Origin of the sequence: Chromobacterium vaccinii (assembly GCF_000971335.1) — a bacterium.
Lineage (GTDB): Bacteria > Pseudomonadota > Gammaproteobacteria > Burkholderiales > Chromobacteriaceae > Chromobacterium > Chromobacterium vaccinii.
Map to the genome: position 1 here is coordinate 1 of NZ_JZJL01000016.1, position 57074 is coordinate 57074.

Annotated in this window: 48 protein-coding genes, 2 tRNA genes and 1 pseudogene (1 of these 51 running past the window's edge); 28 read left to right on the forward strand and 23 right to left on the reverse strand. The window is 65.0% G+C overall.

The genetic code is table 11. The annotated features are described in order from the left end of the window. The 4 genes and pseudogenes from VL52_RS25340 to VL52_RS09825 all read right to left on the reverse strand — a co-directional run. Positions 1-213 (reverse strand): annotated as a pseudogene (locus VL52_RS25340) (cytidylyltransferase domain-containing protein); the annotation flags it as partial. After that, entirely contained in the window at positions 189-1208 is a 1020-nt protein-coding gene (locus tag VL52_RS25625) for a M23 family metallopeptidase (protein WP_082113698.1), read from the reverse strand. The gene VL52_RS25625 and the pseudogene VL52_RS25340, both read right to left, overlap by 25 nt. A gap of 116 nt (positions 1209-1324) precedes the next feature. Then, positions 1325-1765 carry a cytidine deaminase gene (locus VL52_RS09820; protein WP_046156873.1) on the reverse strand — a complete coding sequence of 147 codons (441 nt, stop codon included), beginning with the start codon at positions 1763-1765 and terminating at the stop codon, positions 1325-1327. 81 nt (positions 1766-1846) lie between these two features. Further along, complete coding sequence (locus VL52_RS09825; protein ID WP_046156874.1) at positions 1847-2785, reverse strand: ArgP/LysG family DNA-binding transcriptional regulator; 939 nt, start codon at positions 2783-2785, stop codon at positions 1847-1849. 254 nt (positions 2786-3039) lie between these two features. Here VL52_RS09825 and VL52_RS09830 point away from each other — a divergent pair, with 254 nt between their 5' ends. Beyond that, positions 3040-5376 (forward strand): EAL domain-containing protein, encoded by a 2337-nt coding sequence (locus tag VL52_RS09830; protein ID WP_268753696.1) that lies wholly within the window; start codon positions 3040-3042, stop codon positions 5374-5376. A gap of 65 nt (positions 5377-5441) precedes the next feature. Next, on the forward strand, positions 5442-6077 hold the full coding sequence (locus VL52_RS09835; RefSeq protein WP_021477649.1) for a LysE/ArgO family amino acid transporter: 636 nt from the start codon (positions 5442-5444) through the stop codon (positions 6075-6077). Here VL52_RS09835 and VL52_RS09840 read toward each other — a convergent pair. Continuing rightward, on the reverse strand, positions 6047-6895 hold the full coding sequence (locus tag VL52_RS09840) for a LysR family transcriptional regulator (protein ID WP_046156876.1): 849 nt from the start codon (positions 6893-6895) through the stop codon (positions 6047-6049). The genes VL52_RS09835 and VL52_RS09840 overlap by 31 nt on opposite strands. Before the next feature lie 112 nt (positions 6896-7007). Between VL52_RS09840 and VL52_RS09845 the strand changes: the two genes are divergently transcribed. The 3 genes from VL52_RS09845 (at position 7008) to VL52_RS09855 (ending at position 9265) form a co-directional block, all read left to right on the forward strand. Beyond that, a complete protein-coding gene (locus VL52_RS09845) occupies positions 7008-7730 on the forward strand; it encodes an SDR family oxidoreductase (RefSeq protein WP_046156877.1) in 723 nt (240 codons plus the stop codon). A gap of 252 nt (positions 7731-7982) precedes the next feature. Next, entirely contained in the window at positions 7983-8534 is a 552-nt protein-coding gene (locus tag VL52_RS09850; RefSeq protein ID WP_046156878.1) for a neutral zinc metallopeptidase, read from the forward strand. Positions 8535-8536: 2 nt separating this feature from the next. Continuing rightward, positions 8537-9265: a hypothetical protein gene (locus VL52_RS09855; protein WP_115618112.1), complete on the forward strand. Its 729-nt coding sequence runs from the start codon at positions 8537-8539 to the stop codon at positions 9263-9265. A gap of 18 nt (positions 9266-9283) precedes the next feature. On the opposite strand, the gene pbpC is transcribed toward VL52_RS09855, so the two are convergent. The 3 genes from pbpC to VL52_RS09870 form a co-directional block, all read right to left on the reverse strand. Further along, the gene (gene pbpC, locus VL52_RS09860) at positions 9284-11434 is read right to left on the reverse strand and encodes a penicillin-binding protein 1C (RefSeq protein WP_235429263.1); all 2151 of its coding nucleotides are present in this window, start codon (positions 11432-11434) and stop codon (positions 9284-9286) included. Positions 11435-11507: 73 nt separating this feature from the next. Then, positions 11508-11954 carry an HIT family protein gene (locus VL52_RS23950; protein ID WP_070981686.1) on the reverse strand — a complete coding sequence of 149 codons (447 nt, stop codon included), beginning with the start codon at positions 11952-11954 and terminating at the stop codon, positions 11508-11510. A gap of 87 nt (positions 11955-12041) precedes the next feature. Then, on the reverse strand, positions 12042-17723 hold the full coding sequence (locus VL52_RS09870) for an alpha-2-macroglobulin family protein (RefSeq protein WP_052729242.1): 5682 nt from the start codon (positions 17721-17723) through the stop codon (positions 12042-12044). Between the two features lie 415 nt (positions 17724-18138). Here VL52_RS09870 and tig point away from each other — a divergent pair, with 415 nt between their 5' ends. The 8 genes from tig (at position 18139) to VL52_RS09910 (ending at position 26516) form a co-directional block, all read left to right on the forward strand. Then, positions 18139-19446, forward strand: coding sequence for a trigger factor (tig, locus tag VL52_RS09875; protein WP_046156883.1), 1308 nt, complete (start codon positions 18139-18141; stop codon positions 19444-19446). Between the two features lie 21 nt (positions 19447-19467). After that, on the forward strand, positions 19468-20100 hold the full coding sequence (gene clpP / locus VL52_RS09880; RefSeq protein WP_046156884.1) for an ATP-dependent Clp endopeptidase proteolytic subunit ClpP: 633 nt from the start codon (positions 19468-19470) through the stop codon (positions 20098-20100). A gap of 16 nt (positions 20101-20116) precedes the next feature. Beyond that, complete coding sequence (gene clpX / locus VL52_RS09885; protein WP_046156885.1) at positions 20117-21397, forward strand: ATP-dependent Clp protease ATP-binding subunit ClpX; 1281 nt, start codon at positions 20117-20119, stop codon at positions 21395-21397. A gap of 143 nt (positions 21398-21540) precedes the next feature. Continuing rightward, positions 21541-23955, forward strand: a complete 2415-nt coding sequence (gene lon, locus VL52_RS09890) for an endopeptidase La (protein ID WP_046156886.1) — start codon at positions 21541-21543, stop codon at positions 23953-23955. A 173-nt stretch (positions 23956-24128) separates the two neighbouring features. Beyond that, entirely contained in the window at positions 24129-24398 is a 270-nt protein-coding gene (locus VL52_RS09895) for an HU family DNA-binding protein (protein ID WP_011136101.1), read from the forward strand. A 48-nt stretch (positions 24399-24446) separates the two neighbouring features. Then, a tRNA-Val gene (locus VL52_RS09900) sits at positions 24447-24522 on the forward strand. A 7-nt stretch (positions 24523-24529) separates the two neighbouring features. Beyond that, positions 24530-24606: transfer RNA gene (locus VL52_RS09905), tRNA-Asp, on the forward strand. A 71-nt stretch (positions 24607-24677) separates the two neighbouring features. Continuing rightward, complete coding sequence (locus VL52_RS09910; protein ID WP_046156887.1) at positions 24678-26516, forward strand: SurA N-terminal domain-containing protein; 1839 nt, start codon at positions 24678-24680, stop codon at positions 26514-26516. Between the two features lie 49 nt (positions 26517-26565). Here VL52_RS09910 and VL52_RS09915 read toward each other — a convergent pair whose 3' ends face one another. Then, positions 26566-27489 carry a LysR family transcriptional regulator gene (locus VL52_RS09915; protein ID WP_046156888.1) on the reverse strand — a complete coding sequence of 308 codons (924 nt, stop codon included), beginning with the start codon at positions 27487-27489 and terminating at the stop codon, positions 26566-26568. Between the two features lie 88 nt (positions 27490-27577). On the opposite strand from VL52_RS09915, the gene VL52_RS09920 reads away from it, so the two are divergent. The 12 genes from VL52_RS09920 to narI all read left to right on the forward strand — a co-directional run bounded on the left by VL52_RS09920 (position 27578) and on the right by narI (position 41911). Continuing rightward, positions 27578-28342, forward strand: a complete 765-nt coding sequence (locus tag VL52_RS09920; protein ID WP_021477111.1) for a sulfite exporter TauE/SafE family protein — start codon at positions 27578-27580, stop codon at positions 28340-28342. 86 nt (positions 28343-28428) lie between these two features. Next, a complete protein-coding gene (locus VL52_RS09925; protein WP_046156889.1) occupies positions 28429-28719 on the forward strand; it encodes a helix-hairpin-helix domain-containing protein in 291 nt (96 codons plus the stop codon). Continuing rightward, complete coding sequence (locus VL52_RS09930) at positions 28707-29339, forward strand: paraquat-inducible protein A (protein WP_046156890.1); 633 nt, start codon at positions 28707-28709, stop codon at positions 29337-29339. Before VL52_RS09925 ends, VL52_RS09930 begins: the two co-directional genes overlap by 13 nt. Then, positions 29321-29956 (forward strand): paraquat-inducible protein A, encoded by a 636-nt coding sequence (locus VL52_RS09935; RefSeq protein WP_031296362.1) that lies wholly within the window; start codon positions 29321-29323, stop codon positions 29954-29956. Before VL52_RS09930 ends, VL52_RS09935 begins: the two co-directional genes overlap by 19 nt. Beyond that, positions 29943-31565 (forward strand): PqiB family protein, encoded by a 1623-nt coding sequence (locus VL52_RS09940; RefSeq protein ID WP_031296364.1) that lies wholly within the window; start codon positions 29943-29945, stop codon positions 31563-31565. The genes VL52_RS09935 and VL52_RS09940 overlap by 14 nt, the downstream gene beginning before the upstream one ends. Beyond that, the gene (locus VL52_RS09945) at positions 31562-32155 is read left to right on the forward strand and encodes a PqiC family protein (RefSeq protein ID WP_052729243.1); all 594 of its coding nucleotides are present in this window, start codon (positions 31562-31564) and stop codon (positions 32153-32155) included. The genes VL52_RS09940 and VL52_RS09945 overlap by 4 nt, the downstream gene beginning before the upstream one ends. Positions 32156-32302: 147 nt before the next feature. Further along, on the forward strand, positions 32303-33580 hold the full coding sequence (locus tag VL52_RS09950; protein WP_046156891.1) for an MFS transporter: 1278 nt from the start codon (positions 32303-32305) through the stop codon (positions 33578-33580). A 20-nt stretch (positions 33581-33600) separates the two neighbouring features. Further along, entirely contained in the window at positions 33601-34980 is a 1380-nt protein-coding gene (locus VL52_RS09955; RefSeq protein ID WP_046156892.1) for a NarK family nitrate/nitrite MFS transporter, read from the forward strand. Between the two features lie 272 nt (positions 34981-35252). Then, positions 35253-38951, forward strand: a complete 3699-nt coding sequence (locus VL52_RS09960) for a nitrate reductase subunit alpha (protein WP_046156893.1) — start codon at positions 35253-35255, stop codon at positions 38949-38951. Then, complete coding sequence (narH, locus tag VL52_RS09965; RefSeq protein WP_046156894.1) at positions 38948-40498, forward strand: nitrate reductase subunit beta; 1551 nt, start codon at positions 38948-38950, stop codon at positions 40496-40498. The genes VL52_RS09960 and narH overlap by 4 nt, the downstream gene beginning before the upstream one ends. Positions 40499-40509: 11 nt before the next feature. After that, the gene (narJ, locus tag VL52_RS09970) at positions 40510-41151 is read left to right on the forward strand and encodes a nitrate reductase molybdenum cofactor assembly chaperone (RefSeq protein ID WP_046156895.1); all 642 of its coding nucleotides are present in this window, start codon (positions 40510-40512) and stop codon (positions 41149-41151) included. A gap of 73 nt (positions 41152-41224) precedes the next feature. Further along, complete coding sequence (narI, locus tag VL52_RS09975; protein WP_046156896.1) at positions 41225-41911, forward strand: respiratory nitrate reductase subunit gamma; 687 nt, start codon at positions 41225-41227, stop codon at positions 41909-41911. A 285-nt stretch (positions 41912-42196) separates the two neighbouring features. On the opposite strand, the gene VL52_RS09980 is transcribed toward narI, so the two are convergent. The 4 genes from VL52_RS09980 to VL52_RS09995 all read right to left on the reverse strand — a co-directional run bounded on the left by VL52_RS09980 (position 42197) and on the right by VL52_RS09995 (position 47077). Continuing rightward, positions 42197-42796, reverse strand: a complete 600-nt coding sequence (locus VL52_RS09980; RefSeq protein WP_046156897.1) for a hypothetical protein — start codon at positions 42794-42796, stop codon at positions 42197-42199. A gap of 740 nt (positions 42797-43536) precedes the next feature. Then, entirely contained in the window at positions 43537-44154 is a 618-nt protein-coding gene (locus VL52_RS09985) for a hypothetical protein (RefSeq protein ID WP_046156898.1), read from the reverse strand. A 383-nt stretch (positions 44155-44537) separates the two neighbouring features. Continuing rightward, positions 44538-45185: a response regulator gene (locus VL52_RS09990; protein WP_046156899.1), complete on the reverse strand. Its 648-nt coding sequence runs from the start codon at positions 45183-45185 to the stop codon at positions 44538-44540. Continuing rightward, the gene (locus VL52_RS09995; RefSeq protein ID WP_046156900.1) at positions 45182-47077 is read right to left on the reverse strand and encodes a type IV pili methyl-accepting chemotaxis transducer N-terminal domain-containing protein; all 1896 of its coding nucleotides are present in this window, start codon (positions 47075-47077) and stop codon (positions 45182-45184) included. The genes VL52_RS09990 and VL52_RS09995 overlap by 4 nt, the downstream gene beginning before the upstream one ends. Before the next feature lie 138 nt (positions 47078-47215). On the opposite strand from VL52_RS09995, the gene mobB reads away from it, so the two are divergent. Then, entirely contained in the window at positions 47216-47710 is a 495-nt protein-coding gene (gene mobB / locus VL52_RS10000) for a molybdopterin-guanine dinucleotide biosynthesis protein B (protein WP_046156901.1), read from the forward strand. 1 nt (position 47711) lies between these two features. On the opposite strand, the gene moaA is transcribed toward mobB, so the two are convergent. Continuing rightward, entirely contained in the window at positions 47712-48686 is a 975-nt protein-coding gene (moaA, locus tag VL52_RS10005; protein WP_046156902.1) for a GTP 3',8-cyclase MoaA, read from the reverse strand. Between the two features lie 284 nt (positions 48687-48970). Between moaA and VL52_RS10010 the strand changes: the two genes are divergently transcribed. Continuing rightward, positions 48971-49912 carry a DMT family transporter gene (locus VL52_RS10010; RefSeq protein ID WP_046156903.1) on the forward strand — a complete coding sequence of 314 codons (942 nt, stop codon included), beginning with the start codon at positions 48971-48973 and terminating at the stop codon, positions 49910-49912. Positions 49913-49985: 73 nt separating this feature from the next. Here the strand turns inward: VL52_RS10010 and VL52_RS10015 are convergent, their stop codons facing one another. From VL52_RS10015 to VL52_RS10050, 8 genes are all read right to left on the reverse strand, one after another. Next, on the reverse strand, positions 49986-50555 hold the full coding sequence (locus VL52_RS10015) for a hypothetical protein (protein ID WP_046156904.1): 570 nt from the start codon (positions 50553-50555) through the stop codon (positions 49986-49988). After that, positions 50552-51202, reverse strand: coding sequence for a DUF484 family protein (locus VL52_RS10020; protein ID WP_046156905.1), 651 nt, complete (start codon positions 51200-51202; stop codon positions 50552-50554). The genes VL52_RS10015 and VL52_RS10020 overlap by 4 nt, the downstream gene beginning before the upstream one ends. 56 nt (positions 51203-51258) lie before the next feature. Continuing rightward, complete coding sequence (dapF, locus tag VL52_RS10025; RefSeq protein ID WP_046156906.1) at positions 51259-52089, reverse strand: diaminopimelate epimerase; 831 nt, start codon at positions 52087-52089, stop codon at positions 51259-51261. Between the two features lie 160 nt (positions 52090-52249). Continuing rightward, positions 52250-53035: an anti-sigma factor family protein gene (locus VL52_RS10030; RefSeq protein ID WP_046156907.1), complete on the reverse strand. Its 786-nt coding sequence runs from the start codon at positions 53033-53035 to the stop codon at positions 52250-52252. Next, a complete protein-coding gene (locus VL52_RS10035; protein ID WP_082113702.1) occupies positions 53032-53541 on the reverse strand; it encodes a sigma-70 family RNA polymerase sigma factor in 510 nt (169 codons plus the stop codon). Before VL52_RS10035 ends, VL52_RS10030 begins: the two co-directional genes overlap by 4 nt. Beyond that, complete coding sequence (locus tag VL52_RS10040; protein ID WP_046156908.1) at positions 53529-54509, reverse strand: YncE family protein; 981 nt, start codon at positions 54507-54509, stop codon at positions 53529-53531. Before VL52_RS10040 ends, VL52_RS10035 begins: the two co-directional genes overlap by 13 nt. A gap of 29 nt (positions 54510-54538) precedes the next feature. Next, on the reverse strand, positions 54539-54913 hold the full coding sequence (locus VL52_RS10045) for a COG4315 family predicted lipoprotein (RefSeq protein ID WP_046156909.1): 375 nt from the start codon (positions 54911-54913) through the stop codon (positions 54539-54541). A gap of 156 nt (positions 54914-55069) precedes the next feature. Beyond that, positions 55070-55633, reverse strand: a complete 564-nt coding sequence (locus VL52_RS10050; protein WP_235429266.1) for a C40 family peptidase — start codon at positions 55631-55633, stop codon at positions 55070-55072. A 366-nt stretch (positions 55634-55999) separates the two neighbouring features. On the opposite strand from VL52_RS10050, the gene VL52_RS10055 reads away from it, so the two are divergent. Continuing rightward, positions 56000-56956 carry a substrate-binding domain-containing protein gene (locus VL52_RS10055; RefSeq protein WP_046156910.1) on the forward strand — a complete coding sequence of 319 codons (957 nt, stop codon included), beginning with the start codon at positions 56000-56002 and terminating at the stop codon, positions 56954-56956. 6 nt (positions 56957-56962) lie between these two features. Here the strand turns inward: VL52_RS10055 and VL52_RS10060 are convergent, their stop codons facing one another. Then, positions 56963-57074, reverse strand: partial view of a substrate-binding periplasmic protein gene (locus VL52_RS10060; RefSeq protein ID WP_144408883.1) — the 3' end only. It continues 686 nt past the right edge of the window; the window shows 112 of its 798 coding nt (coding positions 687-798); the start codon falls outside the window, past its right edge; the stop codon is at positions 56963-56965.

Consider the following 57074-nt stretch of genomic DNA (forward strand, 5'->3'; position numbering starts at 1 on the left):
CAGCGCGTGCGCCAGCGTCGCCACCGGCGCGTCGCCGGCGGCCAGCAGCTCGGCCAGCCGGTCGATCAGCTCGGGCTGGATCAGCGGCTCGTCGCCCTGCACATTGATCACCAGCGCGTCGGCCGGCAGCGCCAGCTTGGCGGCCACCTCGGCCAGGCGGTCGGTGCCGCTGGGGTGGTCTGCCCGCGTCAGCGCCGCCTCGACGCCGTGGGCGCCGGATCGCCGCCGCCGCGGTAGTGCGTCAGGCGGCCGCCCACGTTCACCCGGCCGCCGTCGCGCGCGGCGTAGCCCTGGTAGGCGCGGCTGCCGGAGAAGAACTGCCAGCCGCCCAGCCACTTGCGGTTCACCGGCTCGGCCTTGCCCTGGTGGATCAATGAAAAGTGGACATGAGGGCCGGTGGTGCTGCCGCCGCAGGGCAGGCCGTTGCCTGTCTTGCCCAGATAAGCGCCCTTGGCCACGCGCTGGCCGTCGGCCACCGTGTTGAGGTTGATCATGTGATAGTAGGTGGATGAGTAGCCGTTGTCGTGCACCAGCTTGACCAGCCCGCTGCCGTTGCGCAGGCAGCTCTTGTAGATCACGCCGGCTTGCGGTGCCAGCACCCGGCCGTCGCCGCCGGCGAAATCTATGGAGTCGTAGGGTTGGCTTTCGCCGCTGTAGCCGTGCGGGCCGCCGGTCATGCTCCAGGCAGCGCCTTCCTGCCAGGGCAGGCCCAGGCCGGTGGCGTCGGGCGCCAGCCGCTTGGCCCGAACGGTTTGGCTGCGCCAGGCGCGCCGCTCGTCGGCGCTCAGCCAATCATCCGGCGCGGCTTCCAGCAACGCGGCGAAGCTGTCTTCTCCTTCCAGCGCCAGTTGCCAGCCCTGATCCGTCTGCCGCGCCAGGAACAATCGGGACAGCGGCACCTGATCGGCATCCACGCCGGTCATCGTCGGCAGCGGCTGGGTGGCCGAGCCGATCACCCAGCGGCGGTCGGCGCTTTCCCGGTTTATCTCCACCAAGGGTTGCGGCAGACTCCCCTTAGCCAGCGGCAGAGGCGCCAGCCTCGCCAATGCATCGGCCGCGCGCTGGCGCAGCGCGGGATCTTGGGTCTCATGGGCGGCGTGGACAGACGCCGCGCCCAGGCAGATCAGTAGTACGGACAGGCATGAAATGGCGGGTTTCATCATCACGGACTCCTTTTCGTTCTGAACAGGAACAGCGTGATCGACCATATAGCGAGCGATTGTTATTTTCAGCTGTCCCTAAGAGAGGCGGGCAGCGGGGAACCTTTCGCGGGCATGAAAAACGGGAACCCTGGGGCTCCCGTGGGGTGCGCGCGGACCGCCGCTCAGCGTTGGCCGGCGTCCTGCAGGTTCTTGGGGCCGAAGGCGGAGGGCAGCAGCGCGTCCAGCGTAGTGTCGATGATGTCCTCGCCGTCGCAGATCGAGCGCACATGCATGGCGGGGCCGAACTCGTTCAGCACTTGGCGGCAGGCGCCGCAGGGGGAGGTGGGTTTATCGGTGGGGGTGTAGATGCAAACCGCCACCACGTCTTGCATGCCGTGATTGGCGCGGGCGGCGAAAACCGCGGTGCGTTCGGCGCAGTTGCTCAGGCCGAAGGAGGCGTTTTCCACATTGCAGCCGATGTGTATCTTGCCGTTGCCGTCCAGGATGGCGGCGCCGACGGCGAAGCGGCTATAGGGCGCGTAAGCCTGGCGGGCGGCCAATTGCGCGGCCATTTCCAGTTCGGCCCACTGTTCACTGCTGGGTGCGTGTTGCTTGCTGGTCATGCTGCCTCCATAAAACCAGGTCGGCGCCGGATGATGCGCCAGGGGCTTGGCCTTGTCAACGCGTCGGCCATGCCGTGCGGGTCAGGGGCCCTGCTGCGATTCTCCAACAGATGCATGATATGCCGCTTTGTCCTGGCGCAAGTGGCGGCCGCAGTAGTCCAGCATGGCCTCGGTCAGCGCCTGCGACAGCTCGGACTCCACCCGCCAGTGGTGCCAGTACAGCGGCAGGTCCATGTACTGGCCGGGGAACAGATCCACCAGCCGGCCGTCCTCCAGATCGCCGTCCAGCATCAGCTCCGGCAGCAGGCTGTAGGCGACGCCCTGGCGGGTGAGTTCGACGAAGCCCTGGGCCGAGGGCACGGTGAAGCTGGGAAAGCCGCCTTCGTAGCCGGCCGCCTGGCGCAGGAACTGCCCGTGCACCGCGTCCTTGCGGCTGAAGATGATGCTGGGCGCGCGAGCGAGCGCGGCGTGGTCCACCCCGTCCGGAAAATGGCGCGCGGCGAAGCGCGGCGTGGCCAGGCACAGGTAGCGCATCGCGCCCAGATAGTGCTGAACGCCGCTCTGGATCGGCACCGGACGGGTGCTGACGCAGCCCATCACGTGGCCGGTGCGCATCAGTTCGTGGGTGTGGTCCTGGTCGTCTAACACCACGTCCAGCAGCAGGTCGTGCGCTTCCAGCACCGGCGTCACCGCCTGCAGATACCAGGTGGCCAGGCTGTCGGCGTTGACGCCAACCGCCATCGTGGTGAACTCGCGCTGGCGCGGCGCCGGGCTGAGCTTCTGCAGCAGCTGGTTTTCCATCAGCAGCAGTTGCTGGTAGTGCCGCAGCAACTGGCGTCCTGCCTCGGTGGCTTCCGCCGGCGAGGTGCGGGTGAGCACCGGCTGACCAAGTTGTTCCTCCAGCTGGCGTATGCGTTGCGATACCGCCGACTGGGTCAGAAACAGCTTTTTGGCGGCCTTGTCGAAGCCGCCGGTTTCCGCCACCGCGGCCAGGGTTTGCAGTTGTCTGGGGTCGAACACTTTCGCTTTCCGTAGTCTTTCGACGATAAGAGATCGTTTAATAATGCGGCCGGACTTGCTTAAAAGCCAGCGCCGTGGCATGTTGCAGCCTTTGGCGGCCGGCCTTGTCTGATGCGGGTTTCAGACAGACCGCGCCAGTAGATACGGTACAAGAAATACCTGCTCCTGGGCAGGTGGGCGAGATAGTAGGGACGGCGGCCCGGCAGGCCGCGTCCCAGCCACGACAGGCGCAGAAAACAATGCATACGGATGAAATGGCACTCCTGGCGAATATGTGCCGCTTTATCGGAATCCGGACCGAACACCTGGCGCAGTTGCCGCGCCACGCAGATGCCGGCATGGCCCGCAGGGAACTGCTGGGCAAGGAGCTTTACTGGCATTTGCTGAAAAGCCCCGGCGAAGCGGAGCGCCTGCAGCGGCATCATGGCTGCTGCCAGGATGAGCTGGCGGCCATGCTGCTGGCGGAGTGGGACGCGCTTTTGAGGATGCCCTTGGATCAGGCCGTGGCAGCGGCTTTGGTCGAGCAGGGCGAACTGTATTGCCGGCTGGGCGTGAGCCTGGGCTGGCTGCAGGGCCTATACGAGCGCTGCCAGCCGCATTTGCTGGCCAGCCTGGAGCAGGCGGCGGGCTTGGACGCGGCGCGGCTGCTGCGCAAGCGCATCTTGCTGGACCAGATGCTGAAGACCCACGGCTACCAGCAGGCGCTGAAGCGCGAGGCTTCGCGCCATGGCGAGCACTTCCAGGCGATGTCCGGCCTGTACGCGACCCTCAGCGGCGTCAGCCTGGCGCTTGCCGACAGCGCCGATCGCCGCATCCTGCTGCAGACCGTCTGCGACGTCTGCGTGCGCGAGGCCGGTTTCGAACTGGCCTGGGTGGGGTTGCTGGACGCCGACGAGAAGCGGATGGAAGTGGCGGCGTTGTCCCGCGGCGAGCGAGCCTCCATGCCCGGCGAACTGCCGGCCCACGCCGAGGATGCGCAGGCTCCGGGCCTGGTGTCGCGCGCGCTGCGCAGCCGCGCGGCCCAGGTCAGCAATAATGCGCAATCCGATCCCGCGCTGAGACCCTGGCACGACGCGCTGAGCCGCCAAGGCATCCGCAGTCTGCTGGTGGTGCCGCTGCTGGTGCGCCAGCAGGTGGCGGGCGCGCTGGCGCTGCATGCCGGCGAAGAGGGTTTCTTCGACCAGTCCCGCCGCGCCTTGTTCGAACTGATGGCGCGCGAGGTCGGCCGCGGGCTGGAGCGCCACGACGCGCTGGAGCGCAGCCACCGCGCCGAAACCGAACTGGCCTTCCTGGCCCAGCACGACGCGCTGACCGGCCTGCCCAACCGCAGCCGCATGCAGGAGCTGATCGCCCGGCTGCTGAAGGCGCGCCGCGACGGCGGCCAGGTGGCGGTGCTGGCGATCGCGGTGGAAGGCTTCCACGACATCAACGCCCGTCTCGGTTACGAAGGCGGGGATCTGGTGCTGTGCGAGATGGCGCGCCGCCTGCGGCAGGCCATTTATCCGTTCGGCCACGTCGGCCGCGTCGGCGCCGCGCGCTTCGTCGCCTGCTCGGAACGCACCGACAGGCTGCAGGAGCTGGTGGACGAGCTGATGAGCCTGTTGCCGCAACCGGTGGACGCGATGGGCGCCCAGGTGGAGATACGCTGCAGCGTCGGCGTCGCGGTCAGCGGCGACGCGCTGTGCGACGCGGCCAACCTGCTGCGGCGAGCCGGCCTGGCGTTGAACCGGGCCAAGGACGAAGGCGGCGGCCATTCCCGCCATTACGACGCGGCGATGGACGAAGAGATTCACAAGCTGCACGCGCTGCGCAGCGCGTTCGCGCTGGCCATTCCGCGCGGCGAGCTGGCGCTGTACTACCAACCCAAGATCAATCTGCAGAACCACCGCATCGAAGGCGCGGAGGCATTGGTGCGCTGGGTGCGCAACGGCCGGCACGTGCCGCCGGGCGAGTTTTTCAACGCCATCGAGCATACCAATCTGATGCGCGAGCTGGACTGGTGGGTGCTGCGGGAGGCGGTGCGCCAGATGGGCGAATGGCGGCGGCGCGGCTTGTCATTGCCGGTCAGCGTCAACTTGTCGGCGGCCACGCTCAAGCACGAGGATTTCCTGTTCGGACTGGAGGCCTTGCTGGAGGCGAACCCGCTGCCGGCGGGCTTCTTGGAGCTGGAGGTGCTGGAGACTGTCACCCAGCAGGAGGCGGAGCAGATCACGGCCAAGCTGGAGCGTTGCCGCGACCTGGGCCTGTCCATCGCGCTGGACGACTTCGGCACCGGAGCATCGTCGCTGGTGCATCTGCAGCAGCTGCCGTTCGACACCATCAAGATCGACCAGCGCTTTGTCCGGCTGTTGCTGGACATGCCGGGCAACGAGGCCATCATTCGCAGCATGCTGTCCTTCGCCCACTACACCGGACGCAAGCTGGTGGTGGAGGGGGTGGAAAGCCGGGCGATCTGGAGCAGGCTGCGCGAGATAGGCTGCCACGACGGCCAAGGCTATGGCATTTCGCCGCCGCTGGCCGCGGGCGAGCTGCCGGAGTGGCTGAAGCAGTGGAGCAAGAATGCTGCTATTAATTCTTCTTATGTATCATGATTTTTATTAGTTTTACTTAATGAAATCCGGACGTTAATCTGCTTGCAAATAGTTTGGAGCAGGCAATGTTCAATTTCAGTGTTTTCCTTTCCGCGCTGGGCATCTCTTTCAGCCAGATCGTCGGCATCGGTCCGCAGAACGCCTATGTGCTGCGGCAGGGGATAGGGCGCAGCCATGTGCTGCCCATCGTCGCCATTTGCATCGTCGCCGATGTGCTGCTGATCGCCGCCGGCGTGCTAGGTGTGGGCAAGGTGGTGGCCGGCATCCCCGGCTTTGTCAGCGTGGTCACCTGGGCCGGCGCGGCCTTCATCCTGTGGCTGGGCTTCAAGTCCTTCCGCTCCGCGCTGAACGCGGGCGGCATGACGCTTGACGGCGGCGTGGAGCGTGACCGGAAGAGCGCCATCCGCACCATTCTGGTTGTGACCCTGCTCAATCCCTATGTCTGGCTGGACACCGTGGTGCTGATCGGCAGCGTGTCCTCGGTGTACGGCGAGCACGGCGCGCTGTCTTTCCTGATCGGCAGCCTCAGCGCCTCCGTGCTGTGGTTCGGCGCCATCGGCCTGTTCGCAGGCAAGCTGGCCCCGCTGTTCACCAAACCGTCCAGCTGGCGGGTGCTGGATTGCGTGATCGGCTTCGTGATGCTGTTCACCGCCTCGATGCTGATCTACAACTACGGCTTGTCGGCGCCGCTGCCGCTGTAACCGTCCAGAGTTTCCTTGAGCGCCTGCAAGGCCGGAAGCTCCAGCGCTTGCGCCGCGTAGCATAGCCCGACGCGGCGGGTCGGCGTGGCGCCTGCCAGCGGGATGGCTTTGAGGCCGGGGTGGTCGTCGGCCAGCGAGGCGGGCAGCAGCGCAACGCCCAGCCCCGCAGCCGCCATATGGGCGGCCAGCCTCAGGCTGCCGGCCCGCGCCGCCGCCAATGTGGGAGTCGCGCTGCCATGCAGATCCAGCAGCCGCTGGTGGCTGGGGTGGTCCGGACAGACTGTCCAGTCCGGCTCGTCCAGCAGCGCGATATCCACCTGATCGCGCGCCGCCAAAGGGTGGTCCGCCGGCACGGCCAGCACAAAATCCTCTTCCCACAGCGGCAGAAACAGTTCGTCTTCGCAGCGGCCGTCCTCGGCCGCCAGCCGCGCGTCGCCGCAGCATCCTTCCCGCACCTCCAGCAATATTGCCGGCTCGGCTCGCGCCGCGCGCGCCAGCAGCGCTTCCAACTGGCTGCGGCCCACATCCGCGTCCACGCCCAGGCATAGCGGCGCGCAATCGCGGCGCTGCCGGAACATCCTCGTCAAGGCGTCGGCCTGGGCCAGCATCCTGCGCGCTTGCGGGTAGAGCAGGCGCGCGTCTTCGCTGACGTCCACGCCGCGGGGCAGCCGTTCGAACAGGGTGACGCCCAGCGCGTCCTCCAACTGGCGTATGGTGACCGACAGAGTCGGCTGGGTGACGAATAGCCGTTGCGCCGCCAGCGTGACGCTGCGTTCCTCGAAAACGGCGACAAAGGCCTTCAATTGGCGAATATCCATAGAAACAATCTATATCAGGCAGAGGTTTTTATCATTTTTCAGCTTATTCCATGCTGAATATACTGCATGGCATCTGTTTCATATCGATAAATTTTATGGAAGGAGAGTGTCCATGAGCAAACCCCTGATCGTGATCACCGGAGCCAGCTCCGGCATCGGCGCCGCTGCGGCCAAGTTGTTTTCCCGGGCAGGCCATCCGCTGCTGCTGCTGGCGCGCCGCGTCGAAAAACTGGAAGCGTTGGAGCTGCCTGATACCCTGTGCCGCCGGGTGGACGTGACCGATCGCGCCCAGTTGCAAGCGGCGCTGGCCGAGGCCGAGGCGCGCTTCGGCCCAGCCGACGCCATCGTCAACAACGCCGGCGTGATGTTGCTGGGCGCGATGGCTCAGCAAGACCCGGACGAATGGCAGCGCATGCTGGACGTCAACGTCAAGGGCCTGCTCAACGGCATCCATGCGGTGCTGGCCGGCATGGCGGCTCGCGGCCGCGGCACCATCATCAACATCAGCTCCATCGCCGGGCGCAAGACCTTTCCCAACCACGTGGCCTATTGCGGGACGAAGTTCGCGGTGCACGCGATTTCGGAAAACCTGCGCGAGGAAGTGGCCGGCAGCGGCGTGCGCGTGATCACCATCGCGCCGGGCGCGGTGGAGACGGAGCTGCTGGGCCACACCACCGATGAGGCGATCAAGGCCGGCTACCAGGAGTGGAAGCAGCAGATGGGCGGGGTGTTGGAAGCGGACGACGTGGCCGAAGCCATCGCTTACGCCTACGGGCAACCGCAGCGCGTGTGCGTGCGCGAAATCGTGCTGGCGGCTACCGGGCAGCCGGCGTAAACATCCCGATCCGGCGATGCCGCGCGCGGTACGCCGGATCGGGCGGCGGACAGGGGAAAGGGCGGGCTGCGATGGCGGCTCGCCCTTTTACATGGATATTTTTATCACGAAACAAATGCATTTTAGCGTTAAAACAAAGACATAAAGTTAGAATATCAAATTGAAATTTTATAAATAATAATTCTTTCCAGAATGATTATTCATTTGCCATAAAAAAATCTCCGTGACGCAACACTCAAGGAGAAAGAGATCATGACAAGGAAAGTCATCACGCTGTGCGCGCTCGGCGCGGTTATCGCAGGCCAGATCGGCGCGGCCCTGGCCCTGCCGGTGAACAACAGCTACATCCAGTCCAGCGCCAACGAGATCCGGGGCTTCCTCGGCTCTTACGCGCGCCCGACGGTCTATGTGGACCAGAATGCCTGCGGCGAGCCGCAAACCAGCGCGATGGCGTGCGGCCCGTACACCATCAGCGTCGGCACCGGCTTCCTGCAGCAGCAGGAAAGCAGCTATGGCAACTACGTGGCCAAGTTCATCCTGGCGCACGAATGGGGCCATTCCGTCCAGTTCACCCGAGGCATCAACCGCCAGCCGCCGATGCAGGAGCTGCAGGCTGATTGCGTGGGCGGCACCTTCGCCAAGTACGCCGAGACCAATCTGCGCTATCCGAGCTTCATCGAGAACGCGGTGGCGTCGGCGCGCGACGCGGCCGACTACGCCGAGCACGGCACGCCGTCGCAGCGCGATTACTACTCGCGCTACGGCTACGCCAACGGCTTCAACGTCTGCATGACGCGGATCTGACGATGAAGAGGGCAACCTTGTTGATCGCAGCGGCCGCAGGGACGGCGGCCGTGGCGGCATGGCTATGGCTGCCCGCTCACTTCGCGATGGCGGGAGGCGCGGCCGGTCAGGCGCAGTCCGCCGCGGCGAAAGGGGCTGGGACGGAGAAGGGCGCGGCTTTGCCGGCTGCGAAGCCCGGCGCCGGCGGTTTCAGCTTCGCGGTGGGCGGCGATCCGTCCGCGCAGCAGCAGGCTGCCGCGGTTCGGCCGGAAACGCCGGCCGAGCGCGCGCGCAAGCAGCAGCTGCGCAAGCTGGGCTACATGATAGACGCGCGTTACTACCAGATGTCGCTGGCCGACCTGCGCATGGCCGCCAGTCGCGGCGATCCGCAGGCGCTGACGCATCTGGCCGAGCGCTATCTGTTCCAGCTGGACGGCCATCCGCGCGAGCCGGACTACGAGGCGGACTTCCGCTACCGCGAGGAGGCGCGCGAGGCGCTGCAGCAGGCCTATGCGCGCGGCAATCTGCACGCGGCGGCCATCATCTCGGAGAGTTATCTGCTGGACAAGCAACCGGAAGAGGCCGCCGCCTGGAACCTGGTGGCGCGCCGCTCCGGCGACACGCTCAGCGCCGACTGGCTGTTGAAGACCAAGGACTACCAGGCCTTGACCGAGCAGCAGAAGGCCAGCGCCGCGCAACGCGCCAACCAGTTGTGGCAATCGCTGCAGCGGCGCAAGGCCGCCGCCGGCTAGTTTGACGGGCGGGGCGCTTCAACGCGGCCTGTCGGGCCGCAGCGAGGCGCCGCGCACCTCGAACCTCACCGCCTGCACCGCCTTGCCGTCGCCGCCGCGCAGCTCCAGCCGGTGCCGGCCGGGCCAGGGAAACCAGGCCAGTTCCGCTCCGCTTCCCAATCGTTTGCCGTCCAGCCACCATTGCGGCTTGGCCACGCCGCGCGCGCGCAGCACCATGCGCTGGTTGGCGGGCGGGATGTCCGGATCGAGCGCGAAGATGCTGCCGTCCACCGGCGCGGCGATGCCCGGCGTCAGATCGGCGGCGGAGCCCTTCTGCGGAACGATCAGCGCGCGCTGGGTGCCGGCCAGGAACCACTCGGTCCGCGGCGCGGCGACATCGCCCTGGTAGCTTACCTTCTGACGCACCAGGCCGGCCGGCGGCGCGGGCGGCGGCAGAGGGGCGGCCGATTGCTGGGCGCGATCCAGCACGGCCTGCCATACCGGCGCCGCGCCGTGCATGCCGGACACGTCCCACATCGGCTCGCCGCTGGCGTTGCCCACCCAGGCCGCCACCGTGAAGCGGCGCGAGAAGCCCGCCGCCCAGTTGTCGCGCATGTCCTTGCTGGTGCCGGTCTTCACCGCGCTCCAGTAGCGGGTGGACAGCGCGCTTTCCAGGCCGAAGGTGAGCGCGCGCGCGGTGCGATCGGACAGGATGTCGGAGATGATGAAGCTGCTGGCGGGGTCGAGCAGACGCTCGGGCTTGGCTTTGGCGTCGGCCAGCGTCCAGCGCGGCGGGCTGGCCAGGCCTTGGTTGGCCAGCGTGCGATAGGCGTTGGCCAAGTCCAGCAGGCGGATGTCGGCCGCGCCCAGCGCCAGGCTGTAGCCGTAGTAGTCGCCGTCCTCGGTCAGGCTGGAGAAGCCCAGCTTGACCAGCCGGTCGCGCGCGGCGTTGGGGGTGACCATTTCTATCGTCCGCACCGCAGGGATGTTCAATGACGAGGCCAGCGCGGTGCGCACCGGCACCAGGCCCTTGAAATCCTTTGAGTAGTTTTGCGGCGCGTACAGGCCGCTGCCGGTTTGCAGATCCAGCGGGCTGTCGTCCAGCAACGAGGCGGCGGTCAGATAATGCTTTTCCAGCGCTTGCTGGTACAGGAAGGGCTTGAGCGTGGAGCCGGCCTGGCGCAGCGCGGTGACGCCGTCCACCTGGGCGGCGTTGGACAGGCCGCGGCCGCTGGAGCCCACCCAGGCCAGGATGTCGCCGCTCTGGTTGTCCAGCACCACCAGCGCGCCGTCCTGCACATTGCGCTGCGACAGCGCCGACAGATGGCGGCGCAGCGCGGCGGCGGCGAAGCGCTGCAGCGGCAGGTCCAGCGTGGTGGCCACCCTGCTGCCGGCGGTAAAGCGGCGCGCCTGCTGCAGCTTTTGCGCGAAGTGAGGCGCGTCCTGTTCGGCCAGCGGGTTGGCGGCGCGGCTGCGGGCCAGCGCCAGCGCGGCGCGCACGCCCAGCGCCGCGCAGTCCGGCTTGCGGCCCATGTCCTGCAGAATATGGCAGGCGCGGCCGGCCACCTTGTCCGGCGCGGCGTTCGGGGCGCGGATCAGCGCCACGGCGATCGCCGATTCTTCCAGGTTCAGTCCGGAAGGCAGCTTGCCGAACAGTGTGGATGACAGCGATGACAGGCCCACCAGCTCGCCGCGGAAGCCCACCAGGTTCAGGTAGGCCTCCAGGATTTCCGCCTTGGTCCAGTGCCGTTCCAGCCAGGCGGCGGACCAGGTCTGGCCCATTTTCTGCCACAGGCTGCGGCCGCCCTTGCTCACCTTCAGATCGTCGTCCAGCAGGCCGGCCAGCTGCATGGTCAGCGTGGACGCGCCGCGGGTGCGGGTATTCCACAGATTGGCCCAGGCCGCCGCCGCCACGCCGGACCAGTCCACGCCGCTGTGCTGGTAAAAGCGCTTGTCCTCGGACAGCACCAGGGCCTGGCGAAAGGCGGGCGAGGTGTCGGCCAGGCCGACCCACTCCTGCCGCCGCGCCTGCTTGTCGACGCGCAGCCGCTGCAGCGTCTGGCCGTGGCGGTCCAGCAGCGTCACGTCGGACGGTTGCCAGGCGGCTTTCACCTCTTTGAACGTGGGCTGAGCCCAGGCGGGGGCGGAGAGCAGGGTCAGGGCGATGATGAGGATGCTGGGTTTGGTCACTGCTGGTGCTTTTCTCAATTGCGGGCGGGCACTGGGTATTGGCGCAAAGGTTATGGCGCGGCGCATTCGGGGTTCATTGGCGTGAACTCTGCTGCTGGGCAGCGCTGGCGCGGCCTATCGCTTCTCTCAATGCGGCTGCCGTTTGAGCGAGTCCGTGATTTCTCGGTTCAGCGGGTTCGGTTGAGTAGAATTCTGAAAATGGACGATTTTTATCTCTGGGCACGACATGCATGTGAAAGTGGCCGAGCTCATTGAAGACGCCGCCGTTCTGGCAGAGGGTGATGCCGTCCGGGCGGTACAGCGACTTGATGGCCTTGGCGACGGATTGGGCCGCGTCCATGACTGCTTTGGTCAACTGCCCGTCCAGCTCTTCCAGTTCCACCGCATGCCGCTTGGGGAGGATCAGCGTATGCCCTTCACCGAAAGGATCGTGGTCAAGAAAGCACGTGACAAGGTCGTTTTCGTAAACTGTGTGTATGGTTTCTTTCCCATTCGCCAATCGGCACCCCAAACACTCCATCTTTTCTCCCATTATTTCTGAGCGATATCCATCCAGTCTGTGAGCGAATGCCGCCTCTCCCCGGAATGTCGAGGAGAGGCTGTCACGTCACTTCCCGTCACCCACCACTTTGAATGCCCCGTTCGGCGACATTCCGAACACGTCCGGCGCGTACATCGCTTCGACGCGGGTCGGCGGCAGCTTGAAGGTGCCGGGATTGTTCAGCCGCATCGTGTATTCCACTTTGAGCTCGCCGCGCGGCACGTAGCTGTAGTAGGCGCGGTAGCCGGCGAAGCGGCGTTCGATGTAGTCGGCGTAGTCGCCGCCGTTGCCGGACTTGGCGTCGATCGCCGAGTCGCGGCCCAGGCCGCCGCCCTGGATCGCGGCGCCGGCCGGGATCGGGTCGTCCACCACCACCCAGCTCATATCGCTCTGCGCCTGGATGGTCAGGGTCACTTTGACCACGTCGCCTGGCTGATATTGGCCGTCCACCTTCTGGCTCACCGGCGTCAGCGTCTTCTTGATGCTGTAGCCGGCGTAGCGCGGCCCCTTCAGCGGAATGGCGGCTTCGGCTTGAATAGTGGCCCACGGCGCGCCGGAACCAGCATGTTTGAGCTGCAGCTTGCCGCCGCTGGCGGGCCACGACAGCAGGCCCAGCTGTTTGACGCCTTCCTGCGGCCAGGCGAGGCTGAGGCTGGACTTGCCGAGGACGGCGCTGGTCTGTCCCGTCACCGCCACGGTTTCGAACTGGCGCGAGAACTGCGCGGTGGCCAGCGATCCCCACAGGTTGGCGGTAGTGGTGTCCCAATGGCCTTTTTGTTGGCGGCCGAGCAGGCCGGTCAGCAGGCGCGGCATGTCGGCCTGCCAGTCCGGCAGCTTGCGCGCGGCCAGCAGCAGCTTGGCGGCGTTGACGTCGCCGTTGCCCATCAGCCACCAGGCGTTGTCGTTGGCTTCGGTGCTGAAGCCCATCCGCGTGCCCTGGTAGGTCAGTCGGGCGCGCAGCAGGTTGGAGGCTTCCGAGATGCGGCCGGCGCGCTGCGGGATGTCCGCCGCGCGGCCCAGCAGCGACAGCCAGTCCACCAGCATGGCGGTGCCCATCTTCTGCGGGTTCAGGTCCAGCACGTCCAGCATCGCCGGGCGGAAGCGGCCGTAGCGCGACAGCGCGTCCATCGCCGCCAAGCGGCGCGCGTCGGCGTCCTGGCGGCTGCCGGGCAGGTCGCGTTTGAGCTTGCCTTCGACGAAGGCGGACAGGCCGTCAAGCATCTTGCCGCGCGGGCTTTCCGGGATATTCATGCCGGCCTCGCCGGCCACCGACAGCAGATAGCTGGTCAGCACGTCGCTGCCGCGGTCAGGCGTGCCTTCGCCCAGCGGGAAGTAGGCGGCCAGGCCGTTGCCGTCCAGATACAAGGGCAGCTCGCCCATCAGCTGGTTCCAGCGCTTGCCGTCGGCCAGGCCGATGGCGATGGAGCTGCGCTGTTCCAGGCAGGCGTAAGGGTAGTCCTCGAACCAACGGCGCACGCCGGGCAGGCTATTGCCTAGTTTGGCCTGCAGGCTGACGCGGATGCCGCCGCGGCCCGGCAGCGCGCCTGGCGGCGGGGCCACCGGGATGGACAGCTCGGGCGACACGCGTTGCAGAGTGGCCTGCTCCACCGTCACCGGCACTGCGGGGTCTATCTGCTGTTTGACCGCCAGCTTGTCGGCGGCCTTGCCGTCCATCTGCTGGGCGGCGAAGGTCCATTGGGCCTCCTTCAGGCCTTCCGGCACCGTCACGTTCCAGCTGACCAGGCGCGCCTCGCCCACCGGCAGGCTGATTTCCCTGGCCGGCAACGCCGGGAAGCCGGACGCGGCGGCGGATACCTTGACCTTCAGCGGCTTCTCGCCGCCGTTGCGCACGGTGACGCCGGCCTGCAACTGGTCGCCCTCGCGCGCCAGCGGCGGGATGCCGGGGCTCAGCTGCAGGTCTTGCGTCACATTGAAGCCGGATTCGCCGGTGCCGAACATGTCATTGCCGACGTCGGCTACCGCCACCAGGCGGAAGCGGGTGAGGGCGTCGTTGATCGGCACCTTGACGCGGGCGCTGCCGTTGGCGTCCAGCTTGAGGCTGGGCTGCCAGACCAGCAGGGTGTCCAGCAGCTCGCGCGTCGGCGCCTTGCCGCCGCCGCCGCCCGGCGGCAGCGATTTGCGGCCGTAGTGGCGCTTGCCCACCACCTCGAGCTGGGCGGTGGCGGTTTCCACGCCGTAGCTGTGGCGCTGGTACATCGCCTGCATCAGCTCCCAGCTGTGGTTGGGCTGCAGTTCCAGCAACGCTTCGTCGACGGCGGCGAAGGCCACTTCGGTGCCGGCCGGCGCCGGCTTGCCGTTCGGCAGCGTCACCTTGACGGCGACTTCGGCGGTCTCGCGGATGCCGTAGCTTTTCTTGGCTGGCGTGACTTCCACGCTCAGCCGCTTGGCGGCGTCGCCCACTTGTATCTCCGCCACGCCGTATTTGAAGGCGGGGCGCGACAGGTCCACCATCGCGGTCGGCGGCGCGTAATCGCCGCCTTCGTTCCAGTAGGCGTCCCACCATTCCGACGGGCTCTTCCAGCCCCAGGTGAAGAACGAGTACCACGGCACGTCGCGCACGCGGCCGCGCACGGCCAGCACCGACACGTAGACGTTGGGCGTCCAGTCGGGGCCGATTTTCAGTTCCACCGTCGGGTCCTTGCCTTCCAGCGCCACCACGCGGGTCTCCAGGATGCCTTCGCGCTCGATGGCCAGCCAGGCGGTGGCCTTGCGGAAGGGCATGCGCACCTGGAAGCGGGCGGTTTCGCCGGGCAGATAGCTGGTTTTCTCGGGCAGGATGTCGATGCGGTCATTGTTGTCGACGTCGAACCACAGTTCGTCGTGCTTGCTGACCCAGACCGATTGCGCGGCCTGGGCGGCGTTGCCCTGGTCATCCTTGGCTTCGGCGATCAGCTCCATGTCGCCGGCGTCCTTGAGGTTGATGTCGCAGAACACCAGGCCGCGGGCGTCGGTGGTGCCGCCGCACACCTTGCCCTTGTCGTCGGTTTCCTCGTTGTGGTCCCAGGCGTAGAAGCCGCCTACCAGCCGTTTGCGGCTGGACAGGTAGCGGTGCTCGCGCAGCGTGACCTTGACGTCTTTGTTGGCGATGGGCTTGCCGGCGGTGTCTAGCACCACGGCTTTCAATTGCAGCGCGCGGCCGGCGGTGATCCAGCTGTCCACGCTGACGCCCACCTGCAGCGCGGCCGGCCAGAGCGGTATGCGGCGGGTGATGGTCTGGGTTTCGCCGTTGGGATCGCGGTAGGCGGCTTCGGTCACCAGGTCGTAGCGGCGGTCCAGCTTGGGCAGCTTGTCGACGGTCGCCTTGCCGTTGCCGTTGGCGTCCAGCTTCAGCGCGGCCTTGTCCAGCACCACTTTTCCATCGAGCGAGCCGTCGCTGTTTTCGCGGCTGCGCTGCGGCGGCGAGAAGGTGAAGCCGTCGTAGGCCTTGATGCGGGTGTAGGCGTCGGCCAGCATCGCGCTGACCTCCACCGGCCAGTCCTTGGCCGGGCCGCCGTTGCCCCAGGACATCGATACGTTGAGCGGCACTTGCTTGGCGCCGATATTGGCGCCCTTGGCGGTGAAGATGCGGCCGGTCATCACCGGCAGGCGGAATTCCTCGACGCGGAAGCTGCCGCTGTGCAGCGAATAGCCGTCCAGTTCCGGGCTGGCGGGCTTGGCCTTGTCGTCCTGGCCGCGCGCGCCCTTGCGCTCCAGATACAGCGTGTACTCGCCGAGCTTGGCCTCCTTCGGCAGCGTGTAGCTGCTTTCGGCGTAGCGGCCGTTGCGCCAGGTCAGCGGCAGATTGATTTCATCGCCGCTGCCGTCATGGACGATGCGCAGCTGCTGCGGCAGCTGGCTGGGCTTCAGCTGGGCCAAGCCCTTGCCGGCCTGCACCCGCAACAGGTGCTTCATCGATACCGTTTCGCCGGCGCGGAACAGCGGGCGGTCCAGGATGGTATGGGCCAGGATGGACGGGCTGTCGTTCCATTGGGTGGGGAAGGGAAAGCGCCACGATTCGATGCCGCGGTTCCAGCCGGAGCGGACGAAGGACACGTCCTCGTTGCCCTGCGCGTCCTTGGCGCGGGCAGTGACGAACAAGCCGGAAAGTTCCTCGTCGGACGAGCATTCGCCGCCGTTCAGCTGCTTGTTGATGCTGGCGATGCCGTTCTTGTCGGCCTTGCCGGACCACAGCGCCTCGCCCTTGCAGTCGTAGACGTTGATTTGGGCGTCCGGCACCGGTTTGCCCTTGTCCAGCGTGGTCACCCACACCGAGGCGTTCTCACTGGAGCGCTTCAGGTGCACGGCCATATTGGTTACCAGGGCGGCGGTGCGCACGTACATCGGCTTGTCGGCGCCCAGCAGCGATTTGCCCAGCAAGCGGGACGATACTTCCACCACGTAGAGGCCGGGCTTGGGCAGCGGGATGCCCACCACCTCGAACGGCCATTTGCCGTTCTTGTCAGGCTGCGTCGGCAGTTTCAGCGGCGCGGCGTCGCGGTTCTTGGAGAGCAGCGATACGCGCCGGCTTTCAATGGTTTTGTCCTTGCCGGCCGGCAGATTGCTTTCATGGTAGCGCTGCACCTTGGCCAGCCATGCCATGATGTCGGCGTCGCGGGTGAGGCGCAGCGCCTGGCCGCCCAGTTGCACCGACTTGATGCGCAGATCGGCCTCCACGCCGCGCAGCGTGATCGGCAAGGCGGCGTCGGCGCCGGATTCGATGATGCCGAACGGCGCGGCGGAGAATTTGGCCAGCGGCGGGTAGTCGCCCAGCTTGAACGACAGCGGGAAGCGGCCGGCGTTGACCAGCGGCCGGCCGACTTCGTCGCGGAAGTCCTTGGGCAGGGTCAGCGTCAGCGCGCCAAGCGGCGGGAACGGCGGCGCGAAGCTGATGCTGTCCACCGGTTCGCCCTTGCTGCGCTCTTGCGCCTGCGGCTCGCGCTCGGCGCCGCCGCCGGACAGCCGCACCGCCATCGCCATTTTTTCCGGCACCGGCGAGCTGAAGTTCAGCGTGACGGGCTTGAACGGGATGCAGGCGCCCTTGGCGCTTTCGCGCTGGCAGCTCATGCTGGCGCTGAAGGCGGGGCGGACCTGGAAGTCCAGTTTGTCCGGCTGGCCGGCTCCGCGCAGGTGGACCAGCGACAGCTTGCTGTCCGGTGCCAGGCGCTGGTCGCAGCGCACGGTCAGCACCTGGGATGCCGACTTTTGCAGATCGAGATGCTTGAGCAGCGCAGCGCGCTCGGCGATGGCGAGCGTCCGCATCGGGGTGCGCTCGGGCAGGCTGGACGACTGGCAGTAGAGCGAGGACGGCGACACATTGGCTGCGTTGAATTTCAGCACGAAGACCTGGTCTTCCTCGATCCGCCCCTCGTCCGGCCAGCTGCGGCTGACGATGGGCAGACCGGTGAAGAAGCGGAAGGCCGGACCGCTGACCGCGTCTCCCCGCGCATCCTTCAGGCCGGGCTTCAGCGTGAAGCGGCAGTCGGTGTTGGCGGCGGGCGTCCCCGGCAGGTCCAGCGCCCAGGTCTTGTCGTCCACCCAGTGGCTCTTGCCTTTCAGGCCGCAGCTCCAGTCGAACGGCGCCGGCGCGGCGCTGTTGCCCAGCGCGATCATGCTGGCGGAGAAGGTGGCGCGCACCTGGCTGATTTCCTTCACTTCGCCCTGCGGACTGAAGGTGACCACGCCGGCGTGAGAGGCGGCGGGGGCGGCGAAAACGGCGAGCAGCAGGCTGCGGCGCAGCAGTGTCTTCATGGCGTCACCGAGGGAGGGTTGGGGCCGGGAGGCGCGGTTTCGGGCGGAAAGGCTCATTCTTTCAGGATATTTTCTCTGCTGGAAATGGCAATTTGCATGAAGCGGGATGATAGCAGATGGCGCCAGCCGCCGCGCGCGCGCCGGTAAAAACCTCTGCAATATCAAGCCGAAATCCTTTTGGGTTCGCGGCGCGGCGCGCGTCGGCGCCGCAGGCGGGCGGGACTCCCGGCCGAAGCCGGAGCGGCAGAGGGGCAGACAAGCCGGCCCTGCGTGCTATACTCTTTGCTTCGTTGGGTGCGTGGTGTAACTCCACGCAGCGCCGCTTCCAAGCCGTCCGGCGGGTGCCGGAAACCTGGCGGGAGTGGGCGTCGTACCGTCCCAGATGACTAAAACCTGTCACACTTAAGGAATCAACATGCAAGTACAGCTGGAAACTCTGAGCAATCTTGAACGCCGCATGAACATCGCCCTGCCGATGGCCGCCATTGAAACCCAGGTTGCCGAGCGCCTGAAGCGCGTGGCCCGCGGCGCCAAGATCCAAGGTTTCCGCCCGGGCAAGGCTCCGCTGAAGATCGTGGAAATGAACTACGGCGCCCAGGTGCGTGAAGAGGTGATGGGTGAGCAGGTTCAGCAAGGCTTCTACAAGGCCGTGACCGAACAAAGCCTGCGCGTTGCCGGCTACCCGCGTTTCGAGCCGGTTGCAGCCGGCGACGACAAGGAAAACTTCAAGTTCGCCGCCACTTTCGAAGTGTATCCGGAAGTGAAGGTCGGCGAGCTGGCCGGCAAGGAAATCGAAAAGCCGAACACCGTGGTCGGCGACGCCGAAATCGAAAAGACCATCGACATTCTGCGCAAGCAGCGCACCCGCTACAACCGCGTTGAGCGCGAAGCCGCCGAAGGCGACCGCGTGATCATCGACTTCAAGGGCACCATCGACGGCGTGGCCTTCGAAGGCGGCTCTTCCGAGAACTTCCCCTTCGTGCTGGGCCAGGGCCAGATGCTGGCCGAGTTCGAAGCCGGCGTCGTCGGCGCCAAGGAAGGCGACATCAAGAGCGTGGAAGTGAGCTTCCCCGAGGACTACCATGGCAAGGACGTGGCCGGCAAGAAAGCCGTGTTCGAGATCCTGGTGAAGAACGTGGCTGAAGCCACCCTGCCGGAAGTGAACGAAGAATTCGCCAAGATGCTGGGCATCGCCGAAGGCGACGTGGAAAAGATGCGCGGCGAAATCCGCAAGAACGTCGAGCGTGAAGTGAAGCGCCGCCTGCAAGCACGCATCAAGGAAAACGTGATGCAGGCGCTGATCGACGCCACCGAGCTGGAGCTGCCGAAAGCCCTGGTGAGCCTGGAAATCGGCCGTCTGGTCGAGCAGGCCCGCCGCGACATGCAGCAACGCGGCATGAACGTGAAAGACATGCCGTTCCCGCCGGAGCTGTTTGCCGCTCAGGCCGAACGTCGCGTGAAGCTGGGCCTGATCCTGTCGGAAATGGTTGAAGCCAACAAGCTGGAAGCCAAACCGGAACAGGTTCGCGGCATGATCACCGAATTCGCCGACAGCTACGAGCAGCCGGAAGACGTGCTGGCCTGGTACTACGAGAGCCAAGATCGTCTGGAGGGCCCGACTTCGATGGTTCTGGAAGACAACGTGGTTGAATTTGTGCTGTCTCAGGCCAATGTTGTAGCCAAGGACCTGTCCTTCGATGAACTGATGGGCAGCCAAGCCTGATAACAACTTTTGGAGTGGCCGATGAAATCTATGATGGAACCGCAAGGTCTGGGCTTGGTGCCCATGGTGGTGGAGCAGAGCGGTCGGGGCGAGCGCGCCTATGACATCTACTCTCGCCTGCTGAAGGAACGCATCGTCTTCCTGGTCGGTCCTGTCACCGACGAGTCGGCCAACCTGGTTGTGGCGCAGATGCTGTTCCTGGAGTCGGAAAATCCGGACAAGGACATCCATTTCTACATCAACTCGCCGGGCGGCTCGATTACCGCCGGCATGTCGATCTACGATACGATGAACTTCATCAAGCCGGATGTTTCGACGCTGTGCATCGGGCAGGCGGCCAGCATGGGCGCCTTCCTGTTGGCGGCGGGCGCCCATGGCAAGCGTTTCGCGCTGGAGAACAGCCGGGTTATGATTCACCAGCCGCTGCTGTACGGCGGCGGCCTGTCAGGCCAGGTGACCGACATCGAGATCCATGCCCGCGAGCTGGTCAAGGTGAAGGCAAAGATGAACGAGCTGCTGGCCAAGCACTCGGGCCAGGCGCTGGAGCGTGTGCAGTCCGACACCGAACGCGACAACTTCATGTCGGCGGAAGAGGCTCGTGCGTACGGCATGATCGATAAAGTGCTGTCTTCCCGTCGGGATGTGACGGTCTAAGTAGTGGAATTGGCTAATGGCTGACAAAAACAGCAACGAGAAGCTTCTCTACTGCTCTTTCTGCGGAAAGAGCCAGCATGAGGTGCAACGGCTGATCGCCGGACCGCAGGTATTCATTTGCAATGAATGCGTCGAGCTGTGCAACGACATCATCCGCGAGGAGCTGGAAAAAGGCGCTGGCGGAGAGGTGATCGGCGGCGCGTCCGGCGACCATCCCTTGCCGACGCCGCAGGAGATCCGCGCGGATCTGGACCAGTACATCATCGGCCAGGACTTCGCCAAGAAGACCCTGTCGGTGGCGGTGTACAACCACTACAAGCGGCTGTACAACAAGGGCGGCAAGGATGACGTCGAGCTGGCCAAGAGCAATATCCTCTTGATCGGCCCGACCGGCTCCGGCAAGACCCTGCTGGCCCAGTCGCTGGCGCGCCTGCTGGATGTGCCCTTCGTCATCGCCGACGCCACCACGCTGACCGAGGCGGGGTATGTGGGCGAGGATGTCGAGCACATCATCCAGAAGCTGCTGCAGAAGTGCGACTACGATGTTGAGAAGGCCCAGCGCGGCATCGTCTACATCGACGAGATCGACAAGATCTCGCGCAAGTCGGAAAACCCGTCCATCACCCGCGACGTATCGGGCGAGGGCGTGCAGCAGGCCTTGCTGAAGCTGATCGAGGGCACGGTGGCATCGGTGCCGCCGCAAGGCGGCCGCAAGCATCCGAACCAGGAGTTCATCCAGGTCGACACCACCAACATCCTGTTCGTCTGCGGCGGCGCTTTCGATGGTCTGGACAAGATCATCCGCCAGCGTTCCGAGAAGGGCGGCATCGGCTTCGGCGCCGAAGTCTCCTCCAAGGATGATGGCAAGAGTCTGACCAAGCTGTTCCAGGAGGTCGAGCCGCAGGACATCATCCGTTTCGGCCTGATTCCGGAGCTGATCGGCCGTCTGCCGGTGGTGGCCACGCTGGAGGAGCTGGACGAGGAGGCGCTGGTTTCCATTCTGACCCAGCCGAAGAACGCGCTGATCAAGCAATACCAGCGGCTGTTCTCGCTGGAGGCGGTGGAGCTGGAAGTGCGTCCGTCGGCGCTGCGAGTGATCGCCAAGCAGGCGCTCGCCCGCAAGACCGGCGCCCGTGGCCTGCGTTCCATTCTGGAGCGCGCGCTGCTGGACACCATGTACGAGCTGCCGTCGATGCAGGATGTGGAAAAGGTTGTAGTCGACGAGAAGGTGATCGAGAAGGGCGACAAGCCGCTTTTCATCTATCGCGAAGGCGGCGATGTGGCACAATCCGCCTGACGGCCTGGCCTGAATGACTGAACCGCCCGTCAGGGCGGTTTTTTATTTGTCACCGACGTAATCTGTTTTAGTATGGGGTGTTGATATTCTGGCCTTTCGCCCCATTTTCCAAGCATTGTTTCCCCAAGCTAAGGTTAGGTGATATGCCGCAACCCGCAGAAATCAGAGAAGAGACCACGCTGCCGCTGCTGCCGTTGCGCGATGTGGTGGTCTTTCCGCACATGGTCATTCCGCTGTTCGTCGGTCGGGCCAAGTCGATCCGTGCGCTGGAACTGGCGATGGACGAGGGCAAGCAGATCCTGCTGGTGGCCCAGCGCTCCGCCTCCAAGGACGAACCTTCCGCCGAAGATCTGTACAGCGTGGGCACCATCGCGGCCGTGCTGCAGATGCTCAAGCTGCCCGACGGCACGGTCAAGGTGCTGGTGGAGGGACGCCAGCGCGCCACCATCAAGGAAGTGGGCGAGGAGGACGGCTGCTTCGTCGCCGAGTTCACGCCGCTGTCCAGCGAACTGGAAGAATCCAACGAGACCGAGGCGATGCGCCGCGCGCTGCTCGCGCAGTTCGAGCAGTACGTCAAGCTGAACAAGAAGATTCCGCCCGAGGTGCTGAACTCGCTGGCCGGCATCGACCGCGCCGGCCGCATGGCCGACAGCATCATCGCCCACCTGCCGCTGAAGCTGGAGCAGAAGCAGGAAGTGCTGGAGATGTTCGACGTGCAGACCCGCCTCGAGCATCTGATGTCGCAACTGGAAGGCGAGATCGACATCCTGCAGGTGGAAAAGCGCATCCGCGGCCGCGTCAAGCGCCAGATGGAGAAGAGCCAGCGCGAGTACTACCTGAACGAGCAGGTCAAGGCCATCCAGAAAGAGCTGGGCGAGATGGACGAGGCCAGCGACCACGACGAGCTGGAGCGCCGCATCAAGGCCGCCGGCATGAGCAAGGAAGGCCGCGAGAAGGCATTGTCCGAGCTGAAGAAGCTGAAGATGATGTCGCCGATGTCGGCCGAGGCCACCGTGGTGCGCAATTACATCGACACGCTGCTCGAGCTGCCGTGGAAGAAAAAGACCAAGATCAGCAAGGACGTGGCCGCGGCCGATGCCGTGCTGGATGAGGATCACTTCGGTCTGGAGAAGGTCAAGGAACGCATTCTGGAGTACCTGGCGGTGCAGCAGCGCGTCGACCGCCTGAAGGCGCCTATCCTGTGCCTGGTGGGCCCTCCGGGCGTGGGCAAAACCTCGCTGGGGCAGTCCATCGCCCGCGCCACCAACCGCAAGTTCGTGCGGATGGCGCTGGGCGGCGTGCGCGACGAGTCCGAGATCCGGGGCCACCGCCGCACCTACATCGGCTCGATGCCGGGCAAGGTGCTGCAGAACATGGCCAAGATCGGCGTCAAGAACCCCCTGTTCCTGCTGGACGAAGTGGACAAGCTGGGCGCGGATTTCCGCGGCGATCCGTCGTCGGCGCTGCTGGAAGTGCTGGATCCGGAGCAGAACCACGCCTTCATCGACCACTACGCCGAAGTCGAATACGACCTGTCCGATGTGATGTTCGTCGCGACAGCCAACTCGCTGAACATCCCGCCGGCATTGCTCGACCGGATGGAAATCATTCGTCTTTCCGGCTATACCGAGGACGAAAAGGTGAACATCGCGCTGAAGTACCTGCTACCCAAGCAAGTGGAAGCCAATGGCGTGCGCGAGGGCGAGCTGGTGGTGCAGGAATCGGCGATCCGGGACATTGTCCGCTATTACACCCGCGAAGCCGGCGTCCGCAGCCTGGACCGCGAAGTGGCCAAAATTTGCCGCAAGGTAGTGACCGGCGCGTTGCTGAAACCGACCAAAACGGCCAAGGTGACGGTATCGGCCAAGAATCTGGACAAGTACCTGGGCGTGCGCCGCTTCGACTACGGCCTGGCCGAGGAGCAGAACCGCATCGGCCAGGTAACCGGCCTGGCGTGGACCGAGGTGGGGGGCGAGTTGCTGACCATCGAGGCGGTATCGCTGCCCGGCAAGGGCAATATCGTGCGCACCGGTCAGTTGGGCGAGGTGATGCAGGAGTCGATCACGGCAGCGATGAGCGTGGTGCGCAGCAGGGCCAGAAGCCTGGGCGTCAAACCGGACTTCTACGAGAAGAGCGACATGCACATCCACGTGCCGGAAGGCGCGACGCCGAAGGACGGCCCCAGCGCCGGCATCGCGATGACCACGGCCATCGTGTCGGTGCTGACCGGCATTCCGGTGCGCGCCGATGTGGCGATGACCGGCGAGATCACGCTGCGCGGCGAGGTGCTGCCGATCGGCGGCCTGAAGGAGAAGTTGCTGGCGGCGCACCGCGGCGGCATCCGCCACGTGCTGATCCCGAAGGGCAATGAAAAGGATCTGGTGGAGATTCCGGCCAACATCAAGCAGAAGCTGGAGATCCATCCGGTCAAGTGGATTGATGAGGTGCTGGCGCTCGCGCTGGAACGTCAACCGGAAGAACTGTCGCAAGAAGAACAATCTGGCGACATTCCGCCCGCTCAGGACGCCGGCAGCAATGTTCCGGTCCTGAAGCATTAAGAATCATGGTCTTACCGAAGCCGTGAATAAGCTGTGTTTTCGCGGCTTCCCGTTGTGCTTGCGAATTAGCAAAATGACCGTGGAAGCCGCTTGACACAAGGATTTCCGCCTTGCTATAAAGCAAGCGTTTTTATCTGAACTACGTAGACCGAGAACGACGAAAGGGGACTTACGTGAACAAGTCTGAACTGATTGACGCCATCGCGGCAGAAGCCGACATCTCCAAGGCTGCTGCTGCCAAGGCTCTGGACGGCATGGTTGCTGCCGTTACCTCCGCCTTGAAAAAAGGCGATACCGTGACCCTGGTGGGTTTCGGCACCTTCTACGTGGGCGAACGCGCTGAGCGCAGCGGCCGCAACCCGAAGACCGGCGCCACCATCAAGATCCCGGCGGCACGTTCTCCGAAGTTCCGCGCTGGCAAGGCACTGAAAGACGCGCTATAATTTGCCACTCCGCCGGGGCCTGATTTTCCAGGGTTCGGCGGAGCGCACGGGCGTTTAGCTCAGTTGGTAGAGCGTCTGCCTTACAAGCAGAATGTCGGCGGTTCGACTCCGTCAACGCCCACCAACGGCACGGAGTGGTAGTTCAGTTGGTCAGAATACCGGCCTGTCACGCCGGGGGTCGCGGGTTCGAGCCCCGTCCACTCCGCCAAATACACAAGAGAAGGTGAACCGTTTGCGTGTTCACCTTTTTTTTTACAGGGGTGGCCTTAGCCAATCGTCATGTTCGAGTTTGTCCAGAACAACAAAACCGTCATTCAAGTGATCCTGGGCGCTGTGGCCCTGACTTTCGTGGGCTTCGGCGTCGGCAGCTATTCCAGCGCCACCGACGATCCCTATCTGGTCAAGGTGGGCAAGACCAAGATCTACAAGCGAGATCTGGATCGCGCGCTGGAAGGCCAGCCTAGCGACCCCGCCGCCCGCCAGGCTGCGCTGGAAAACCTGATCCGCCAGGAGTTGCTGCTGGCCGAGGCCCGCGACCACGGCGTCGCCGTCAGCCCGGAACAGCTGCGCAAGGTGATCGCTTCCATTCCCGCCTTTCAGGAAAACGGCCAGTTCAGCTCCCAGCGCTACAGCGAATTCCTGAAGAGTCGCTATCCGAATCCGGAAGCCTTCGAGGCCGACATCAGCCGCGATATCCTGCTGCAAAGCCAGCTGAACAGCGTGGCCGGCACCCAGTTCGTGTCCAACACGGTGGTGGGCCGCGTGGCGGGGCTGCTGGGCGAGGGCCGCGAACTGCAGCAGTTGGTGTTGAAGCCGTCCGATTTCGGCTCCGAGGTGAAGACCGACGCCGCGGCGCTCAAAGCCTACTACGACGCCAACGCCAAGCGCTTCAAGCTGCCGGAGCAGGTGAAGCTGGATTACGTGGTGCTGTCCCAGGATGCTTTGGCTCAGGGCATCAAGGTCAGCGACGCCGACGTGCAGAAGTACTACGACCAGCACAAGGCCGACCTGGCCGGCGAACAGCGCCGGGCCTCCCACATTCTGCTGACGGTGGCCAAGGACGCCAAGCCGGAGCAGAAGGCCAAGGTCAAGGCTGAGGCTGAGGCCATCCTGAAGGATGTGCGCGCCAATCCGGCCAAGTTCGCCGAGCTGGCCAAGGCTAAGTCGCAGGATCCTGGCTCCGCGGAGAAGGGCGGCGACCTGGGCTTTTTCGGCCACGGTATGATGGTCAAGCCGTTCGACGACGCGGTGTTCAAGCTGAAGCCGGGCCAGATCAGCGACCTGGTGGAAACCGAGTACGGTTTCCACATCATTCGCCTGGACGCGGTCAAGTCGCAGAGCCTGGAAGACGTCAAGGGCGCGATCGTCGACAAGCTGCAGAAGCAGAAATCCGCCGCGCTGTTCCGCGAACAGGCCGACAAGCTGAACGAAGTCGCCTACCAGCAGGCCGACTCGCTGAAGGGCGTCGTCGACGCGCTGAAGCTGGAGGTCAAGCACTCCGACTGGATGCAGCGCAACCAGCCGTCGCAGGATGAGCTGCTGGGCAACGCCAAGCTGCTGTCCGCCGTGTTCAGCGACGATGTGCTGAAGAAAAAGCACAACAGCGAAGTGGTGGATATCGGCGGCAACCGCCTGGTGGTCGCCCGCATCGCCGAGCACCAGCCGGAGCGCCAGCAGCCGCTGGCCGACGTCAGCGACGCGATCCGCAAGGAGCTGGTGGAGCGGGAAGGCGCCAAGCTGGCCGACAAGAAAGGCCAGGCTCTGCTGGCCGAGCTGAAGGCAGGCAAGGGCGTGGATGCGCAGAAGTGGGGCCAGTCGGCCACAGTATCCCGCCGCGCCGCCGCCGGCATGCCGGCCGCTGATGTCCGCGCGGTGTTCGCCGTGGCCGGCAGCAAGCTGCCTGGTTTCGCGGGCGTGCGCCACGACACCGGCGAGTACGTGATCTACCGCGTCAACAAGGTGGTTCCGGCTCCGGCCGTCACCGACGCCGACCGCGCGCAGTTGGGCAATGTATTGGGCGAGCTGAGCGCCAACAGCCAGTTGGCCAGTTACCTGAAAGCTCTGCGGGAGAAGTATCCGGTCACCGCCGGCAAGCAGTCGCTGACCGACAACAACTGATCCGGCCCGCTTCGGACGCCAAGCCCCGCTAATGCGGGGCTTTTTGCTTTCAGCGCGGCGGATGGAGGTCGAAGCCGCGCGCCCGGGCTTCCTGACGCAGCGCGTCCAGCAGCAGCCGGGCCTTGCGCGGCATGCCGCGGCTGGCGAACACCGCATGCATCTGCGGATCGTCGCCGTGGCTGGATACGATGCGAAAATCCGGGCACAGCCGCACCAGCTCGCCGCGCGCGGCCAGCGGCTCCGCCAGCCAGTCTCCCAGCCGGGCGATGCCCATGCCGGCGCGGACGGCGTCCAGCACGCCGTTGCCGGAGTTGCTGCGATGCCAGGCATTCAGGTTGAGGCTGACGGTTTCATCCCTTGATACGAAATTCCAGGCTTTCAGCACCCGCGGCGCGCTATGGATCACCACCCGGTGCTGGGGCAGCTCGGCGGGATGGTCCGGCGCGCCGTGGCGGGCGACGTAGTCCGGGCTGGCGTACAGGTGGCGGCGGTAGTGCCACAAGGGATGGCCGATCAGCTCGCTGGAGGCGGGGAAGGCGCCGCGTATCGAGAAGTCCAGCTTGTCCCGTATCGGCTCCAGTATCGAATCGCTGTACAGCACTTCGAAGCGCAGGCCGGCGTGGGCATCGGCCAGGCTGGCCAGCACGGCAGGCAGCAGCTCGCGCCCCAGCGTTTCCGGCGCGGAGAAGCGCAGCAGGCCGCGCGGCGCGCCGGCCTGCTGGCTCAGCTCTTCCTCGGCCTGCTGCTGCAGGTCCAGCATCTGGCGGGCGGCGGGGTAGTAGGCTTCGCCGGCCATGGTCAGCTCCACCTGTTTGCTGGAGCGGGCCAGCAGCATCGCCCCCAGCTCCTCTTCCAGCGCCTGCAGCGCGCGGGTGGCGCTGCTGGGCGAGGTGCCCAGCTGGCGGGCGGCGGAGACGAAGCTTTTCTGCTCCACCACCGCGCAGAATATGCGGATTCCCCATAGCGGCTTCATTGCGGCTCCAATGTTGTGTTTTTCGCAATATTACATTGCAAGCATTGTTTCGGGCCAGCACGTACAATTTGCGTCGAGGAGGATGACAATGTTGTTGAGCTTGAGCTTTTTGTGCCTGATCGCCTTTTGCGCGGGCTTGGTGGACGCGGCCGTCGGCGGCGGCGGCCTGATCCAGATCCCCGGCCTGTTCAGCGCGCTGCCCAATGCGGCGCCGGCCACCATCTTCGGCACCAATAAACTGTCGGCGGCGGTGGGCACGCTGTCGGCGGCGCGTTCCTATCTGAGCCGGGTGCGGCTGCCGTGGCGGCTGGTGCTGCCGGCCGCCGCCACCGCCTTCGTGTTTTCGTTCGCCGGCGCGGCTGTCGTGTCGCAGATTCCCAAGGGTGTGATCCGGCCGCTGGTGCTGGCGCTGCTGCTGGTGATGGCGGTGTATACGTTGTGGAAGAAGGACTTCGGCAAGCTGCACAAGCCGGTGGCCATCGGCCGCCGGGAAATGGCGGTAGGCATGGCCATAGGCGGCGCCATCGGTTTCTACGACGGTCTGTTCGGCCCTGGCACCGGCAGCTTCCTGATGTTCCTGTTCATTCGCTTCTTCGCTTTCGATTTTCTGCACGCGTCGGCGGCGGCCAAGGTGGTGAACCTGGCCACCAATGTCGCGGCGTTGATCTTCTTCGTCGGCGCCGGCCACGTGCTGTATCAGCTCGCGCTGCCGATGGCGGCCGCCAATATGGCCGGCGCGATGGTCGGCACCCGGCTGGCGATGAAGAAGGGCGCCGGCTTCGTGCGGGTACTGTTCCTCGGCTTGACCAGCGTGCTGATCTGCAAGCTGGCCTGGGACATTTTCCACGGTTGAGCGTTTTGCCCGGGAGCGGCCGCTTTGAACTGAGGCGGCCGCTCCTTTATCATGTAGTCTGAATGACTACGCCACGGCCGTTTTCCATGCACCCATCCCGCTGTCCGCCGCCGGACGCCGCCACCGATCTGCTGCAACTGCCCAATGTCGGCCCGCGCGCCGCCGCCGATCTGCGGCTGCTGGGCCTGAGCCATCCGGCCGACCTGCGGGACCGCGATCCCCACCAGCTTTATCTGCAGCTGTGCGACGCCACCGGCCAGCGCCACGACCCCTGCGTGCTCGACGTGCTGATGTCGGTCTGCCACTACATGGACACCGGGGAGGCGCGCGCTTGGCCAAGCTTCACCGCGGAGCGCAAGCGCAAATGGACGGTGTGAGCAGGGAGGGGCGGCTGACGGCCTGCCACGATTGTGATCTGCTGCTGCGCCTGCCCGGCGCGCAAACCGGCCGCGTGCGCGTTTGCTGCCCGCGCTGCGGCGCCCAGCTGTACGAATGCTCGGATAGCGGCCCCGAGGTCGGCGTGGCGCTGCTGGCGGCCGGCGCGGTGATGTTCGCGATCTCAAACATCTACCCGGTGCTGGTGCTGGAGATCGCCGGCAACCGCAATGCCGCCACGCTGTGGCAGACCGCGCTGGCGCTGCATGGGCAGGGCATGCCGGAGGTGGCGCTGCTGGTGCTGTTCACCGGCATCGTGATGCCGGCGCTGGAATTGGCCAGCATGCTCTACCTGCAGCTGCCGCTGCTGTTCGGCCGCGCGCTGCCGGGTTTCCCGGCGATGATGCGGCTGCGCGGCCTCGCGCGGCCCTGGTGCATGGTGGAGGTGTTTTTGCTGGGCGTGCTGGTTTCGCTGGTGAAGCTGGTACATCTGGCCAGCGTGCAGCCGGGCATAGGCTTGTGGGCGTTTTTCGGCTTGATCGTGCTGATGGCGGCCAGCGCCAGCCGTTTCCGGCCGCATGAACTGTGGGAGCGCTATCGCTCATGCCGCATTATCCATTGAGCAGCGCGGCGTCGCGCAATCTGTGCCTGTGCCACGGCTGCGGGCTGCTGGTAAGGATCTCGACGTCCGAGGCCGTCGCCTGTCCGCGCTGCGCGGCTCCGCTGCATCTGCGGCGGCCGGCGGCGCTGCAGCGCTGCTGGGCCTTGCTGCTGGCGGCGATGATCAGCTATCTGCCGGCCAATCTGCTGCCCATCATGGAAACCACGGCGCTGACCGGCGTGCAGCGCGACACCATCATGAGCGGCGTGGTCTATCTGTGGAACAACGATTCCTGGCCGCTGGCGCTGGTGGTGTTCACCGCCAGCGTGCTGGTGCCGATGCTGAAAATACTGGCCTTGCTGCTGCTGTTATGCAGCGTGCAGTGGCGCTGGAGCTGGGCGCCGCGCCAGCGCACGCGGCTGTACCGGATGATAGAAGTGATCGGCCCGTGGTCGATGCTGGACATTTTCGTGGTGGCGCTGATGGTGGCGCTGGTGCAATGGCAGTCCTTGGCCAGCATCAAGGCCGGGCCAGGCGCGATCGCCTTCGGCGCGGTGGTGGTGCTGACCATGCTGGCCGCGATGAGTTTCGATCCCAGGATGATCTGGGACCCCGTAGAGGAACATGATGAGCAGTGAAAATCCGCAAAACCCTCCAGAGCCGGATCTGCCGCAGGCGGTGCCGGTGCGCCGCGGCCGCTGGGCGCCGTCGCTGGTCTGGCTGATTCCGGTCGTGGCGGCCTTGATAGGCGGCTGGCTGGCGGTGCACGCGGTGTTGTCGCGCGGCCCCACCATCACCATCTCCTTCCAGAACGCGGAGGGGATAGAAGCCGGCAAGACCCGGATCAAGTACAAGGACGTGGAGATCGGCGAGGTGACCTCAGTCCAACTCAGCCCCAACCGGCAGGCCATCGTCGCCACCGCGCAGCTTCGCAAGGAGGCCGCCGATTACCTGGCGGAGGACAGCCGTTTCTGGGTGGTGCGGCCGCGGGTGTCCGGCGGCGGCGTGTCCGGCCTGGGCACGGTGCTGTCCGGCTCCTACATCGGCATGGACATCGGCAAGAGCGAGGCGCGGAAGGCCGATTTCGTCGGCCTGGAGACGCCCCCCATCATCAACGCCGACCTGCCGGGCCAGACCTTCACGCTGCGCGCGGACAATCTGGGGTCGCTGAACACTGGCTCGCCGGTGTATTTCCGCCGGGTGCCGGTGGGACAAGTAGTCGGCTACGAGCTGGACCCCAAGGGCGGCTACGTCAAGGTGGCCGTCTTCATCAACGCGCCTTATGACCATTTCGTGTCCGCCAACAGCCGCTTCTGGCACGCCAGCGGCGTCGACGTGTCGCTGAGCGCCAACGGCCTCAACGTCAGCACCCAGTCGCTGGCGGCGATCGCGCTGGGCGGCATCGCCTTCGAGACGCCGCTGGCCGACAATGCCGGCATTCCGCTGTCGGACCGCAATTTCATCCTGCACGATACCCGCGACAGGGCGCTGCAGAATCCGGACCGCGAGATGCAGCCGTTCCGCCTGCGTTTCCGCCAGTCGCTGCGCGGGCTGAGCGTCGGCGCGCCCGTTGACTTCCGCGGCATCACGATAGGCGAAGTGACGGCGATAGGCGTGCAGTACGTGCAGGACCGCAAGGACTTCGACATGACGGTGGATATCCGCACCTATCCCAGCCGGCTGGACAGCCTGTCGCGCGGCGGCCGCATCACCGGCAAGCTGTCGCCGCAGGCGTTGGTGGCCAACGGCATGCGCGCCCAACTGCGCTCCGGCAACCTGATCACCGGCCAGTTGTACGTGGCGCTGGACTTCTTCCGCGACGCGCCGCCGGCCCGGCTGGTGGTGAAGGGCGGGGTGCCCGAGCTGCCGACCATTCCGGGCGACCTGGAAGAGCTGCAGCGGGTGTTGCAGCGCATCGTCAAGAAACTGGACGCGGTGCCGTTCGACAGCATAGGCAAGGAGGCCGACGCCTCGCTGAAATCGCTGCACCAGACGCTGGACAGCGTAAAGCGGCTCAGCGACGGCCTGAATAACCAGACGGTGCCGCAAGCGAGCAAGACGCTGGAGCAGTTGCAGCAGACGCTGGAGGCCACCCGCCAGACCATGCGCGCCGATTCGCCGCTGCAACAGGACATGCGCTCCGCCGCGCAGGAAGTGAAGGAGACCGCGCGCAGCTTCCGCGCGCTGGCCGATTATCTGGACCGCCATCCCGAGGCGCTGGTGCGCGGCAAGGAGGCGCAGCCATGATGATGAAAACGATGTTCGCCGCGGCCATGATCGCGGCGCTGGCGGGCTGCGCGTCGCCGCAGTCGCGCTTTTACGGGCTTGACGCGCCGGCCGCGCCGCAGGCGAAGGCGCAATTCGGCAAGCGGGTGCTGCTGGGGCCGGTGAGCCTGCCGGCGGCGCTGGATCGCCCCCAGCTGGTGATGGACATGGGCGGTGGCGAGCTGAAGCTGCAGGAGTTCGAACGCTGGAGCGCGCCGCTGGACCGGTTGCTGGCGCAACGGCTCAGCCAGGGCGTGGCGCGCGCCAGCGGCGTGGCCAGCGTCTATGCCTACCCGCAGCCGGGCATGGACGGCGGCGATCTGCGCATCGCCGTCGACGTGCGCGGCCTCAGCCTGAAGCCGGGCCAGGGCGCGGCGCTGGAGGCGGCGTGGCAGCTGCAGAGCGCGGCCGACGGCAAGATACTGGCCCGCGGCGGCTTCAGCCGCAGCCAGGCGGTGGCGTCTAGCGAGCCGGGCGCGCTGTTGGCCGGCTTGCAGACCTTGCTGGATGGCCTGGCCGCAGACATCGCCGCGCCGCTGGTCCAGCATCCGGAATGGTGGCGCGCGGGCTGATCTCCCCCATTGGGAGTAGCCGGCCCCGGCCGTAAGGGTTAATCCGCCTCGTCCGTTGGCAGGCTGATAATCCTGCGACAGACGAATACCAGCCCGCGCCGCCGTCGCTTATCGTGGCAACCATGACCACTCCATGGGTATGGCGCCATGACTTCCCCGACATTCAAACGCTACAGCGTGCTGGCCAGCAGCACGCTGGCCTTCACCCTCTGCTTCATGGTCTGGATGATGTTCGCGGTGCTGGGCATCCCGATCAAGCAGCAGCTGGGCCTCAATGAAACCGAATTCGGCATCCTGGCGGCGACGCCGGTGCTGACCGGCTCGCTGATCCGCGTGCCGCTGGGCATCTGGACCGACCGCTATGGCGGCCGCCCGGTATTGTTCGCGCTGATGCTCAGCTGCGTGATTCCCATCTACCTGATGCAATTCGCCAGCGCCTACTGGCAGTTCCTGCTGGCCGGCTTGTTCGTCGGTCTGGCCGGCGGCTCGTTCTCGGTCGGCACGCCCTATGTGGCGCGCTGGTTCCGCAAGGAGCAGCAGGGTCTGGCCATGGGCATCTTCGGCGCCGGCAACGCCGGTTCGGCCTTGACCAAGCTGGTGGCGCCGGCGCTGATCGTAGCCTGGGGCTGGCAGAGCGTGCCCACCGCGTACGCGCTGATCATGCTGGCCGCCGCCATCCTGTTCTGGCTGTTCTCATTCAGCGATCCGGCGCACAAGGCGCCGTCCACCATCACGCTGCGCCAGCAACTGGCGCTGATGAAGCACCCGGCGGTGCTGCGCTATTGCCAGTACTACTCGGTGGTGTTCGGCGGCTACGTGGCGCTGGCGCTGTGGATGACCAAGTACTACGTCGGCGAATACGGGCTGGACCTGAAGCACGCGGCGCTGCTGGCGGCCTGCTTCTCCCTGCCGGGAGGCGTGTTGCGCGCGGCGGGCGGTTATCTGTCCGACCGTTTCGGCCCCCACGTGGTCACCTGGGCGGTGATGTGGGTGTGCTGGGTGGCCTTCTTCCTGTTGTCCTATCCGCAGACCGAGATGCGCGTCGCCACGGTGAACGGGCCGATGAGCCTGCACATCGGCCTCAACGTTTACCTGTTCACCGGCCTGCTGTTCCTGGTGGGGGTGGCGATGGCCATCGGCAAGGCATCGGTGTTCAAGTTCATCGCCGACGAGTTCCCAGACTCCATCGGCGCGGTGTCCGGCGTGGTGGGCCTGTCCGGCGGCCTGGGCGGCTTCCTGCTGCCCATCCTGTTCGGCGTGCTGCTGGATCTGACCGGCGTCCGTTCCAGCGCCTTCATGCTGCTGTACGGCACGGTGTGCGTCAGCCTGGTGTGGATGCATTTTTCCTTCAAATCGGCGGCTAAGGCCAAGGCGCGCGCGGCCGCGCCGGTCCATCCCATTCCCTTGACGAGCGAGCGCGGCTGAACGCGGCGCGGGAGACATTCATGACTTATCTGATCAAACACTGGGAGCCGGAGTCGACCTCGTTCTGGCAGCAGAAAGGCCGCGCGGTGGCGCGGCGCAACCTGTGGATATCGATTCCGGCGCTGACGCTGGCTTTCGCGATCTGGCAGGTATGGAGCGTGGCGGTGCTGAACATGCCGAATATCGGCTTCGGCTACAGCCAGAACCAGCTGTTCTGGCTGGCGGCGCTGCCGGCCTTGTCCGGCGCCACGCTGCGCATCTTTTACTCCTTCATGGTGCCGGTGTTCGGCGGCCGCAAGTGGACGGCGATTTCCACCGCCAGCTTGCTGATTCCCGCGGTGGGCATCGGTTTCGCGGTGCAGGACCCCAGCACCAGCTATGTCACCATGGTGACGCTGGCGCTGTTGTGCGGCTTCGGCGGCGGCAACTTTAGCTCCAGCATGGCCAATATCAGCTTCTTCTTCCCCAAGGCGGAGAAGGGCACCGCTCTGGGCCTGAACGCCGGCCTGGGCAATCTGGGCGTGTCCATCGTGCAGTTCGTGGTGCCCATCGTCATCACCATGGGCCTGTTCGGCCAGCTGGGCGGCGATCCGCAGCATTGGGCGAAGGGCGCGCTGTCCAAGCAGATGTGGCTGCAGAACGCCGGCTTCGTCTGGGTGCCGTTCATCGCCGTGTCGGCGCTGGCGGCCTGGTTCGGCATGAACGACCTGGCCTCGGCCAAGTCTTCGTTCTCCGAGCAGGCGGTGATCTTCACCCGCAAGCATAACTGGCTGATGTGCTGGCTGTACGTGGGCACCTTCGGCTCCTTCATCGGCTTCTCCGCCGGCTTTCCGTTGCTGGTGAAAGGCCAGTTTCCCGAAATCGACCCCACCCGTTACGCCTTCCTCGGCCCCCTGGTCGGCGCGCTGACCCGTCCGCTGGGCGGCTGGCTGGCTGACAAGATAGGCGGCGCCAAGGTGACGCAGGCTGCGTTTTCGTTGATGGTACTGGGCGTGCTGGGCGTGATCTTCTTCCTGCCGCACGGCGGCCAGGGCGGCAGTTTCACCGGCTTCTTCGCGATGTTCCTGTGCCTGTTCGCGCTGACGGGGATCGGCAACGGCTCCACCTTCATGCAGGTGCCGGCTATTTTCCTGACGCTGCATCAGCGCATGGCTGGACCCGGCGAGGCGGCGCAGAAGCAGGCGACGCAAGACGCCACCCGCGAAGCGGCGGCGGTGCTGGGCTTCACCAGCGCCATTGGTGCCTACGGCGGCTTCTTCATTCCCAAGAGCTACGGCACCTCGATCGCGATGACCGGCGGCGTGGAGGCGGCGCTGTACGTGTTCATCGCCTTCTACCTGAGCTGCCTGGCGATCAACGGCTGGTACTACGCCCGCAAGAAGGCGGAGGTGCGCTGCTGAGCGGGCGGCGCTTGCTGGCCGGGCATTGCAGCCTATGGCTTGGATGGCATCGAAAGGGCGCCCGCGGGCGCCTTTTTCACGTCCGGCTTTCGTTCTACCACGGACTACTCCTTAAGGCTTAGCTGGCCCCCTCCCTCTGCCGGTGCCATTCACCCCTACTGGCCGATTGGGCCGCTTGCGGGCGGAAGGTAGGCTAAGAACCATCGCAACCAGTACCGGCAGCCGGGCGGCGGCGACGCAGAGCAGGGTTCCCCGGCGCGCATGGAGGCAAGATGAGCCATTTTCTCGACAGACTGAATTTCCTCGGCAAGGTGAAAAGCACCTTCGCCGACGGCCACGGCGCGGTGGTGAATGAAGACCGCGGCTGGGAAGACGCGTACCGCCAGCGCTGGCAGCACGACAAGATCGTTCGCTCCACCCACGGCGTCAACTGCACCGGCTCCTGCAGCTGGAAGGTGTATGTGAAGAGCGGCCTGATCACCTGGGAAACCCAGCAGACCGACTATCCGCGCACCCGCCCCGATCTGCCCAACCACGAACCGCGCGGCTGTCCGCGCGGCGCGTCTTACAGTTGGTACGTGTATTCCGCCCAGCGCGTCAAATATCCGATGCTGCGCGGCGAACTGGCCCGGATGTGGCGCGACGCGCGCAAGAGCCTGAGCCCGGTCGAGGCCTGGGAAAAGATCAGCCAGACGCCTGAGCTCGCCAAGCAATACAAGTCCGCGCGCGGCCAGGGCGGTTTCGTCCGCGCCAGCTGGGACGAGGCCAACGAGATCGTCGCCGCCGCCAACGCCTTCACCATCAAGAAATTCGGTCCGGACCGCGTGGTCGGCTTTTCGCCGATCCCGGCGATGTCCATGGTGTCCTACGCCGCCGGCAGCCGCTACCTCAGCCTGATCGGCGGCGTGCCGCTGTCGTTCTACGACTGGTATTGCGACCTGCCGCCGGCCAGCCCGCAGACCTGGGGCGAGCAGACCGACGTGGCCGAGTCCGCCGACTGGTACAACTCCACTTACCTGATGGTGTGGGGCTCCAACGTGCCGATGACCCGCACCCCGGACGCCCACTTCTACACCGAGGTGCGCTACAAGGGCACCAAGACGGTGGCGGTGTCGTCCGACTTCGGCGAAATGGCCAAGTTCGGCGACATCTGGCTGGCGCCCAAGCAGGGCACCGACGCCGCGCTGGCGATGGCGATGGGGCACGTGATCTTCAAGGAATTCCATCTCGACCAGCCGTCCGCCTACTTCACCGACTACATCCGCCGCTACACCGACATGCCGATGCTGGTGACGCTCAAGCGCGACGGCGAGCGCTGGCTGCCGGACTATTTCCTGCGCGCCTCGCATCTTGACGGCCAGTTGGGCGAGGACAACAACCCGGACTGGAAAACCCTGCTGATCGACGAGGCCAGCGGCGACATCGTCGCGCCCAATGGATCGATCGGCTTCCGCTGGGGCCAGGCCGAGGGCAAAACCGGCAAGTGGAATCTGGAGCAGAAGGCCGAGGGCGCGCGCGAGGTGTCGGGCCGCTTGTCGCTGATCGAGCATCGCGATGAAGTGGTCGGCGTCGGCTTCCCGTATTTCGGTTCCGAGCACGATGAATTGCTGACCCGCAATGTGCCGGCCAAGCGCGTCAAGCTTGCCGACGGCGGCGAGGCGCTGGTGGCCACGGTGTTCGACTTGATGGCCGCCAACTACGGCCTGGACCGCGGCCTGGGCGGAGGCAACCTCGCCATCGACTACATGGACGACGTACCGTACACGCCGGCCTGGCAGCAAAAACATACTGGCGTGAAGCCGGAGCTGGTGATCCAGGTGGCGCGCGAGTTCGCGAAGAACGCCGACCAGACCCAGGGCAAGTCGATGGTCATCGTCGGCGCGGCGCTGAACCACTGGTACCACATGGACATGACCTACCGCGGCATCATCAATATGCTGATGCTGTGCGGTTGCATCGGCCAGTCCGGCGGCGGCTGGTGCCACTACGTCGGCCAAGAAAAGCTGCGGCCGCAAACCGGCTGGGCGCCGCTGGCCTTCGCCGGCGACTGGAACCGCCCGGCGCGGCAGATGAACGGCACCAGCTTCTTCTACGCCCATACCAGCCAGTGGCGGCATGAAAAACTGGGCGTGGGCGAGATCCTGTGCCCGACCGCCGACGGCAAGATGGCGGACATGGCGCTGATCGACTACAACGCCAAGGCAGAGCGGATGGGCTGGCTGCCGTCCGCGCCGCAGCTGTCCGCCAACCCGCTGGACATCACCCGCGCCGCCGCCGAGGCGGGGCTGGACCCGGTCGCCTATACCGTGGATGGTTTGAAATCGGGCCGGCTGGACATGGCCTGCAACGATCCGGACAACCCGCAGAATTTCCCGCGCAACATGTTCGTGTGGCGCTCCAACATCCTGGGCAGCTCCGGCAAGGGCCACGAGTACTTCCTCAAATACCTGCTGGGCACCCAAAACGCGGTGCTGGGCTCGGAAGACGAATGCATCAAGCCGAGCGAAATCACCGTGCGTCCGGCCGCCGAGGGCAAGCTGGACCTGATGGTGGTGCTGGACTTCCGCATGTCCACCACCTGCCTGTACGGCGACATCGTGCTGCCCACCGCCACCTGGTACGAGAAGGACGACCTCAACACCTCAGACATGCACCCCTTCATCCATCCGCTGTCCGAGGCCGTGCAGCCCTTGTGGCAGGCCAGGAGCGATTGGGAAATCTACAAGGGCTTCGCCAAGAGCCTGTCCGAGATCGGCAAGGATTATCTGGGCACGCAGAAGGACCTGGTGCTGACGCCGCTGATGCACGACAGCCCGCAGGAATTGGGCCAGCCTTTCGACCCCAAGGACTGGAAGAAAGGCGAGTGCGAGCCGGCGCCGGGCAAGACCATGCCGGCGATGACGGTGGTGGAGCGCGACTACGGCGCGATCTACGACAAGTTCACCACCATCGGTCCGCTGCTGGAAAAGGCCGGCAATGGTGGCAAGGGCATAGGCTGGAAGACCGCGCACGAGGTGGACATTCTGCGCGGCCTGAACCAGGTGGCGCAATCGGGCGCCGGCAAGGGCCAGCCCCGCCTGGAGACCGCCATCGACGCCGCAGAGATGATTCTGACGCTGGCGCCGGAGACCAACGGCCATGTGGCGGTGAAAGCCTGGGACGCACTGTCCAAGATCACCGGCCGCGACCATACACACCTTGCCCGCCCGCGAGAGCATGACACCATCCGTTTCCGCGACGTGCAGGCGCAGCCGCGCAAGATCATTTCCTCGCCGACCTGGTCCGGCCTGGAAAGCGAGGAAGTCAGCTACAACGCGGGTTACACCAATGTCCACGAGCTGATTCCGTGGCGCACGCTGACTGGCCGCCAGCAGTTTTACCAGGACCACCAGTGGATGCGGGCTTTCGGCGAGGGATTATGTGTGTATAAGCCGGCGGTCGATCTGAAGACCACGCAGGCGGTGTTGGGCAAGCACGGCAACGGCAATCATGAGCTGGTGCTGAACTTCATCACCCCGCACCAGAAATGGGGCATACACAGCACCTATTCCGACAATCTGCGCATGCTGACGCTCAGCCGCGGCGGGCCCCACGTCTGGCTGTCCGAGATCGACGCCGCCAAGGCCGGCATCGCCGACAACGACTGGATCGAGGTGTTCAACGTCAACGGCACGCTGACTGCCCGCGCGGTGGTGTCGCAGCGGGTGCCGGAAGGCATGACGCTGATGTACCACGCCCAGGAGAAGATCGTGAACGTGCCGGGCGCCGAAGTGTCCGGCAAGCGCGGCGGCATTCACAACTCGGTGACCCGGACCGTGACCAAGCCCACCCACATGATAGGCGGCTACGCCCAGCTGTCTTGGGGCTTCAATTACTACGGCACGGTGGGCGCCAACCGCGACGAGTTCGTGGTGGTGCGCAAGATGGACAAAGTCGACTGGATGGACGTTCCGGCGGGAGAGAAGCAATGAAGATACGCGCGCAAATCGGCATGGTGCTGAACCTGGACAAGTGCATCGGTTGCCACACCTGTTCGGTCACCTGCAAGAACGTGTGGACCAGCCGCGACGGCATCGAGTACGCCTGGTTCAACAATGTGGAAACCAAGCCCGGCATCGGCTACCCCAAGGACTGGGAAAACCAGGACAAGTGGCAGGGCGGCTGGAAGCGGCGCAGCGACGGCAAGCTGGAGCCGCGCCAGGGCGGCAAGCTGAGGATTCTGGCCAATATTTTCGCCAACCCCAATCTGCCGGCCATCGACGACTACTACGAGCCGTTCACCTACGACTACGAGCATCTGCAGAACGCGCCGCGGATGCAGACGCCGCCGACCGCGCGGCCGGTGTCGGTGCTGACCGGCAAGAAGATGGACAAGATCGAGTGGGGCCCGAACTGGGAGGACGATCTGGGCGGCGAATTCTCCAAGCGTGCCAAGGACGCCTTGTTCGAAGGCATCCAGAAGGAGATGTACTCGGCCTTCGAGAACACCTTCATGATGTATCTGCCGCGGCTGTGCGAACACTGCCTGAACCCGGCCTGCGTCGCCTCCTGCCCGTCCGGTTCCATCTACAAGCGCGAGGACGACGGCATCGTGCTGATCGACCAGGACAAGTGCCGCGGTTGGCGGATGTGCGTGTCCGGCTGTCCGTACAAGAAGATTTATTACAACTGGACGTCCGGCAAGGCTGAGAAGTGCATCTTCTGCTACCCGCGCATCGAGTCCGGCCAGCCTACCGTGTGCTCGGAAACCTGCGTCGGCCGCATCCGCTACCTGGGCGTGCTGCTGTACGACGCCGACAAGATCGAACAGGCGGCGGCGGTGGAAAATCCGCAGGATCTGTACCAGTCGCAGCTGGACTTGTTCCTGGACCCGAACGACCCGGCCATCGCGGCCGAGGCGCTGAAGCAGGGCATCCCGCAAAGCTGGCTGGACGCCGCCCGCCGCTCGCCGGTGTACAAGATGGCGATGGAGTGGAAGGTGGCCTTCCCGCTGCACCCGGAATACCGGACGCTGCCGATGGTGTGGTACATCCCGCCGCTGTCGCCGATTCAGAGCGCGATGGAGAACGGCCTGATAGGCGAGGGCGGCATCATCCCGGACGTGCAGAGCCTGCGGATACCGATCAAGTACCTGGCCAACCTGCTGACGGCGGGCAAGGAAGAGCCGGTGGTCAAGGCGCTGGAAACCATGGTGGCGATGCGCCGCTACATGCGCAAGAAGAGCGTGGAGAAGGTCAGCGACGCGTCGACCTTGGCCGGCACCCACCTGAGCGCAAGCCAGGTGGAAGAGATGTACCAGGTGATGGCCATCGCCAATTACGAAGACCGCTTCGTGATTCCGTCCAGCCACAAGGAAATGGTGGAGGAGGCGTTCGAGGACAAGGCCAGCTGCGGCTTCAGCTTCGGCAACGGCTGCTCCGGCGGCGAGTCCGAGGCCAGCCTGTTCGGCAAGAAGAAGGCCACGCCCATCGTGTTCCACGACATGCGGCGCGACCGCAAGTCCAACGCCGGCAACTGAGGGAGACCATCATGCGCATTCACGCCATTCTGTCCGCTCTGTTGTGTTACCCGGAGGCCGAGCTGGTCGCCGCGGTGGACGAGATCCGCGCCGAGGCGGCCGAGCACCTGCAAACCGCCAGCCTGCTGGAGCCGCTGCTGCAGGCGCTGGAGAACGAGGACCTGATCGAGCTGCAGCAGCGTTACGTGCTTACCTTCGACCGCAACCCCTCGCACTCGCTGCACTTGTTCGAGCATATCCACGGCGAGGACCGCGCCCGCGGCCAGGCCATGGTGGACCTGCTGGAGGAATACCGCCGGCACGGCTTCGAGCCGGCCTGCAGCGAGCTGCCGGACTACCTGCCGCTGTTCCTGGAGTTTCTGGGGCAGTGCGACAAGGCCGAGTCCGAGCGGCTGCTGGGCGACGCGGTGCATGTGATCGGCCACGTCGCCGGCAGGCTGAACGAGGCGGAGTCGGCATACGCCGGCCTGTTCGACGCGCTGCTGACGCTGTCGTCGGTCAAGCCGGAGCCGCTGCAGGCGCCGCCTATCCGCGACATGGACGAGATGCTGGAAACCTTCGGCCCCGGCGCGGACGGCGTGGAGCCGCTGCTGCGCCCGGCGCCGCCGGCGATCGCCCCGGTCAATTTCTATCCACGCGGCGCAAGCGCCTGAAACCTTGCCCCCTCTCCGCTGAATGGGAGAGGGGCGGCGGGCGGCGCTGACGCCTCGCCATCGGGAGACAAACATGGACTACCTGCATAGATTCGTATTCGGCATCTATCCCTACATCGCGCTGGCCATCTTCCTGCTGGGCAGCCTGATCCGCTTCGAGCGCGAGCAGTACAGCTGGAAGAGCGAGTCGTCGCAACTGCTGTACCGCGGCCAGCTGCGCCTGGGCAATATTCTGTTCCACCTGGGCATCATCGGCCTGTTCTTCGGCCATCTGGCCGGCCTCTTGACGCCGTTGGCGGTGTGGGACGCGCTGGGCGTCACTCACAGCTTCAAGCAGGTGTTCGCGATGAGCGCCGGCGGCCTGATGGGCGGCCTGTGCCTGATCGGCATCGTGCTGCTGCTGCATCGCCGCTTCATGTGCGACCGCCTGGCGGCCAACACCACCTGGCGCGACAAGCTGGTGCTGCTGTGGATACTGGCCACGCTGTTGCTGGGCCTGTCCACCATCTTCGTGTCAGCCCAGCATCTGGATGGTCACGAAATGGTGCTGCTGATGAGCTGGGCGCAGCACATCGTTACCTTCCGCGGCGATGCGGCGGATTTCATCGTCTCCGCCTCGCCGGTGTTCAAGCTGCACCTGTTCATGGGCATGAGCCTGTTCGTGATCTTCCCCTTCACCCGGCTGGTGCATGTGTGGAGCGGCTTCGGCGCCGTGACCTACCTGGGACGCGCCTGGCAGTTGGTGCGCCCGCGCGGCTGAACGCCTGGGCATGAGAAACGCCGCGCATCCGGAGAGGGAGCGCGGCGTTTTCTTTGGGCGGACCACGTTATATTTCCCGTAGAGGTCCGTGGTGTTATCCGGGTAGATGCGGTGGATCGCCCCTGCGGGGCATCAACTCTACGCCTGTCGTAGGGCGGAATCGCGCCGTAGGCGTGAGTTCCGCCGGCGAGTGGCTGATATCCGGGGTACGCGGTTAGCTCAATTTATGGCCCTTAAGCGGCGTGCCGAAGGCACGTCCGCTTGAAGGAAGGGTTAGGCATCAACTCACTTTAGTACGAACGGCTCGACTGCCAGGCCGCCCGATTTGCTCGTGGTGTATAGGTCGACCAGAAATCGGTCGAAGTCTTCCTTCGTTTTGATCTGGAGGTACCTCGATCTGAGCATCAAGTATTTCTGTTCGCCAATGAATGGCCTCGCGATCTCCATCTTTTGATACGAGTAACTTTGAATCTTTTCCACGGTGGCCTGGCGCGCCATCATAAAAAACAGAAAGATCAGCATTGCGCCGCAGTAGGCAATGCCGAACCAACCCTTAAACTGCATAGTCATAGCGCGATGTAGAATTTCAATAAATCTACTTTCCTTCTTTGAACTGACGGCGTTCAGAAATAGCCAACTAAATACAAGCAATAGCAACACCACGCCCAAGCCCTCTGTGGAATTGGGGGTGAAGAGATTGGCTGCAGTTGTGTAAATCGAGTTCGAGTAGGTCTTTGAAGCATCGGATAGGGTAGAGGTAAGTGCGCTTGACAGATAGCCCAAGAATGGCGAGAGCACGCGCTCCCAAAAACCGCTTCCTATCGCGCCTAGCAGGATTGTTCCTAAGATGCCAAGAAGGACTTTGACTGCATTGCCGAATTTCATAGAAGGTTAATCCTTTGTAGGCGAAGGCGACCGCATTCTTGCCTGTAATGCCTGCTGTGCCTAGTGATGCCTAACGTAAAAAGTCACTGGCGGCCGGAGCGCGCAGCGTGGAGGCAGTCCAGTGGACTGCAGGGGGAGGAGCTGCACCCTGAGGACCTGACTGTTGCAGGGCCGTAGATGGATTAGGCAGATTACCGTTGTGGGGAGGCGGGGTCAGTATTGTTTGTCGAAATTTTTGACCAGTGCCCGGGTAAGAGGCGGTTAGCCTCTTTTACGAAATCATCCCTGTAGTTTGGGTCAGTAAAGCGCACAGTAAATTGATTATTATTTTTTGCCCAAGATGCTCTTGTTGTGCCACCCCATCCAATTTGTGGGTAGTCTCCTTTTTCAACACATTGAGCGATGGCGCGCAGGCAGTGCAATACAGTTGCATCTGAGGTGCTGCACGTAATACTGTAATGATACTTGACATGATTGGATGACATGAAATTCGCCTAATTTGTAATTGACCACCCGAATGTGGAGTGTAGGTTGCCAAATTTTGTCGCATAAAAAATATGCCGTCAAGATTTTAATATTGAAATCGGTATGGTATTGACCGGTTCGCTTCTTATGGTGGCTGAGCTTGGACGAAACACACTGCTTGCCAAGCATAGCCATTCAAATCTGAACTCATAGGAGGCGAGTAGCCAGATAGGACCATAGGTTGGGCTTAATTCTATTCAGATTAATCTACGGAATTAGAATTCAGGGTTGACCGGATGACAATCGGCAGTATTAATGAGTGCATCAAATAATTGGAGATTGTAGCGATCAGTCCGCAAGTGAGTCGGCACCGGATCTGTTGTTTGACTCGCATTAAAAACCACGCTGCCGGGTGACAAGGTTTCTAGCATTTGGTACCAGTGCCGTAGTGGCTTGCAGAGACGGACATTGGTTTCGAAGTTGCCGCGTCGCCGCGTTATATCGTTTGCCCTCTGCAGTCTGACTTCCTCTTCTGATCGTTCAAGAAATAAAATCTGGTCGGCAAAGCCAAGCCGCTTCTGGACGATAAGCTCGCGGCTGCTCTCGACAGTCGCCATCCATGCTTCGCGTGAGCCTTCACCGATCTGCCACAAGCACCATGAATAGTGGATTTTCAACGGGTCGGTGTCAAAGCATACGATTTTGTGCCCCTGTTCTAGAGCCAAGCCGAGCTGCCAACGCTCACTGTGACGCTCACTCCAGTACTGGCCCGCAGCAGTGACGCTGCTGTCCTCGGGGGGATTTCCGCTGATTTCATCGACGACCATGGGCCCATATCTTGATGCCCAGGTGGTTTTTCCGACGGCGCTGATTCCTTCGACAACGATAAGCATAAAATTTCCGGCTAACGTGTAATTTAGCCGCCCGAAATGTCGAGTAAAAATCCGAAAATCTTGGCGCATAAAAAATATGCCGTCAAGATTGCTTTGTTGAAATCCGAATGATGACGGCCGGGGCGTTTCTTGTGGAGCCTAAGGGTGGAAGAAACACGCCACTTGCCAGGCATGGTGATTCAACGCTGAGCTCATGGACAGCAGGTAGCCAAGCAGCGCGGGTTGGAGGGGGGCATACTCGCGACTAGTTGTCGGGCTTGTGTTGCGGTCTGCTGTTGCATTGTTCGCAGGCATGGCCCTTGGCCTGCTCTGCTGCGGCCGGCGCATGCTCCAGCATGGGAATGGGGCGCGCCATCGCAGCTAACACCCCGCCCGAGGCACGCTCAGACCTTATCCAACCCATGCTCCACGGCATAAACCGCCGCCTGCACCCGGCTGCTCAGCGACAGCTTGCGCAGGATGTTTTGCACGTGGACCTTGACCGTACTCTCAGCCAAGTCGAGTGCGCGGGCGATTTCCTTGTTGCTGGAGCCGCGGGCCAGCCAGCTCAGGGTTTCCCGCTCGCGCGGGGTCAGCGCGTCGGCCTCGCTGGCCTTGGCCGCCGGCTGGCGCAGGCGGGCCAGCAGCTTGGCGGTCATTTCCGGCGACAACACGCTGTCGCCGTCCACCGCGCGGCGAATGCTGTCCAGCAGGAAGTCGGCGTTGATGTTCTTCAGCAGGTAGCCGCGGGCGCCGCCGCGCATGCATTCGGCCAGATCGTCTCCGTCCTCGGACACGGTCAGCATCAGCACCGCGGCGTCGGGACAGCCGCTCAGTATCTGCGCCAGCGCTTCGCGGCCGTTCATCACCGGCATGTCCAGGTCCAGCAGCACCACGTCGGGCCGCAGCAGCTCGGCCTGCTTGACGCCGTCCAGCCCGTCGGCGGCTTCGCCGACCACCAGAAAGTCGTCCTGGCGCTGCAGCAGCGCCTTCAGGCCGCTGCGGAACAGCGTGTGGTCGTCGATCAGTAAAATGCGTATGGCTTGTGTCATGCGCTGGTGCGCTCCTCTTTGGGCAGGGTCAGCTCCACCGTGGTGCCTTGTTTCGGCGCGGAGCTGATCTGAATCTGGCTGTGTATGCGGTTGGCCCGCTCTTGCATGATGGACACGCCGACGTGGCGCGCGGATTTCGCCGCCAGCTGGCCGGAATCGAAGCCGCGGCCGTTGTCGCGGATGCGCATGCTGAAGCTGGCGGTGTTGTCGATTTCCACTTCCACCTCGCTGGCCTCGGCGTGCTTGCGGATATTGGACAGCGCTTCCTGCAGGATGAAGAACACCTGCAGCTGCTGTTGCGGGTCCAGCGGCTTGCCTTCTCCGCGCATTTCCAGCGCCACCGGCACCCGGGTCTGCTGTTCGAAGCGCTGCAGCAGGGTGCGCACCGCTTCCGGGAATTCCTGGCGGCTGATGCGGGTGCGGAAGTTGAGCAGCAGTTCCCTGACGTCTTCGTAGCACTCCTGCACGCCGGCGCGGATGAAAGCCAGGTTCTCGCGGGCCAGCTCTTCCTCGCGGGAATTCATCGCGTCTTCCAGCATCTGCGCCTGCAGATTGAGGAAGGACAGCGACTGGGCGATGCTGTCGTGCAGGCCCTGGGCCATCAGATTGCGCTCCTCGGAGACGGCGAACTGGCGCTCGCGCGCGCTCAGCCGCTGGTTTGCTATGGCGACGCCCAGATGCTGGCCCAGAGTTTCGATCAGCATTTGCTCCGGCATCGACAAGACGCGCTTCTGGCGGAAGTACAGTGTGAAGATGCCGACATCCTCGCGCTGGCTGCGGATGTGGAACACGGCGATGGAGGCGAAGCCTGCCCTGCCGCAGTGGCGGATGTCCTCGCCTTCCAGCTCGCCGATATGGCGCAGCACGGCGAATGGCTGCTGCGCGGCCTCGCCGCAGTGGCAGGCGTCGTCGGGGATGCATTCCTCGACCAGCGCCATCTCTTCCGGCAGCCCCTGCTGGGCGATCTGGTCCAGCTTGCCGCGCTCGGGGTCCACCAGCCTGGCGTTGGCCGCGTCGGCGCCGGTCAGCTGCATCAGCCGGCGGATGAAGCCGTGGCAGGTTTCGTCCAGCGCGCGCTGCTGGTGCAGGAAGGAAGTCATGTCGTACAGCGTTTTCAGCCTCAGGTTCTGTTCTTCCACTTCGCGGGTTTTCTGCTGGACCTTGCTTTCCAGGTTCTGGTACAGGTCCTGGGCCCGCTCGGCCATCTGGTTGAAGCCTTCGGCCAGCATGCCGAATTCGTCCTGCCGGTCCACCTTGACCCGCGTGTCCAGCTCGCCCTCGCGCAGGCGGCGCATCGCGTCGCTCAGGGTGTTGACCGGGTTGATCACCATCAGGAACAGCATGTAGGCCATGGTCACCGCGCCGGCCAGCGCCATCGCGATCAGCACCATCTGGAACATGCGCAGCAGATTGGTGTGGTTTTCGTTGTCGCGCTCCAGCAGGCTGACCAGGCTGTCTATCTCGGCGACGAAGGCGTGCAGCTGCTGGGTGGTGGGCTGGCTGCCGGCGGCCAGCAGCCGCGGGCGGATGTCGCTGCGCCAGCGTTGCTCCAGGCGTTGTTCCTGGGTGCGGATGTCGCGGTTGTCGGGCAGGAACAGCGGCCGGGCCGGATCGCCGTGCCTCAGCCGGGCCAGCGTCTGGTCGAAGCCGTCTATCTCGTCGCGCAGCAGGCGGTCTGGGGCCTGGGTGGACAGCAGGTAGGCGGCGCGGAAAGTGCGCATGCGCAGGCTGCCCACGTCGTTGATCGCGGCGGCGCCGCCTTCCAGCCGCCAGGATAGGGCCAGGGTGTAGCCTATCGAGACCAGCGCGATGGAGAGCGCCAGCAGCGACAGCACCAGCAATTTGCTGGCCAAGGTCTGGAAGCGGGGGGGCGCGAGGCGGATGTCGGGCATGGGCGTGATTCTGCTTTTGGCGGATGGCGAACTGCAGCGGCGGGCTGCACAATAGGCAGTCGCGGTTATGGTTTAAATATTGATTGTTTTAACATAGCTTTTATCGGCGTTCGAGACAATCCGCCAAAAGGAGAAGGCATGCAAGCGGTACTGGGCATATGCGGCTATTCGGGCAGCGGCAAGACCACTTTGCTGGAGGCCTTGCTGCCTTTGTTGACGCGGCGCGGGCTGAGGGTGTCGGTGATCAAGCACAGCCACCACGACGTGCAGCTGGATTCGCCCGGCAAGGATAGTTTCCGCCATCGCCAGGCCGGCGCCTGCGAGGTGATGATCGTGTCGCCGCACCGGGTGGGCGTGTTCGCCGAGACCCCGCGCGAGCTGACGCTGGACGAGCAGCTGGCGCGCCTGTCGCCGTGCGATCTGGTGCTGCTGGAGGGGCAGAAGAGCCTGGCGGTGCCCAAACTGGAAGTGTACCGGCCGGCGCTGGGCAAGCCGGCGCGCTACCTGGATGACCGGGATGTGATCGCGGTGGCCAGCGACGCGCCGCTGGCGGCGGCCATTCCGGTGCTGGATCTGAACGACGCGGACGGGGTGGCGCATTTCATTGCCGCCTGGCTGGCGGATAGGCGGTGATTCAGCCGCCGGTCTGCGACATGAAGCGCATCACCTTGGCCGGCGCTTCGCGGAAGTCGTGTTTTTCCGGCTTCAGCTCGATGGCGGCGCGGATGGCGGCTTCCAGCTCGGCGTCGCTGCAGCCGGCCCGCAGCAGCGGCCGCAACTCGAAGCGCTGCTCCTGGCCCAGACATAGATAGAGCGTGCCGTCGACAGACATCCGCAAGCGGTTGCAGCTGGCGCAGAAGTGCTGGCTGATCGGCGTGATCAGGCCCAATGTGAAGCGGCCGTCGCTTGATCCCCAATAGCGGGCGGGACCGCCGCCCAGGCTGACGCTGAGCTCGGACAGGCTGAAGCGGCGGCTCAGCCGCTCCAGTATCGGCGCCAGCTCGCTGCCGCGGGTGTCCCGGCCGCTGTCGCCCATCGGCATCGCCTCGATCAGGCGCAGGATGAAGCCGTGCTCGATGCAGAATTCCGCCATCGCTTCGATGTCGCCGTCGTTGACGCCGGCGATCGGCACCATATTGATCTTGATCCGCTCGAAGCCCGCCGCCTTGGCGGCGGATAGGCCGGCCAGGGCCTTGGGCAGGCTGTCGCTGCCGGTCAGCTGCGCCACGCAGTCGCGGCGCAACGAATCCAGGCTGACATTGAGCCGGCTCACGCCGGCGCGGCGCAGGTCCTCGGCATGGCGTTCCAACTGGGTGGCGTTGGTGGACAGCGAGAGATCGGAGAGGCCGGGCAGGGCGGATAGCCTGCCGGCCAGCAAGGGCAGATCGCGGCGCAGCAGCGGCTCGCCGCCGGTCAGGCGGATGCGGCGCGTGCCCAGGCGGACGAAGGCGGCGGCGACGCGTTCTATCTCGTCGAAACGGAGCCAGTGCGCGGGCTCTTCGAAGCCTTTGAAGCCCTTGGGCAGGCAATAGCTGCAGCGCAGGTCGCAGCGGTCGGTGACGGAAAGCCGCAGATAATCGATGGCGCGGCCGAAGCGGTCGGACAACATGGTGCATCCTTAGGGGACTGCCGATATGGTGGAAATTGTATGCGGGAAAGCGCCGCGAGGCAGTTGCCTAGAGGTGGGAGGCGGTCTAGCTATTTAGTCGTAGGGGGCGTGTGCTGGCTTGATTTGGCTCTGGAGAACGTAGTTTGCGCGATTTTGTTCTTTCTTGAACTTTTATTCCGCCCATGATTTTTTAATATGTAAAAGATTCCATTATTTGATTATTTATTGAAATAATACGTCTTTGAATTATTGTAAAATGGCACAAATTATTTACATTCGTCGCCATGCCCGCCATTCATTCCCAACGCAACGCTTACATCCTGCTGGTGCTGACCATGCTGATGTGGTCCACCAACTTCGTCATCGCCCGCGCGCTGCACACGCAGCTGGGGCCGTTCACGCTGGCTTTCGCCCGCTGGGGCATCGCCCTGGCCTGCGTGTTGCCGTTCGCCTTGCCCAGGCTGGGCCGCAACTGGAGCAAGCTGCGCGCGCAATGGCCGTTGCTGCTTGTCCTGGGCCTGTTCGGCATCGGCCTGACCAATACCTTCGTCTACTGGGCGGTGCAGACCACCACCGCCACTAACGCGGTGATCCTCAACAGCGCGACGCCGGTGATGGTGCTGCTGCTGGGCTCGCTGTATTTCCGCCAGCGCTTGAGCAGCCGGCAGTGGATGGGCATGACGCTGGCGCTGTGCGGCGCGCTGCTGATCGTGCTGAAGGGCAATCTGCTGGAGATCGGCGGCTTTCATTTCAGCGGCGGCGACCTGTTCGTGCTGGCCGGCGGCCTGAGCTGGGCCATCTACACGCTGGGCCTGCGCAAGCTGAAGCCGGGCATCGATCCCATGGTGCAGATGGCCGCGCTGCTGCTGGTGGGCGAGGCGGTGCTGCTGCCCTTGTTCCTGGGCGAGTTGTCGTCGCGCGGCCTGCCGACGCTGGACGCCGGCGCAGCAGCCAGTTTGCTGTATCTGGGCGCGCTGCCTTCCGTGGTGGCTTATCTGCTGTACAACCGCGCCATCGCGATGGTGGGCACCGCCAAGGCGGCCGCTTTCCTGTACCTGATGCCGGCTTTCGGCGCGATGCAATCGATCGCGCTGCTGGGCGAAGAGCTGCATTGGTATCACGCCGCCGGCCTGGCGGCGATTTTCGGCGGCATCGCGCTCAGTTCCCTGAGCCGCGGAACTGCCCGGGCGAGCGCCGGCGCGGCGCTGAGGGCGAAGGAGTCCTGATCCGGCAATCCGGTCAAAATGAAAAGGCGGCGCTTTTCAGCGCCGCCTTTTTCATGGCCGATAGCCGGTCGGGCTAGGTCAGGTACAGCAGCAGCGGCATGACACGCACCGTCAGCCAGGCCAGCGCGACCGGCAGGATCAGGCACAGCCCGCCCCAGAAGACCCAGGACGTCTCGCAGTCGGCGCGTCGGCGCATTTCCATCAATTGCAGCCGGTAGGCGAGATAGCTGATGACGGCGACCAGCGGCGACACCAGCACATAGGCGGCCATCGGCCGCCACTCCAGCCACGGCGACAGCGCCAGCACGCCGAGGTGCAGCGCCAGCTGGCTGGCGCACAGCGCGGCCAGCCGCAGGTCGCGGCCTGGGAAGCGCATCGCGCGCCGGTTCACTCGCATGTGGACCGCCGCCCACATCGCGGCGGCGATGCCCAGCCAGGCGTAGGGGTAGAACAGCGGCAATACCAGAGGTTCGATCGATACCGGCTCCGGATGGTGGTCCAGCAGTGCCGCCAGTATCAGGTAGGCGGCCAGGAAACAGGCGACGGCGGTGCCGTCGCGGCTGCGGACCAGCCGCCAGGCCATGTGCAGCGAAAACAGGATGAGGACGAGCAGCAGCAGGATTCCGACAGGCGTTGCCGTCATGCAGCCTCCAGCGCCGACAGCAGCGCGGCGGATAGCAGCTCGCCGATCTGGGCCAGGTACTGGGTGTGCATGTCGAAGGTGAAACGCTGGGAATCGTCGCTGGCCAGCACCAGGATGCCGAAGGGCTGGCCGCCGGCGTCCTTCAGCGCCACCTGGGCGAAAGACTGCAGCACCGGCGTGGCGGGGAACCAGCTCAGCACCTCGTCGTTGACGTAGGGGCCGCAATACGGCGCGACCAGATTGCGGGCCAGGCCCTGCACTTCGCTGCGGGCGTTGTAATGCTCGGCGTCCTTCTCCGCGGCGGGGTGCCACAGTTTCAACGCGGCGCGGTCCAGCTGGAATTCCTGGCGCAGGCTGCCTTTCAGCTCGGCGATCAGCTCGCCGGGGCCGCGCGCGGCCAGCAGGGCCAGCGTCAGGCGGTGCAGCCTGGCCAGCAGGAGGTCATTGTCCTGGCCGCGCTCGATCAGCTGCTGCAGCTGAGCCTCCAGCTGGCGGTTCTGGTCCTTCAGCTCCAGCATCTGGCGCTCGACGAAGGAGATCACGCGCTCGCCGTTCTGCGGCGCGGCCTGCAGGTTGTAGCGCGCGGCGTGCTGCTGCAGGAAGTCGGGATGCTCGTCGAGAAACGCCAGGACTTGTTCGCTGTGCATCTGCCTTGTCCTTTCCTTAATCTGGATGCGGAAATGGGTTGGTGTGGCTGCGGGGGTTAAAGTTCGATTTCGCCCTGGAAAACGGTGACGGCCGGGCCGGTCATGATCACCGGGCTGCTTTCGCCGGCCCATTCGATCACGATGTCGCCGCCGCGCGCGTGCACGGTGACGCGGGCGTCCAGCAGGCCCCAGCGGATGCCGCAGGCCACCGCCGCGCAGGCGCCGGTGCCGCAGGCCAGCGTTTCGCCGGCGCCGCGCTCGTAGACGCGCAGGCGGATTTCGCCGCGGTTGACGATCTGCATGAAGCCGGCGTTCACCCGTTGCGGGAAGGCGGGATGGCTCTCGATGCGCGGGCCGATCTCGGCCACCGGCGCGGCGTCCACGTCATCCACCAGTTGCACCGCGTGCGGATTGCCCATCGACGCGATGCCGATCTCGCAGGCGCGGTCGCCCAGGGGCAGGGTGTAGGCCGGCGCTTCGGCGTCGGCCAGGAAGGGAAGGTCGGCGGGCGAGAAGCGCGGCACGCCCATGTCGACGCGGGCCAGGCCGTCGCCCAGGTACTCCGGGGATATCACGCCGCGCGCGGTTTCCACTTCGATCCGGCTCTTGCCGGTCAGCCCCTGGTCGCGGACGAACTTGGCGAAACAGCGCGCGCCGTTGCCGCATTGCTCGACCTCGCCGCCGTCGTTGTTGAAGATGCGGTAGCGGAAGTCGTGGCCCGCTTCTCGCGCCGGCTCCACCAGCAGCAGCTGATCGAAGCCGATGCCCAACTGGCGGTTGCCGAGCAGGCGGATCTGCTCCGGGGCGAGGGACACGGTTTGGCGCACGCCGTCGATGACCATGAAGTCGTTGCCGAGGCCGTGCATCTTGCTGAATTTCAGTTTCATCGGTGTCGCGTGGCGATGCATTGTGGATGGGCCAGCTTAGCACAGCCGGGCGCGAGATACATCGGCCCGGCCGCGCGGCGGGCATCCTTCCTGACGTTGCATTGCGCCGGCTTGTCGCAGCCTGCGTCGGCGCGCCCAAGCCCGGGGCTTTGCCAGCGGCTCAGCCGCCCGCCAGCTGCCGTTGAGCCAGCGCCGCCAACTCGGCCAATTTGCCGCGCGGCATGCCGGCCGACAAGGCGTAGCCGCGGCCGCGCTCCCACCAGTAATAGACGTTGACCGGCCCCTGGCTGGCGAAGTGGAAGCCTTGCTCCGCTTGCGGCCGGGCGCCGTTGGCCACATAGAGCGTCACCCGCTGTCCGGAGGCGTCGTGGTACATCAACTGGGCCACCGGGCCTTGTTCGCCGGGCAGCAGGCGCCCGCCTATCAGCTCATAGCCGGCCTCGGCCAGCCGCGGGGGCGTGATCGGGCTGCGCATGCGGCGCGAAAGCCAGGCGACCATCTGCGTCTCCTGGTCCGCGCCGATCTCGACCGGGCGCTGGATGTCGGGACTGTAGACCACATGCGCCATCGCGGCCTGGCGCGGCAGGCTGTCCATCGCCAGGCTTGCGGCTGGCGCGGCGGGTTCGGTCTGATAGGCTTGCCGTCCGTACCAGCCGCCGCCCAGGCCCAGCGCGAACACCAGCCCGGCGGCCATGGCCTGGCTCAGCCACGGCGGAGAGAAGCGCCTGGCGGGCGGCCTGGCCGCGGCCAGCAGCCGGCTGGGCATGGGCTCACGCTCAGGCAGCGCCCACAGCTCGCGCAGCGCGTCGTCCTGGCCGCGCCATTGATCCAGCCGCTGGGCGGTGTCGGGATGCTTCTCCAGCCAGGCTTCCAGTTCCGCCGCCTGTCGCGGAGGCAATTCGCCGTCGAGATAGGCTTGCAGCGTTTCCTCGTTCGGTTCGGTCATGGCTCTGCGCCTCCATATTCAACCATCAATTGCCGCAGCCGTTCCCGTCCCCGGTGCAGGCGCGACATCACGGTGCCCACCGCCAGTCCCAGCGTTTTGGCCGCATCCAGGTAGCGCATCTCTTCCACCACCACGAGGAGCAGGACCTCTCTTTGCTCCTCGGGCAGCCGCGAGATGGCGCGGTCGAGGTCGCGCAGCCGGAGTTCCCGCTCATGGGCGGGCGGGACGGCCAGTTGCGTCCACTCTTCGCCGGACAGCTCGCAAGGCGGGCGGTTTCGCCGGACGTGGTCCACGTGCCGGTTGTGCATGATGCCGAACAGCCAGGGGCGGATGTCCGAGCCTGGCCGCCATTGCCGCCAGTTGCGCCAGGCCGATTCCAGCGTGTCCTGGACCAGATCGTCGGCGTGCGCCGCGTTCCGCTCCAGCACGCGGGCATAGCGGCGCAGCCGGGCGAGGTTGTCCAGCAGCAGTCGATGAAACTGCCGCTCCGGTTCTAATTCGCCGATGGCTTGAGCTCCCTGATGATACGGCGCGTCGCCAAGTCGAGCTCCGCTACGCTCAAGTCCTCGTTCAGCACCCAGGCCTTGCGGCTGTCCTTGCTGAAGGAGATGGCTTGGCGCGGGCCGGACAAGCCGCCGATCTGCGCGGCCGGCCGGAATGCCGGCAAGGCGACCTCGGTGAGCGAATCGCTCTTCAAATTGCCAGAGTACAGGACTTTCCCGTCGGGGCGCAGCGCGGCGCCGTAGGGCTCGCGGCCCACGGCGACGGTGGCCGTGATCTTGCCGGACCGGGTATCCACCCTGGCCAGGGTGTCGTCGCCGCTGTTGGCCGCGTACAGCGTGCCGCCGTCGGCGGACACCGAAATCGCGCGTATCTTGTTGAAGCCGCCGATTTCCCGGAGCACGGACAGGGACGAGGTATCCACCACGCTCAGCTTGTCGCTGCGGAAGTTGGTGACGTAGAGGTCGGCGCCGTCCGGCGACAGCTTGACGCCCTGGCGCGGGCCGGAAAAACCGGTGATCACCTTGCTGACCCGCCAGGCGTTCAAGTCCACCACGCTGACGGTATTGGATGCCTGATTGTTGACATAGAGGCGGGCGCCCTGGCGGTCGATGGCGCTGCCGAAGGCGCCGGGACCCAGAGCTAGGCTGGCCTCCAGCGTCAATGTGCCGGCATTCCATCGCTCCAGCAGGCCTTTGCTGCTGTCGGTGACATAGAAGCGGCGGCCATCCGGCGCGAACACGATGTTGCGGAGGGTGATGAAGCCGGACAGCGCGGCTTTGAGCCGTCCTTGCGCCAGGTCGTATACCTTCAGCTCGGCCGTCTGGCTATTGCCGGCTATCGCCAGGCTTTCATCGGGGCTGACCGCCAGCGTGTTGTTGCGGATGTCCGGATCGAAAGCCTGGGCGGCGGCGGAGATTTGCGCAAGTGCCCACAGCGCGGAGGCGGCCAAAAGGAAGGCGGTTTTTCGCATGCTGGTTTTCCTGGTTTGTTCAGAGGGGGTCAGGGCCGGGCCACTTGCCAGAGTTGCTTGAAGTTGTCGCCTTTGCGTTCGCCGGGCGCTTGGTCCTGAGAGAAACGGTAGAGCGGCTTGCCGCGCCACGACCATTGCCGCGAGCCGTCGTCGCGGTCAATCAGGCCCAGTTCGCCTTCGGGCTGGTCGTCCGCTTTGGCGGCCAGTGGCGGCCATAATGCCGCGCAGGGGCCATTGCAGGCGCTGCGGCCGTTTCCGGCCTGATCTTTCGCGAAAACATAGAGCGTCATGCCGGCGGGGTCGGTCAGCGCGCCTTCGCGGGTTGATATCGGGGACGGCGCGGCCTGGATCTGCGCGGCGGAGAGCGCGGCGAGCATGCCGCCTAGCAACAGGGTGCGTTTCATCGATGGCTCCTGGTCGTGTGGTAGGAAAGCGGGACGCTTGGTCCGCGCTTGCAAGGGGTATACGCAGGGATGCCGCCGATTATTCCCGGCAAGGAGAAATTTTTTTGATGGGGAGAGCTGGAGGGATGGCGGGGCCGCCGGGAGGCGGCCCGGAAATCAGGCGCGCAGCACGGTGCGCGCGCCCTGATAGCGCGGCGCGAAGTAGACGTTGTCCAGCCGCGCGACGCGTATGGTGCTGTTGGTGCGCGGGGCGTGGACGAACTTGCCGTCGCCGATGAAGATGCCCATGTGCGAGAACGGCCGGTTCATGGTGTTGAAGAACACCAGGTCGCCGACCTGCATCTGGCTGTCGGATATCGGCCGCGCGATGCCGGCGATCTGCGCGGCGTTGTGCGGCAGGCGGATGCCGACGGCGTTCTGGTAGATGTAGCTGACCATGCCGCTGCAATCGAGCCCCGCTTCCGGATTGCTGCCGCCGAACTGATAGCCGCCGTCCAGCAGGCCTATCGTGTACAGCAGAATCTCGCGGCCGTTGCCGTCGGCGGTGATGTTGGACAGCGAGGTGTCGCCGCCCGGCTTGCCCGGGCGCGGGCGCTGCTGGCTGGTCTTCACCGGCGTGGTGCCGCAGGCGGCGAGCAGGGCCGCCAGGCCTGCCAGCGCAGCGCCTTGAAGCAGGCGGCGGCGGCCGGCGCCGCCGTCATTCAGCTGGGTGTCTTCCATTGTCGCGTGGACTCCTGTCTTTCCATGCCGCGGAGGGGCTGTCCCCCTCGCATCGCGCGCCGCGGCGATTCGTCTGGCTCCCGCGCTTTGCGCGGGAAGGCTGCTTTGGGGGCAGTATAGCGCGAGCAGGGACGCCGGCCCCGGCTCCACTGTAAATGCGGGAGCGGATCGGGCTATGGCGGGCGGATGGGCGATGCGGGGTGAATGGCGCTCGGGTGGGCCGCGCCGGCATGCGGACGCCCGTGATTTTCCATGGATATCGCGCCTGCCCGGCTAAAATGGAAGCTCGATTCGACATCTTTCCGAGGGGGATGCGCCGTGAATATTGTAACGGTCTCCACAATCGTTTTGAGGATCGCGTCGCTGATGCGCCGCGCGTTGCCGCGGGCATTGGCGATCCTCATCGGGCTGGTCCCGCTTCATGCCCTGTCCGCTGAAATCGCCTACATCACCGCCAAGGCGGATCTGCCGTTCTGGAACACGGTCGGCAAGGGCGTGAAGGCGGTGGCGGAGGAGAATGGCTACGCGTTTTCGGAGCTGGACAGCAAGCTCAACGCGGAAATGCAGCTGAACAATGTCCGCCAGGCCATCGATCGCCATGTCGCGGGGATCGTGATTTCTCCGACCAACAGCAAATCGGCCGAGGAGGCGCTCACCCTGGCCCGGCGGGCCGGCATTCCGGTCGCCATCGCCGATATCGGCGCCAGCGGCGGCGATTACGTCAGCTTCGTCAAATCGGACAACTACCGCGGCGCATACGATGTGGGGGCGGAGTTGGCTAAGGCGCTTAAGGCGCGAAACTGGAGCGGCGGCGCTTACGGCATGGTCACCATCGAATTGTCCAGGAAGAACGGCCAGGACCGCACCAATGGATTCCGCGACGCGATGAAGGACGCCGGCTTTCCGCGGGAGATCGTGCTCAGGCAGATGAAGGATTACTCCGCCGAGGAGACTTACCGCTACGTTAAGGAAATGCTGGCCGCGCATCCGATGGCGCGGGGTTTCTTCATCGAAACCGATCAGCCGGTGGACGGGGCGATGCGGGCGATACGGGAGGCGGGCAAGGAAAAACAGGTGCTGCTGGTCTCCTTCGACGCGATGCCGGACGTGGTCCGCCTGCTCAAGAGCGATGCCTTGGTCGCCGTCGGCATGCAGCAACCTTATCTGATGGGCAGCTCCGCCGCCGGCGCGCTGGTTTCGCATTTGCATGGCCGCCCGCCGGCCAAGGAAATCCTGGTGCCCATCCTGGTGGCCACTCGCCGCAATGTCGACCAACTGATGCCGGTCGCCTCGAAAACGGTGTTCGGCAAACCGCTGAAGTGACCGGCCTCACGGCATCATTCGGGTCATTTCATTGTTGCGGATCAGATCGCGGATGGTGGCGTTGAACGACTGCTGCAGCGCGCGGCCGTCTTTCGACGCGCGGCTGAGCTCGAAGTGC

Excerpts from the sequence above, each read along its gene's own strand:
- dapF (WP_046156906.1), bottom strand. The coding sequence starts at position 52,089 with ATGAAACTGAAATTCAGCAAGATGCACGGCCTCGGCAACGACTTCATG.
- VL52_RS10040 (WP_046156908.1), bottom strand. The coding sequence starts at position 54,509 with ATGCGAAAAACCGCCTTCCTTTTGGCCGCCTCCGCGCTGTGGGCACTT.
- VL52_RS09945 (WP_052729243.1), top strand. The coding sequence starts at position 31,562 with ATGATGATGAAAACGATGTTCGCCGCGGCCATGATCGCGGCGCTGGCG.
- moaA (WP_046156902.1), bottom strand. The coding sequence starts at position 48,686 with ATGTTGTCCGACCGCTTCGGCCGCGCCATCGATTATCTGCGGCTTTCC.
- VL52_RS25625 (WP_082113698.1), bottom strand. The coding sequence starts at position 1,208 with ATGGTCGATCACGCTGTTCCTGTTCAGAACGAAAAGGAGTCCGTGATG.
- VL52_RS09925 (WP_046156889.1), top strand. The coding sequence starts at position 28,429 with ATGCACCCATCCCGCTGTCCGCCGCCGGACGCCGCCACCGATCTGCTG.
- VL52_RS23950 (WP_070981686.1), bottom strand. The coding sequence starts at position 11,954 with ATGGAGTGTTTGGGGTGCCGATTGGCGAATGGGAAAGAAACCATACAC.
- VL52_RS09940 (WP_031296364.1), top strand. The coding sequence starts at position 29,943 with ATGATGAGCAGTGAAAATCCGCAAAACCCTCCAGAGCCGGATCTGCCG.
- VL52_RS10030 (WP_046156907.1), bottom strand. The coding sequence starts at position 53,035 with ATGACCGAACCGAACGAGGAAACGCTGCAAGCCTATCTCGACGGCGAA.
- clpX (WP_046156885.1), top strand. The coding sequence starts at position 20,117 with ATGGCTGACAAAAACAGCAACGAGAAGCTTCTCTACTGCTCTTTCTGC.
- VL52_RS09910 (WP_046156887.1), top strand. The coding sequence starts at position 24,678 with ATGTTCGAGTTTGTCCAGAACAACAAAACCGTCATTCAAGTGATCCTG.
- VL52_RS10045 (WP_046156909.1), bottom strand. The coding sequence starts at position 54,913 with ATGAAACGCACCCTGTTGCTAGGCGGCATGCTCGCCGCGCTCTCCGCC.
- VL52_RS09920 (WP_021477111.1), top strand. The coding sequence starts at position 27,578 with ATGTTGTTGAGCTTGAGCTTTTTGTGCCTGATCGCCTTTTGCGCGGGC.
- VL52_RS09985 (WP_046156898.1), bottom strand. The coding sequence starts at position 44,154 with ATGCTTATCGTTGTCGAAGGAATCAGCGCCGTCGGAAAAACCACCTGG.
- narJ (WP_046156895.1), top strand. The coding sequence starts at position 40,510 with ATGCGCATTCACGCCATTCTGTCCGCTCTGTTGTGTTACCCGGAGGCC.
- VL52_RS09850 (WP_046156878.1), top strand. The coding sequence starts at position 7,983 with ATGACAAGGAAAGTCATCACGCTGTGCGCGCTCGGCGCGGTTATCGCA.
- VL52_RS09840 (WP_046156876.1), bottom strand. The coding sequence starts at position 6,895 with ATGGATATTCGCCAATTGAAGGCCTTTGTCGCCGTTTTCGAGGAACGC.
- mobB (WP_046156901.1), top strand. The coding sequence starts at position 47,216 with ATGCAAGCGGTACTGGGCATATGCGGCTATTCGGGCAGCGGCAAGACC.
- VL52_RS09935 (WP_031296362.1), top strand. The coding sequence starts at position 29,321 with ATGCCGCATTATCCATTGAGCAGCGCGGCGTCGCGCAATCTGTGCCTG.
- VL52_RS09995 (WP_046156900.1), bottom strand. The coding sequence starts at position 47,077 with ATGCCCGACATCCGCCTCGCGCCCCCCCGCTTCCAGACCTTGGCCAGC.
- narH (WP_046156894.1), top strand. The coding sequence starts at position 38,948 with ATGAAGATACGCGCGCAAATCGGCATGGTGCTGAACCTGGACAAGTGC.
- VL52_RS10050 (WP_235429266.1), bottom strand. The coding sequence starts at position 55,633 with ATGGAAGACACCCAGCTGAATGACGGCGGCGCCGGCCGCCGCCGCCTG.
- tig (WP_046156883.1), top strand. The coding sequence starts at position 18,139 with ATGCAAGTACAGCTGGAAACTCTGAGCAATCTTGAACGCCGCATGAAC.
- VL52_RS10020 (WP_046156905.1), bottom strand. The coding sequence starts at position 51,202 with ATGCACAGCGAACAAGTCCTGGCGTTTCTCGACGAGCATCCCGACTTC.
- VL52_RS09845 (WP_046156877.1), top strand. The coding sequence starts at position 7,008 with ATGAGCAAACCCCTGATCGTGATCACCGGAGCCAGCTCCGGCATCGGC.
- VL52_RS10010 (WP_046156903.1), top strand. The coding sequence starts at position 48,971 with ATGCCCGCCATTCATTCCCAACGCAACGCTTACATCCTGCTGGTGCTG.
- clpP (WP_046156884.1), top strand. The coding sequence starts at position 19,468 with ATGAAATCTATGATGGAACCGCAAGGTCTGGGCTTGGTGCCCATGGTG.
- VL52_RS09870 (WP_052729242.1), bottom strand. The coding sequence starts at position 17,723 with ATGAAGACACTGCTGCGCCGCAGCCTGCTGCTCGCCGTTTTCGCCGCC.
- VL52_RS09835 (WP_021477649.1), top strand. The coding sequence starts at position 5,442 with ATGTTCAATTTCAGTGTTTTCCTTTCCGCGCTGGGCATCTCTTTCAGC.
- narI (WP_046156896.1), top strand. The coding sequence starts at position 41,225 with ATGGACTACCTGCATAGATTCGTATTCGGCATCTATCCCTACATCGCG.
- VL52_RS09980 (WP_046156897.1), bottom strand. The coding sequence starts at position 42,796 with ATGAAATTCGGCAATGCAGTCAAAGTCCTTCTTGGCATCTTAGGAACA.
- VL52_RS09930 (WP_046156890.1), top strand. The coding sequence starts at position 28,707 with ATGGACGGTGTGAGCAGGGAGGGGCGGCTGACGGCCTGCCACGATTGT.
- VL52_RS09830 (WP_268753696.1), top strand. The coding sequence starts at position 3,040 with ATGGCACTCCTGGCGAATATGTGCCGCTTTATCGGAATCCGGACCGAA.
- VL52_RS09915 (WP_046156888.1), bottom strand. The coding sequence starts at position 27,489 with ATGAAGCCGCTATGGGGAATCCGCATATTCTGCGCGGTGGTGGAGCAG.
- VL52_RS10055 (WP_046156910.1), top strand. The coding sequence starts at position 56,000 with ATGCGCCGCGCGTTGCCGCGGGCATTGGCGATCCTCATCGGGCTGGTC.
- VL52_RS09855 (WP_115618112.1), top strand. The coding sequence starts at position 8,537 with ATGAAGAGGGCAACCTTGTTGATCGCAGCGGCCGCAGGGACGGCGGCC.
- VL52_RS09955 (WP_046156892.1), top strand. The coding sequence starts at position 33,601 with ATGACTTATCTGATCAAACACTGGGAGCCGGAGTCGACCTCGTTCTGG.
- VL52_RS09960 (WP_046156893.1), top strand. The coding sequence starts at position 35,253 with ATGAGCCATTTTCTCGACAGACTGAATTTCCTCGGCAAGGTGAAAAGC.
- VL52_RS09820 (WP_046156873.1), bottom strand. The coding sequence starts at position 1,765 with ATGACCAGCAAGCAACACGCACCCAGCAGTGAACAGTGGGCCGAACTG.
- VL52_RS09950 (WP_046156891.1), top strand. The coding sequence starts at position 32,303 with ATGACTTCCCCGACATTCAAACGCTACAGCGTGCTGGCCAGCAGCACG.
- VL52_RS10015 (WP_046156904.1), bottom strand. The coding sequence starts at position 50,555 with ATGACGGCAACGCCTGTCGGAATCCTGCTGCTGCTCGTCCTCATCCTG.
- lon (WP_046156886.1), top strand. The coding sequence starts at position 21,541 with ATGCCGCAACCCGCAGAAATCAGAGAAGAGACCACGCTGCCGCTGCTG.
- VL52_RS09990 (WP_046156899.1), bottom strand. The coding sequence starts at position 45,185 with ATGACACAAGCCATACGCATTTTACTGATCGACGACCACACGCTGTTC.